Raw genomic sequence first — 55,520 nt, 5'->3', positions numbered from 1 at the left:
TCCGAGCCGCGAGGCGTTCCTGCGCGAGGTGATCCGGCCGTTCAACGCCCGCATGAAGGCCCCGCTGAAACCCGTGATACGCAACGTCTATGCCGATGGCGACACCGTGATCGTCTTTTTCGATGCCCGAGGCATCGCCCGGGATGGGAAACCTTATGTCAATACTTATGCCTGGTTCCTCGACATGCGCGAAGACCGTATCGTGCGCGCCTCGGCCTTCTTCGATTCCGTCGCGTTCAACGAATTCTGGACGCGTGTGACGCCTTCAGAATAGACGTCAAGGACTTGATCTCGCTCAACGACGCGCGACGAAGCAGACGTAATCTCCGTTCACAGCCAACGGAGATCCTCATGCCAACAGAGACCATCATTATCGTCAGCGGCGTTGTCGCCGCCTTTGCGCTTTTCGCAGCCGGCCTTGCCTTTGCGAGCATCACTTCCAGCAAATAGGCGGAAAGCAATCGTCCGGCTCAGAAACCGCGTCAGCAGCAGACACCGTCGTCGACAAACAAAGACGCCCCGGAAACCAGGGCGTCTTTTTTGATTCAAAATCGGATTGTTTTTCCCGCGCGAACTTACGCAGACGGCTGCTTGGTCTTGCGGAGATAAGGCAGAACCGTATCGAAGGAGCCGAAGCGGGCGATGGCGTCTTCGTTGGAGACGGCGGCGGTGATGATGACGTCGTCGCCCTGGTTCCAGTTGGCGGGCGTCGCAACCTGGTGCTTGGCGGTCAGCTGGATGGAGTCGATGGCGCGCAGGATCTCGTTGAAATTGCGGCCCGTCGTCATCGGGTATGTGAGGATCAGCTTGATCTTCTTGTCCGGGCCGATGACGAAGACGGAGCGCACGGTGGCGTTGTCGGCGGGCGTGCGGCCTTCGGAGCTTTCGCCGGCGCCGGCCGGCAGCATGTCGTAGAGCTTGGCGACCTTGAGGTCCTTGTCGCCGATCAGCGGATATTCGACATCGAAGCCGGTTGCCGTCTTGATGTCGTTCTTCCACTTGCCGTGGCTTTCGACCGGATCGACGGAAATGCCGATGATCTTGACGCCGCGCTTCTTGAACTCGCCCTCGAGGCCGGCCATGGTGCCGAGCTCGGTCGTGCAAACCGGCGTAAAGTTCTTCGGATGCGAGAAGAGAACCGCCCAGCCGCTGCCGATCCAGTCATGGAACTGAACGGGGCCCTGGGTGGTGTCGGCGGTGAAATCGGGAGCAATATCGTTGATACGTAGGCTCATGGTCGGTCCTCCAATTGCGGATCGTTAAATCTGAGCACTCACAGGCAGTTCTGCGTGCAGATGACTATCTACAGACCTGCGCCGAGCGCGGTCAAACGAAAGCCTTCCTCGAATGGGCCAGCGGCGGAATATTTATTTCCAGCTCCAAAGATGACCTGACATCGGACTACCGGCATCATGCACGCAAAAAGGCAGCGGCGCGCGCACAAATCGATGCTTTTCGCATGCCGCGTTATTCCCTACTCACTATCGAAGAATGACAAAGAGGGAAGCGGCGATGGCGACACCATTCTATTGGAATGAACTGAACACTTATGATTTTGCCGCTCTTTCCGCCGATACGACCATCGCCATCCTGCCGATCGCTTCGACAGAGCAACACGGTCCGCATCTGCCCATAGCAACCGATGTGGCGATCGCCAACGGCATGCTGGCGGAACTGCGCCGGCAACGGCCCGACGACCTCGATATCCTTGTCTTGCCAACCCAGGAAATCGGCAAGGCCAATGAGCATGTCTATGGTCCAGGCACGCTTTCCCTCGGCGCCGAGCTGCTAATCCCCGTCTGGACGGCGATTGGCGCGAAGGTGGCGGAGGCCGGGCTGCGCAAGCTCGTCATCGTCAACTCGCATGGTGGCAATGTCGATATCATGAGCATCGTCGCGCGCGAGTTGCGCGTGCGCCACCAGATGGCCGTCGTTTCCACACAATGGGGCCGCTTCGGCAATCCTGACGGCATGATCAGCGAGCACGAGACACGCTACGGCATTCATGGCGGCGAGGTGGAAACCTCGCTGATGCTGCATTTCCGGCCGGAACTGGTGCGGATGGAGAAGGCTGAGAATTTCACATCGAAGGCTGAATGGATGCGCGAGCAATCGCAATATATCCAGCCGCTGCCGCCGCATTCGCTCGCCTGGATCGCGCATGATCTCAATCCGAACGGCGTTGTCGGCGACGCCTTGAAGGGAACGGCCGAAAAGGGTGAAGCGATCTGCCGCCATCAGGTGAAGGGCTTTATCGAGCTTCTCCGTGACCTGAAGCGCTATCCGCTCTCCAACCTCTATTCGCGATAGTCAGGCAACGACAGGACGCTCCAGCGGGATGTGTCCCTTGGCCTGCAGTTCCTGAACAAGGCCGGCAAGCTCGGCCAGCAAGTATTCAACGAAGAGGCTGGTGGCGGAATCGAGCGGCGCCCGGGCACGGGCAAAGAGCTTCATCGGCTGATGGCGGCTGTGCGGCTCGGCAATCGGGCGGAATACCAGTTCGCCCTGGCGGCACTCGGTGATAACATCAAGCGGGTTCAGCATGGAGAGCCCTGCCCCGCATTTGACCAGTTTCTTCAGCATTTCCGAAGCGTTGGTCTCCAGAACCGGCTCGACAGGAATATCGAGCCTCGCCATTGCGAGGTTGATGACCTCACGCAGGCTGGTGCCCTGCTGCGCAAGCACAAGCCGCTCCTGCACGACATCGGCAAGGCTGATCGGACCGGGTCCGATCAGGGGATGGCCAGGCGGCAGGACAACGCCGATCGGGATATCGAAATTGCCGAGCGTGCGGATGCCGGGTGTGGCCTGAATATTGAAACCGAGGCCGATATCCACCTCACCCGACAGAACCGGATTGACGGTCATCGTGCCGGCATCGTTGCGCAGATGGATGAAAACGCGCGGATGCTCGGACTGGAAGCGGGCGATGATTTCCGGCAACGGTCCCGCGGCAAGACCGACCGTCGTCACCAATCGCACCTTGCCGGCCTGCTGCATCTTCAGGCTCTTGATGCGACCTTCCAGCCGCTCGTAATTCTTCAGAACCTCTCTGATATGCTCGATGCAGAGTTCGCCGGCGGCCGTCAGCCGCAAGCCGCGCGGCAGACGCTCGAAGAGCGGCGCACCCATTTCCTGTTCGAGAGCCAGTATCTGCCGGTTGATCGCCGAAGAAGCGACGTTGAGACGCGCGGCAGCCTTCCGGATCGAGCCGGTGCGGGCGATCTCGTTGATGTACAGAAGCTTTCTGGAGTGCAGCATCGAGACCTCGTTGCATCGTTTTTAAGCACGGCGCCCAAATTAGGCACAGACATCAGGTGAGATGCCAAAAAGGCATCGTTGCGCACGAATTTTGATGCTTTTCAAAGAGCGAAGCAATCGCTCAAATGAAGAAAATCGGGGGCCGAAAACGAGCTTCCAAGGCACCAGAAGGGGAACGCCGCCATGTCCAACAGATTGAAAACATCCGTATTTTCTGCCCTTCTTGGGCTTGGCGGCATGCTTGTCGCCAGTGTACCGGGCCATGCGCTGGACAAGGTCAGCTATGGCACCAACTGGCTGGCACAGGCAGAGCATGGCGGCTTCTATCAGGCAGTCGCCGACGGAACCTATGCAAAATACGGCCTTGATGTCTCTATCGTGCAGGGCGGGCCGAATGCCGCCAACAACGCGCTGCTGATCTCCGGCAAGATCGACTTCTACATGGGCGGGCCGCAGGGCGAAATCTCCGCCGTCGAACAGGGTATTCCGCTTGTCGACGTTGCCGCGATCTTTCAGAAGGACCCGCAGATCCTGATCGCTCATCCTGACGTCGGCATCGACAAGTTCGGGGATCTTGCGAAACTGAAGAGCCTGTTCCTCAGCAAGGATGGCTACCTCACCTATTTCGAGTGGATGAAAGCAAATTTTCCGGGGTTCAAGGACGAGCAGTACAAGCCCTACAACTTCAATCCAGGCCCGTTTCTTGCCGACAAGCAATCCGCCCAGCAGGGCTACCTGACCTCGGAGCCTTACGAGATCCAGAATCAGACCGGCTGGGAGCCGAAGGTCTTCCTGCTCGCCGACAACGGCTATTCGCCCTATTCGACGATGATCACCACGACCCAGCAGATGGTCGATACCAAGCCTGACGTCGTGCAGCGCTTCGTCGATGCCTCTATCGAGGGCTGGTACAGCTATCTCTACGGCGACAACAGCAAGGCCAATGCGCTGATCAAGAAGGACAATCCGGAAATGACGGATGGCCAGATCGCCTATTCGATCGCCAAGATGAAGGAATACGGCATCATCGAGTCCGGCGACGGCCTGGACAAGGGCATCGGCTGCATTACCGACGCTCACTACAAGAAGTTCTTCGACGAAATGGTAGCGATCAAGGTCTTCAAGCCTGAGACCGACTATACCAAAGCCTTTACGACGAAATTCGTCTGCAAGAACGTCGGCGCATCGCTGAAGAAATAAGCCTCCCAAGGCGGGCCTGTCGCCACCCGGCGGCGGGCCGCTTCCCCTTCGATAAAAGAGCGAGAGAATGTCCCTAGCGGAAACCAAGGCGGCGCCTTCGAAGGAGACTCGCAAGCGGCCGCTGGTCGTCATGCAGTCGGTCTCGAAGGTCTTTTCCAGCGGCACGATCGCGCTTTCGGGCATGTCGCTGACGGTCGAGAGCGGTGAATTCATCAGCCTTCTCGGCCCTTCCGGCTGCGGTAAATCCACGGCACTACGCATCATCGCCGGTCTCGGCGACGCCACGTCGGGCAAGATCGACTGGCCAAGTTCGCGCATCAATTCGCAGGGCCTGCCGGAGGGCGATATCGGTTTCGTCTTCCAGGAACCGACGCTGATGCCGTGGAAGACCGTGTTCGGCAATGTCTACCTGCCGCTGAAACTGCGCGGCGTTTCCAAGGCGCAGGCCAGGGATCGGATCACGGAGGTCCTTGCGACCGTCGGCCTGCAGGATTTCGCCGATGCCTATCCGCGGGAACTCTCCGGCGGCATGAAGATGCGTGTGTCGATTGCCCGCGCGCTGGTGACCAAACCAAAACTGCTGCTGATGGATGAGCCCTTTGCAGCGCTCGACGAAATCACGCGCCAGAAGCTCAATGACGACGTTCTGCGGCTGTGGAAAGCGACGGGCATCACCGTGATCTTCGTGACGCACTCCGTCTTCGAGTCTGCCTATCTTTCCAACCGCATCGTGGTGATGAAGGCGCGGCCGGGCCGCGTCCATGCGGATTTTCCGCTGACAACAAGCCTTGAGCGGGATTCGCATTACCGGACCTCGGAAGAATACCGTCGGGCCTGCGAGACGGCATCGCGTTCGCTGATCGAGGCGATAGGCGGAGCGGAGGAACATTGATGAGCGTCGAGAGCATCGAAACAAGCGAGACCGCGCCCCTGTCCGTTCCCAATCCGATCAACGCAAAGAGGCGCGATCTGGCGCTTCGCATCGCTGTGCCTTTTCTGGTGATCGGCGTGCTGATCGTTATCTGGGAGTTCTACGTCGTGCTCTCGGGTGTTCCGCCCTATATCCTGCCCGGCCCTGGCGCTGTGGCAGCGGCCTTCATCCATGACTGGGGCACACTTGCCCCCGCCCTCTGGGTCACCACGCAGATCACCTTGATATCGCTTGTCCTGGCACTGATCGGGGGCGTGGGATTTGCGATCTTCCTGGTGCAATCGCGCTGGATCGAAATCGCCTTCTATCCGCTCGCTGTCATCCTGCAAGTCACACCGATCGTGGCGATCTCACCGCTGATCCTGATCTACGCGCCGTCGACGCAGGTGGCGCTCCTGATCTGCGCCTTCCTTGTCGCCTTTTTCCCGATCCTGTCCAACATGGTCCAGGGCCTGAAGAGTGTCGATCATAATCTCATCAACCTCTTCGAACTCTACGGCGCCTCGCGCTGGCAGACGCTGATCTACCTGAAGATCCCGGCCGCCCAGCCCTATTTCATGACCGGGCTTCGCATCGGCGGCGGCCTAGCGCTGATTGCCGCCGTGGTTGCCGAATTCGCCGCAGGTTCGGCGGGTGCCGGTTCCGGCCTCGCCTTCCGTCTGCTGGAATCGCAATATCGCATGAACATTCCCCGCCTTTTTGCCGCGCTCTTCATGCTGTCCATGCTCGGCGTCGCGATCTTCGCCATTACCTCCTTCATTTCATGGCTCAGCCTGCATCGCTGGCATGAGAGCAGCCTGAAGCGGGAAAATTGATGACCTATTCCTTCATGTCCCCCCCGAATGCGGGCCGTTTCGTGCTCGCCAACGCAACGCTTCCGGCTGTCGCCATCAGCGGCTTTGCTGCCGTCGCCAATGAAGGCCTCGTCAAGGCGGATATCGTGATCGCCGACGGTCTCATCTCGGCAATCCTGCCTCCCGGAACAGCGCCGGCCGAATTTGCCAAGTCCGACATGCGGGAAGGCATGGTGTGGCCTTGCTTTGCAGATATCCATACGCATCTGGACAAGGGCCATATCTGGCCGCGCAAGCCCAACCCCGACGGAACCTTCATGGGTGCGCTGGAGGCGGTCGGCCGGGACCGCGAGGCGAACTGGTCGGCGGCGGATGTGCGCAAGCGCATGGAATTTTCGCTGCGCTCAGCCTATGCGCACGGCACTGGGCTTATCCGCACGCACCTGGATTCGCTGGCACCCCAGCACCGTATCTCCTTCGAGGTCTTTGCCGAGATCCGGGAGGAATGGAAAGACAAGATCGCCTTGCAGGCGGTCGCTCTCTTCCCGCTGGACAACATGGTCGACGAGGCTTTTTTCGCTGATCTCGTTGCTGTCGTAAAGGACAAGGGTGGGCTGCTTGGCGGTGTCACCAGGATGGGACCAGCGCTCGACTGGCAGCTCGATACGCTTTTGCGCGCGGCGGCGGAGAACGGCCTCGATGTCGATCTGCATGTCGACGAGACCGACGACCCTGGCGCAGAAACATTGAAGGCGATCGCCGAAGCCGTTCTGCGCAACCGGTTCGAAGGCAAGGTGACGGCAGGCCATTGCTGCTCGCTGGCGCGGCAGGATGACGATACCGCGCAACGGACGGTCGAACTGGTTCAAAAGGCCGGGGTTTCGGTCATCTCGCTGCCGATGTGCAACATGTACCTGCAGGATCGCTATCGCGGCCGCACGCCGCGCTGGCGCGGTGTCACGCTGTTCAAGGAACTGGCGGCTGCCGGTGTCGAGACGGCTGTCTCCTCCGACAATACACGCGATCCCTTCTACGCCTATGGCGATCTCGATCCGGTCGAAGTGTTTCGTGAGGCAGTGCGCATCCTGCATCTTGATCATCCGCTCGACACCGCGGCACGCGTCGTCACGACGTCACCGGCCAAGATTGCCGGCAGGCCGCAGATGAGCCGCATTGCCGTCGGCAGCCCCGCCGATCTCGTGCTCTTCAGCGCCAGGCGCTGGAGCGAATTCCTTTCCCGTCCGCAGTCTGACCGCGTTGTGCTTCGCCGCGGCAAGGTGATCGACCGCAGCCTGCCGGATTACCGTGAACTCGATAGCGTCGTTGGAGCCTGACATGGCCGATTATCAGAAGATCAAAAAAGAACTCGAAGGTATCGCGATCGAGGACAATCCGGCGCTCGTTCGCCAGAAGAGCCGCGACTTCTACTGGTATTCGCCAATCCTGAAGGCGCAGCTCGATAATGTGACGGCCGATATCGTCGTCACGCCGAAAAAACGAGGCCGAAGTCATCCAGACGCTAAAGGTCGCCTTCGCCCATGGCGTGCCCGTCACCCCGCGCGGCGCCGGCACGGGCAATTACGGTCAGGCCATGCCGCTCTCAGGCGGTATCGTGCTCAACCTCGCCGCCATGGACAAGATCAAGGAAATCCATCCGGGTCGCGTCATCTGCGAACCCGGCATCGTGATCGCCCAGCTCGACAAGCAGACCAAGGCGCATTCCGGCCAGGAGTTGCGCTTCCATCCCTCGACCGCCCAAACGGCAACGGTCGGCGGCTTCATTGCCGGCGGTTCCGGCGGCGTCGGCTCGATCACCTGGGGCGGGTTGCGTGATCTCGGCAATATCCTGCGCCTGCGTGTCGTGACCATGGAAGCGGAGCCGCGTGTGCTCGATCTCACCGGCTGGGATCTGCAGAAGGTCAGCCATGCCTACGGCACCAACGGCATCATCACGGAAATCGAGATGCCGCTCGCACCCGCCTATGACTGGGTGGATGTGCTGGTCGGCTACGATGACTTCATGGATGCAGTGCGCTTCTCCGATGCGCTGGCGAAATGCAACGGCATTCTCGTCAAGGAAATCGCGCCGATCGCGGCCCCTATCCCGCATGACTATTTCACCCGCCACAAGCCCTATATCCGCCAGGGCCAGTCGATCGTCGTGCTGATGATCGCGCCGCATTCCATGGATGCTTTCCTGGCTTTCACGGCAGCGCAGAAGGGCGAAATCATGTTCCGCTCCGACAAGGTCGAGAGCATGCGTGGCATTCCGCACGCCTATGAGCTAGCCTGGAACCATACGACGCTGCGTGCGCTCAAGGTCGATCCCACCTTCACCTATCTGCAGGTGCAGTATCCGGGACCGGATCATGTGGCCAAGGTGAAAAAGATGGTGGAGATCTTCGGCGATGAGGTGCCGGGTCATCTCGAATTCATCAAGTTCGACGGGCAGATCCAGTGCTCGGGCCTGCCGCTGGTACGCTATACGACAGAGGAGCGGCTGGAGGAGATCATCAAGATCCATCAGGATCATGGCTGCCCGATCTTCAACCCGCACCGCTATACGCTCGAAGAGGGCGGCATGAAGCGCACCGACAAGGTGCAGCTCGCCTTCAAGCATGAGACCGATCCGAAGGGGTTGCTCAATCCTGGCAAGATGATCGCCTGGGAGAATCCCAATTTCGATTTCGACGCCGGCAAGAATTACCTTTTCCCGGGCCTTGCCGCCGTCATGGAGGCTTCATGAGGGTTCTTGTCCTCCACTCGCACCCGGTCGAGGAAAGCTACGGCAAGGCGCTCTACAGACAGACCCTGGAGAGCCTCGCCAAGGCCGGGCACGAAGTGGATGCCTGCGATCTCTATGCGGAGAATTTCGATCCCGTCCTGTCGCAACATGATCGGCTCGTTTACCACGATTATCCCGACAATATTTCGCTGGTGAAACCGTATGTCGACAGGCTGAAGCGGGCCGAGGCGCTGGTCATCTGCACACCGGTCTGGAATTTCGGGTTCCCGGCGATCCTGAAAGGTTATTTCGACCGGGTCTGGCTTCCCGGCGTTTCCTTCGCGCTCGTGAACGGCAAGGTCGAATCCCGCCTGCGGCATATCAAGAAGCTTGGGGCGGTGCTGACCTATGGCGCGACACCTTTCCGCGCCTTCGTTGCCGGCAATCCGCCAAAGAAGATCGTGAAGCGTGTCTTGCGGGCGCAGATCGACCCGTTCAAGCCGGTTACCTTTCTCGCCCATTACGACATGAACAACTGCACCCCGGAGACACGGGCAGCGTTCCTGGCGAAAGTGAAGGACGCGATGGAGCGATTCTAGGGGCGGCTTGCATCGGTACACCTAACCGGGCGCACCCCGCATGGTGGTCGATCTCTTCGGCGCCGATATCGGCCAGCATGCGCGCACCGCCATGGGGGCTGCTGCCGCGCCGGCGAGCTGCTCCGTCGTGATCGCCGCGGAGCTGCGAACAGATCTTAGAAAACCTTCGCCGCCGTGACTTCCACTTCCACCAGGAATTCCGGCCGGGTAAAGCCGTTGATGATAATGAGCGTCGAAACGGGTTTCGGGTCGAGCGTGAAGCGGTCGCGCACTGCCATATAGGCCGGGAAGTCTTCCCGTTTCGTCACGAAGCCGGAAATGCGGATGACATCAGCAAAGCTCATCTCGGCCTCGGCGAGGATCGCCTTGATCGCTTCGAAGCAGAGCTCGGCCTGGGCCGTCACGTCCTCAGGAATCTTTTCATCGAGGCCGATGCCGAGCTGACCTGACGTGACCAGCAAGGATGCGCCCGGCGGTATGAGCAGACCGTGATTGTAATTTCCGAAGGGACGGCGGACGGATGGCGGGTTGAAAATCTTCTTCATGAAAAGACCTCGCTATAGACAGAGATTTATAGCGAGGTTTTCCGCCGTATTCCAAGCACTTGCTTGCGATAGATCTCAGAAATCGAGGGATTGCTGGGCAGGAGGCGGTGGACCGACATGCACGCCTTCGAGCTCCAGCATGCGAAGCTTGGACGTCGAACCGCCAGGCGCCGAAAAGCCACCGATCTTTCCACCTGCCGCTAGCACACGATGGCAGGGAATGATGAGCGCGACAGGATTCTTTGCCATCGCCTGGCCTACGTCGCGCGCTGCCTCCGGTCCCACCCCGAGCTCCTTCGCCAGGGTGCCGTAGGTCGTCGTGCGACCCCAGCCGATACGGCGCGCGGCGGTATAGATATCGCGGAAAAATGCGTCCTGGCCGTCAAGGTCAACGGCGACAGTGGAGAAGTCGACTTCTTCGCCTTCGAAGTAACGCTTTACCGCAGCTACAGCGTCCAAAATCTGCGGCGTCGGCTTGCCCGGTTCGGCAGCCGGCAGACGGCGCAGCAACAATCGTTCTGTCGAATCGGCGCTTTTCGTGGGCAGCTGGAACCGCGTCACGCCGGTATCGCTCCAGGCGATGCCGCAAAAGCCGCCTGCGGTTTCAAAGATCAGGTATTGATGCACTTTCTGAGCCATGGTGAAGCCCTCACATTCCATCAGGTATCAGAATCGTATCGCGAGGGTGCAAGTTCAACCCGTTTCTTGCGCGTGTCCCGATAAAATGTCAGGCCGATGCCGCGGTCGTGGCATGTGGGGATATCTGTGGCCTCTTTGCCTTCGCCTTGCCTTTCACCACATCAAACAGCGCATAGCCGCCGGTCCAGCGTCCAAAACCGCTGGCGATATTGATATGGCCTGCAAGCCCGATATTGCGAACTTCGGTTTTCCAGAGGCGGGTGTAGAAGCTCAGACGGTCGAGCGACATGTATTTGTCGTCGAGACTGCCGACGGTGAGGCTCGGAAAGGGAAGCGGGGTAGTCGGCATGGGGCCGAAAGTGAGCGAGCCGGGATGCAGCCTTTCGGTGGCCGGCAAATCGCAAGGGGCAACCAGAAGCGCTCCCTTGATCCTGCGTGCCACTGGCCGGTCGGCGAGCCTCGCCGTCAGGATGCAGCCGAGGCTATGGGCAATGATATAGGCCTCTCCAGCTTCCAGCAATGCCTGTTCCAGGGGCTCCATCCAGCGGTCCAGACGAGCATGATTCCAGTCGTCCTGGCGGACCAGCCGGCTCTGCGGCACATCATCAAGCCAAAAGTGCTGCCAATGCCCCTCGTCGGAACCGAACAGACCCGGCACGATCAGGATTTTTGTCATTGCTGTCTCCTGGCGCAGGCGCAGCAGGCTGCTGCAACGCATCTCGGCCAGAATTATCCATAAATTTTATGGACTAAAGAAATGAAGCTCCAAAACCCGAAAGAAAGCTGGAAAATCCATCGCCGGATCAGAAGTTGCTGCTCGACGATAAAGTCGCCAGGTCGCAGGATATTCTGAGGCCGATGGCATCGTGGCAGCCTGTCCCCTCGCCCGCAGCCAATTCTCGCTCGACAAAAAGCTGAATGCTTTCGACCCGGACGGGGCCGGCAGACCAGAGCAGCGGGCGGTTGACATCGATGGCGGCAACCCGCTGCTCGGTGGCCTTTACGACGGTGGAAGCGAGCGCCATGCCGGCCAAGGTCAAGGCGAGAGCAAGTACCATCTGAAGGCAGAGATCGCCTGCCTCGCGCAGTGAAATGAACATAGCGGCCTCATGCCGTAACCGGGGATTCACTGCGCAGGTAAGGCAAGGAAGGGCGGAGGCAAAGCGGCTTTCGCGGTTAAGGTTTACGCGTAACCATCGCAATCACTTCAACCGCGCCGCTTAAATTTCGGAACAAGCAATCGCCTCGCGGGTTAGGCACATGTCACCAAAGATGAAAATCGAAGGAGGATAGCTCCCATGCGTAAATCCCTTATCGCCGCTTCGTTGCTTGCCATCGGCATGGCTTCGTCGGCATTTGCCCAGTCCAATCCCGACACTATCGGCCCGACCAACGGCGGCTCTACGGACCCGGGCTCGGGCAATTACTCCTCGGATTATACGAGTGACAGCAACGGCATTCATCCGGTTCCCTCAAGCGCGGTCGATCCGGCCACGACACAGAGCATCGGCGGCCAGGCCATCAATTGCCCCGGCATGGCGCAGCAGAACACAGGTGTCGATACGCGCGGCGGCGAAAGCGGCGCTTCGATCAGTGAGGCATGCCGCGAATACGACAACTGATCGGGCAAAGACCCGTTCGTTGAGAGAGGCCGGCTCGACCGGCCTTTTTCATGCGTGCTTCATGAAACTCCTGATCCGATTGCCTCGTACTTCCGTAACAGACAGGAGAGGCAGGACAGGGAGCGGCCATTGGCACGGGATATTGTTGCAAGACCGGTGATCGTGTGGTTTCGCAAGGATCTGCGCCTTGACGACAACAGGGCACTTCAGGCGGCATGCGCATCGGGGCGGCCGGTTATTCCACTTTACATTCGCGAACACGGGGAAGACGGCACCGGGCCGCTCGGTTCGGCTCAGGCATGGTGGCTGCACCATTCGCTACATGCGCTCGATGGCGCCCTTAGAAAACGTGACGGCAAGCTCGTCCTGGCCAGCGGCCATGCCCGAAACGTGCTGGGCGACTTCATCAGGCGAAGCGGTGCGGAAGCGGTATTCTGGAACCGTCGTTACGATCCACCCGGCATTGCGATCGACACGCGCCTGAAACATGAACTCGAAAAGCAGGCAATCGAGGTGCGCAGCTTCGGCGGCCAGCTCCTGCATGAACCGACGAAACTGAAGACATCAGGCGGCACGCCCTATCGCGTCTATACGCCATTCTGGCGGGCACTCGAAGAATATGGAGAGCCGGAAGCGCCTGTCGACATGCCTCAGCGCTTCCGCTTCCCCAAAGAGTTTCCCGCATCTGAAACGCTTGCCTCTTTCAAGTTTCTGCCACGCAAGCCGAACTGGGCGAAGTCCTTCCCCGACATGTGGACGCCGGGGGAGGCCGCTGCCCACCAAAAGCTCCGGGAGTTCGTCGAAAACGCTCTTCCGGGTTACTCGGCTGACCGGGATTTCCCCGGCAAGGCGGCAACGTCCCTGCTCTCTCCGCATCTGGCACTCGGCGAGATTTCGCCGGCGCGTATCTGGGAGGCGACAAAGGGCCTCTCCCGCAGCATCCCATCCGACGATATCGTGCGCTTTCGCAAGGAACTGGCATGGCGGGAGTTTTCCTACCACCTGCTCTTCCATTTTCCCAAACTTGCAAGCGCCAACTGGAACGACAGTTTCGACGGTTTCGGCTGGCGACAGGATGAAGACGGATTCCATGCCTGGTGCAACGGCCAGACGGGCTATCCCATCATCGACGCAGGCATGCGCCAGCTTTGGCGCCATGGCTGGATGCATAACCGCGTCCGGATGATCACAGCCTCGTTTCTCATCAAGGACCTGCTGGTCGACTGGCGTCGAGGCGAAGCCTGGTTCCGCGATACGCTCGTCGATGCGGACCCGGCCAACAAATGCGGCCAGCTGGCAATGGGTGGCAGGTTCAGGCGCCGATGCCTCTCCCTTTTTCCGCATCTTCAACCCGGTCCTGCAGGGCGAAAAATTCGATGCGGACGGCAGCTATATCAGGCAGTTCGTGCCCGAGCTCGAAAATCTGGAGGACAAATATATCCACCGGCCGTTCGAGGCACCCGCGAGCGTGCTTGAAAAAGCCGGTGTCACGCTTGGTGAAACCTATCCCCAACCCATCGTCGATCATGCCACGGCGCGCCGGCGGGCGCTGAAGGTCTATAACGCCATAAAGGATGCAGCATGAACGCGCATGTTCCTTCGCTGCCACTCCGCCTCAAGGTCGCGGTCATAGGATCGGGCATATCGGGTGCATCGGCTGCCTGGGCGCTCAATCCTGTTCATGACGTGACGCTTTATGAGAAGGATGTCCGGCCGGGCGGCCATACGGCTACCGTCGATGTCGATTATGACGGGTTGAGCGTTCCAGTCGACACCGGCTTCATCGTCTACAACGAGCACAATTATCCCAATCTGACCGCGCTCTTTGCGGAACTCGGCGTCGCCACGCATGCCAGCGACATGAGCTTTTCCCTGTCACTCGATCAGGGCAGGCTGGAGTGGAGCGGCGGTGGGCTCTCGTCGATATTCGCGCAGAAGCGCAATCTGCTGAGCCCCTCCTTTCTCTGGATGATCCGCGAGATCCTGCGCTTCAACCGGACCTGCCTGGAAGATCGGGCAGCCGGGCATCTCGCCTCGCGCTCGATCGGCGATTATCTCGACTGGCGCGGCTTCTCGCCCGGTTTCACAAACAACTATCTGGTGCCCATGGCGGCGGCGATCTGGTCGACGCCATCAGCGCGCATGCTGCAATTTCCCGCCGAACATTTCGTCAATTTCTTCGACAATCACCGGCTGATCTACCGCCACCAGCATCAGTGGCGCACCGTCACCGGCGGCAGCCGCAACTATCTGAAAAGGCTTCTATCACCGCTTGGCGACAAGGTAAGACTTGGCTGCGGGGTGCGCGGCGTAATACGCAAGGCGAAGGGCGTCATCCTCATCGACGAAGCCGGCGGCGAGGCTTTCTTCGACAAGGTGATCTTCGCCTGCCACAGCGACCAGACCTCGCGCCTGCTGATCGATGCGACTGATCAGGAAAAGCGCCTGCTCGCTGCCGTCCCCTATCAACCTAACCGTGTTATCCTGCACCGTGATGCCAGCCTGATGCCGACGCGGCGCAAGATATGGGCCTCCTGGAACTATCTGCGCTCGAGCCATGGCGACGGCAGGGCGGGCGTAGCTGTTACCTACTGGATGAACAGGCTGCAGGGCATCGATCCGAACTTCCCGCTCTTCGTTACGCTGAACCCGGATCGCGAACCGGATAGCCGCAAGGTCTTTGCCGAGTTCACCTATGAGCATCCGCAGTTTTCCGCCGAAGCGATGGCAGCACAGCAGGCGATCGCGGTCATCCAGGGAAAGAACAATTGCTATTTCGCAGGCGCCTGGACCGGATATGGCTTCCACGAAGATGGACTTGTCTCCGGCCTTGCGGCGGCGGAAGCTCTGGGCGGCATCACACCCTGGCGAACCAACCGACCCTCCCCTCGTGAAACGACGCTGGAAGCGATGGCATGATGGGATCGCGCAAAAGCCCCGACGCATCGAGATGTGGCGTCAGCGTGACGCGAAACGGTCGTCCGCCGGACGCAGCGGCAGCGCTTTATGTGGGCAATGTCATGCATCAGCGCATGAAACCGTTCGGCCATCGCTTCCAGTATCGGGTGTTTTCGCTTGCTATCGATCTCGACCGTTTGGAAGAAGCCGACAGGCAGTCGGCGCTGTTTTCGATCAACCGAAGCAATCTCGTCTCGTTCCATGAAGAAGACCATGCAGCAGGTGGAAAGCTGCGCTCCCATGCCGATGGCCTGCTTGCAGATGCCTGTGTCGAGCGACCGGCCAAAATCCTGCTCGTCTGCTATCCGCGGATCTTCGGCTACGTCTTCAATCCGCTTTCCGTCTATTATGCTTATGACGAGAAGGATTCAGTGATTGCGCTGATCTACGAGGTGCGCAACACGTTCGGCGAGCGGCATAGCTATGTCTGCCCCGTCGAGGAGGATGAAATCTTCGAAAGCGGTCTTCGTCAGACCTGCGAAAAGCTCTTTTACGTTTCTCCCTTCATTGGCATTGGAATGCGCTACCATTTCCGCATGCTGCCGCCCGGCCAGGAAATCCGCTGGCGCATCCTGGAGACCGATGCGGACGGACCGCTTCTTGCCGCAACGTTCGCCGGGCGGAAAAAGCCGCTGACTGGCCGGACGCTCGGTTTTCTTCTCACAACCACTCCCTTCCTGACCGTCAAGATCATGGCCGGCATTCACTGGGAGGCTCTGAAACTCTGGCTGAAAGGCGCTATCTACGTTCGCCGGCCACCACCTCCTCCGCCTGTCAGCGTGAAGCCGGCAAGCCGGCTTGCAGAAGCTGCGGAATGAATTTAGCGTTTGTCGCAATCGCCGGAGGAGAGGCGCAAGCATTGTCCTGACCGGCCCCAAAATACGGGAGGACGGACGGTGAGCAATATACAGGACTTGAACCAAGCGACCCGGGACGCGGTAACGCTGACGGCGGAGAATATTTCGCGCATCGTCAGAGACCTGCCGTTCAAGGCGAAGCTTGCGCTGCGCGGTTTGCTGGGCATACAGCAAGGGTCCCTTGCCGTCACGCTGCCCGACGGGCGCAAGGTGTTGATCAGGGGCGAGGCCGCCGGACCGAATGCAGCGCTCACGCTCCGGAATTGGAACCTTCCCGACCGGGCTCTGACCAGCGGCACCATCGGGATCGCAGAGACCTACATGGATGGCGACTGGGATAGCCCCGATATCACCGCCTTCCTCGAGCTGTTTCTCGTGAACGGCGAGGCCGCATACAGTTATTCTTATGGCACGAGCGGTGTCGGCCGCTTCGTGGAACGCATCCGCCATTGGATGAATGCCAACACCAGGGCCGGGTCCAGGCGCAATATTTCGGCCCATTACGACCTCGGCAATGACTTCTACAAGCAATGGCTCGATCCGAGCATGACCTACTCGTCAGCGCTTTATTCGACCGGTGCCAACGACCTGCAATCGGCACAGAGCGCCAAGTATCGGGCGCTGGCGGAAGCGACCGGCATCAAGCCCGGTGATCATGTGCTCGAGATTGGTTGCGGGTGGGGCGGCTTTGCGGAATTCGCGGCGAGCGAATTGAATTGCCGCGTGACCGGACTGACCATCAGCCGTGAGCAGCTTGCCTTCGCGCAAGAGCGCATCAGCAAGGCAGGGCTAGGCGACAAGGTCGATTTCCGCTTCCAGGACTATCGCGACGAGACCGGTGTCTACGATCGCATCGTTTCCATCGAGATGTTCGAGGCCGTGGGCGAGAAATACTGGCCGGCCTATTTCTCCAAGCTTAGACAATGCCTGAAGCCGGGCGGCAAGGCAGGGCTGCAGATCATCACTATCCGGCCCGAATCTTTCGAGCAATATCGCAGCAATCCGGACTTCATCCAGAAATACGTCTTCCCCGGCGGCATGCTGCCGACGCGTCATCACCTTGCCGAACTCGGCAAGAAGATGGACCTGTCACTGGTCAGGGACTTCGGCTTCGGCCTCGATTATGCCCGTACGCTCGCGGAATGGCGCGAGCGCTTCTGGTCCGTGTGGCATAAGCTCCGGCCGATGGGTTTCGACGACCGATTCAAGCGGCTCTGGGAATTCTACCTGTTCTATTGTGAGGCCGGCTTCCGCGCCCGCAATATCGATGTGCGGCAGGTGGTTTTTTCGCGCCGCTGATCATTCAGCCGGATGCGGTGTCGCCGGCCGGTGACCTCTATCTAGAGGCCGCTCTCGCCAGCCTGTGAAACGGTTGACCAGCGGGAAATAGAGACCATAAGGCAGTATCCGCAGGAACTTCAGCATATAGGTGAAATGCCGCGGGAAAGTGATCTCGAAAGCCTGCGTCTTGAGGCCTGCCGCAATGCGCTCCGCAGCGGCCTCGGGCGAAATAAGTGCCGGCATCGGAAAGGCATTCTTGCGCGTTGCCGGCGTGTCAACGAAACCCGGATTGATGAGCTGGATACGGATGCCGATCTTGTCGAGGTCGAATTTCAGGCTTTCGGCCATGTTGATCAGGGCAGCCTTGGTCGCGCCGTAGGCGGCGCTGGTCGGCAATCCCGTGTAGCCGGTCACCGAGGAAACGATGGCGACCTGTCCCTGCCCCTTCGTCTTCATGTGGCGGAGCGCCGGCAGGAGGCAATTGACGACGCCTGACAGGTTGACGGCAAAAGTCTCCTCGAAATCGGCTCTGTTCAGATCCTCGCCGTGAACGGGCTGATAGACGCCTGCGCAGAGGATGGCCATCGCGAGCGTGCCATGCTCGTATTCGATCGAGGCCATGACATGTTCCATGTCTTCGGCGTCGGTCACATCGCCGTCGAGCACGATGATGCTGCCGGGCAATCCGGATGCCTCGGCCTGCAATTCCACCAGTTTTTCGTGATTGCGGGCGGTGACGGCGACCCCGTATCCCTCGCCTGCGAGCTTCAGCGCCAGCGCTCGGCCTATTCCGGAACTCGCGCCGGAAATCCAGACGATACCATGCTCCGGGCGGGCGATGAAATTACGCATGACACTTCCTCCGGTCTGCCGATTTGAATACGAACACAGTCCGGAAGCTCCCCCCATCTCTCCCGGGACAATGGCTCTATCACAGCATTGTGGCTGCTTTCAGCCGATGAGATCGCCAATGATCTGACGGAAGGAGCCGGTGAGCTTGATTGGGCCGTCCGAAACGGCGAAAGCGATGCAGGGCCAGTCCTTTTCTGCGACGGGGCGATGGTCGATCGTGGCATCCGCAACCGAGATATCTCCCGGCCCAAAGCGGCCGCGCTCGTCGTGGAAGGCGCCATCGAGGATGAGGATCAGTTCCATGCCCGCATGCGTGTGGGCAGGCAGCGCTCGGCCAGGCCTTATCCACATCAGGCTGACTTCGCAGCCGTCGATATCGGTCGCATATTCCTTGAAGCCCGGAAGGCGCTTGCGCCACGGCACGTCGTCGGCTTCGAAACCGACGAGATTGCGCAAGGCACGCGGAAAAAGAGCGCCCCGCGGACGTGACGGGGGCTTCGCAGGGGACGCAGGAGCCTTCGAGCCGAAGATTGCCGCAAGCTTCGCATCTCGGTCACTGATCGGGCTTGCCGGCGTGCTTTCCAGAGCGTCTCCGGCCAGCCGTTCAAGGTCGGCCACAAGGCCACGATTGTCCGCCTTCATTTCGAGATGGGATTCCACGAGTACGCGGGCCGGCTCCGGGAGGGAGCCGGCAACATAATGCGCCATCAATGCATCGATCGTGTCGATATGCTCGTGAACCATGTCAGATTCGGTCACGCCTTGTTCCTGCGCCCGTGCTTGCTTTGTCGTCATCCATACGCCGAAAGTCAATCTTCGGATCACCGGCGCGCCTGGAGACGGCAATGGGCTGGAAGGGAAAGACTAATTTTATCGCGTGCCTGAAAGGCATGGAATAGGATTTCTTGCCAACGCCGCCTTGTGAAGGGAAAAGACCGTTCCTAAACTATGCGTAAACGAGGCAGATTCCATGACCTTCCACCCCTCCGTAATCGAGGCTATCGGCAATACGCCCCTCATCAAGCTCAAGGGTGTTTCCGAGGCAACCGGCTGCACCATTCTCGGCAAGGCCGAATTCCTCAATCCCGGCCAGTCGGTGAAGGACCGAGCGGCGCTCTATATCATCCGTGACGCCGAGAGGAAGGGCCTGCTGAAGCCTGGCGGTGTCATCGTCGAGGGTACGGCGGGCAATACCGGAATTGGCCTGACGCTCGTTGCCAAGGCGCTCGGCTATCGTACCGTCATCGTCATTCCGGAAACGCAGAGCCAGGAAAAGAAGGACGCGCTGCGCCTGCTCGGCGCCGAGCTCGTCGAAGTTCCGGCAGTTCCCTACAAGAACCCGAACAACTATGTGAAGGTTTCGGGCCGCCTTGCCGAACAGCTTGCCAAGAGCGAGCCGAACGGCGCGATCTGGGCGAACCAGTTCGACAACGTTGCCAACCGTCAGGCCCATATCGAAACCACCGCGCCCGAGATCTGGAAAGATACGGATGGCAAGGTCGACGGCTTCATCTGCTCGGTCGGTTCGGGCGGAACGCTTGCCGGTGTTGCCGCAGGCCTCAGGGGCTTCAACAGGGATATCAAGATCGGCATCGCAGATCCCGAGGGTGCCGCGCTCTACGAATTCTACGCGAACGGCGCGCTGAAGTCGGAGGGATCGTCGATCACGGAAGGTATCGGCCAGGGGCGCATCACCGCCAACCTGGAAGGCTTCACGCCCGATTTCTCTTATCACGTCACCGATGCTGAATCGCTCCCCTACCTCTTCGATCTGGTCGAACATGAGGGGCTTTGCCTTGGCGGCTCCACGGCGATCAACATTGCCGGTGCGGTTCGCCTCGCCCAAGATCTCGGTCCCGGCCATACGGTCGTGACAATCCTCTGCGATTATGGCAACCGCTATCAGTCCAAGCTTTTCAATCCGGACTTCCTTTCGTCCAAGGGTCTTCCCATTCCTGCCTGGATGGTCGGCTCGACGGATATCAGAATACCCTACGAACCCGCAGCGTGAGCCTCCATGCCAGTCAATGCCCTCTACCGTGACGACTTCTACCTTTCCACATGTGAAGCGGTCGTCACGGCCGTCCACGAGGACGGGGGCATCGAGCTGGACCAGACTTGCTTTTACGCGACGTCTGGCGGGCAGCCGGGCGACACAGGCTTCTTCGAACGGGCTGACGGCTCCAGGATAGGGCTTGGCCAGGCGAAACATGGTGCGAGCAAGGACGTCGTCATTCATGTGCCGCAGGAGGGCCAGCCGCGGCCGGAGGTCGGCGAAAAGCTGGTTGTGCACATCGACTGGCCGCGCCGTTACAGGCTGATGCGCATGCATACGGCCTGCCATCTTCTTTCAGTCGTCTGCTCCTATCCGATTACCGGTGCTGCTGTCGGCGAGGATGAAAGCCGCGTCGATTTCGACATGAGCGACACGATCGACAAGGACGAGGTGACGGCCAGGCTGATGGACCTCGTCAACCAGAACCATCCTGTCTATGTTCAGTGGATCACGGATGAGGAGCTCGCCGCCAATCCCGGCATCGTCAAGTCGAAGAATGTGCGTCCTCCTGTTGGTCTTGGCCGTGTCAGCCTCGTCTGTATCGGAGAGAATTCAGCTGTTGACAGCCAGCCCTGCGGCGGCACGCATGTTTCGGAAACTCAGGAAGTCGGCCAGATTCATATTGCCAAGATCGAGAAGAAGGGCAAAGAGAACAGGCGCTTCCGCATTCGCTTCGGCACGCCCGGCGACGAAGCCTGATAGACGATATTTTTGGGGAGATCATCATGAGCGACACCAAGAGCCGTTTCGTCGTTTCGGCCGACTGGCTACAGGCTGAACTCGGCAAATCCGATCTGCGCGTGCTCGACGCATCCTTCTATCTGCCGGCGCAGAAGCGCGATGCCGATGCAGAATATGCTGCCGGCCATATTCCGGGTGCGATCCGCTTCGATCAGGACAAAATCGCCGACCACTCGACGAACCTGCCGCACACGATCCCCTCGCCCGATCATTTCGCCGCCGAAGTCGGCAAACTCGGCATCAGCGAGAATGACCGCATTGTGGTCTATGACGGCATCGGCATGTTCGCCTCGCCGCGTGTGTGGTGGCTGTTCCGGGTCATGGGCGCAAAGAATGTCTTCGTGCTCGACGGCGGACTGGACGGATGGAAGGCTGAAGGCCGGCCGCTCGAAACCGAAACGCCACAATATGCGCCGGCGAGTTTCAAGACGAACTACGATTCCGACCGCGTCGTTCACCTCGAGCAGATGCGCGATATCGTCTCAAGCGGCGCCCTGCAGATCGCCGATGCCCGCAGCGCCGGCCGTTTCGCGGCCAGCGAACCGGAACCGCGCGTCGGCATGCGCTCCGGCCATATGCCAGGTGCCCGCAGCCTGCCTTCGGGCGTTTTCGCAAACCAGGGCCGTTTCAAATCGCTGCCGGAACTGAAGCAGACGATCGAGGATGCCGGCATCGATCTTTCGAAGCCGGTCGTTACCTCCTGCGGATCGGGTATTACCGCAGCAATCATCACGCTGGCGCTGGAATCGCTCGGACATACCGACAACAAGCTCTATGACGGCTCCTGGAGCGAATGGGGCAGCCGCGAGGATACGCCTGTCGTTACCGGTCCTCCTGCAGCGGTCAAAGCCTGACGCCATGGGAAAGACGCCCGCCTCGCTCAAGGCCCATATCACGCGGCTTGAAATGGTCGCGCCGCCGAAGGCAAGCCTGCCCGTGCCCGTCAATATCCAGACGGCGATCATGCGCGCACCGGCCATTCCACTGCCTTTCTATCGCTATCTCTATCGACAGGTCGGGGCGCGCTGGCAGTGGGTCGACCGTCTGCGGATGAGCGACGAGGAATTGACCGTCGCCCTGCACGACAAGCGCAACAATATCAGCGTGCTCTACGTCAATGGCGCGCCGGCCGGCTTCTATGAATATCTCTGCGAGGACGAGGATACGATCGAGCTCAGCCATTTCGGGCTCTTCGAGCACGCGCTCGGCCTCGGCATCGGCAAATGGTTCCTGCTCCAGGCTCTCTACGCGATCTGGACGCTGAACCCGCAAAAGGTCACGACGACCACCAACAATCTCGACCATCCGCGGGCATTGCAGCTCTACCAGATGTTCGGTTTTTCTCCCGTCTCCACCGGCACCGGGATCGTCAGACCACTAAGCGACAAGGAACTGCTGGAAATAGCCCGACGCGGCTGATCGAGCACCGCCCAAACCTTCCCGGTTTCAGGCAAGAATCGGGTGGTTTGAAAGGCCGCAAGGGCAGACACTATGGCAAAGCTCATGAGGAGATTTGCCATGAACAACATTCAATTTTCAGCCATGCCGACAGCTGATGCAGAAGCGCTGTGGAGCGGCGGTCGCGATGCCTACGGACGTCTGCCGGAAACAATGATCTCCGATGGTCCGGGCCACCCATGCCGGCATTGTCTGCGCAATATCGGCGCTGGCGAAGAGCTGTTCGTCTTTGCCTATCGCCCCTTTCCGGAACTGCAGCCCTATGCCGAAACCGGGCCGGTCTTCCTGCACAAGCAGCCCTGTCAGCACTATTCTTCCGACGAGGTCCTGCCTCCCGTCCTGACTACGAGCCCAGATTTCATTGTCCGCGGCTACGGCGAGACCGACAGGATCGTCTACGGCACCGGCGCGGTGACGCCGATCGACAGAATTCCTTCCTATGCAGCCGAATTGCTCGCACGGCCCGACATCGCCTACGTGCATGTGCGCTCGGCGCGCAACAATTGCTATCAGTGCCGGATCGACAAAATAAAGGCGCCAGCCCTTGCGGAAGCTGGCGCCCTTACCTGACCTTGAGTCAGCTGGTTTACGCCACGTTCAGTGCGCTTTCAGGAGCCACTGCCTCGTAACCAAGCGCATCCGCGACCGGTTTGTTGGTAATGCGGCCCCGATGGACGTTCAATCCGTTGCGCAGGTGCTTGTCCTCGGCAATGGCGCGCAGGCCGCGATCGGCGAGCGCGAGGCCGTGGACGAGCGTCGCATTGTTCAGCGCATGGGCTGATGTGACGGGAACCGCGCCCGGCATGTTGGCGACGCAATAATGCACGACGCCGTCGACGACATAGGTCGGTTCGGAATGCGTCGTTGCGTGCGAGGTTTCGAAGCAGCCACCCTGGTCGATGGCGACGTCGACGATGACGGAGCCCTTCTTCATGCCGGAGAGCATTTCGCGGGTCACAAGCTTTGGTGCTGCAGCGCCGGGGATCAGCACGGCACCGATGACCAGATCAGCAGTAAAGACTTCCTCTTCCAGTGCCTGGATGCTGGAATAGCGCGTGTGAATACGGCCATTGAAGATATCGTCGAGCTGGCGCAGGCGCGGCAGCGACTTGTCGAGAATGCTGACATCGGCGCCGAGACCGGCAGCCATCTTGGCGGCATGCAGGCCGACGACGCCGCCGCCGATGATCGCAACCTTGGCCGGGAGAACGCCGGGCACGCCGCCGAGCAAGATGCCAAGGCCGCCATTGGCCTTTTGCAGCGCGGTGGCGCCGGCCTGGATCGAAAGTCGACCGGCGACCTCAGACATCGGCGCCAGGAGCGGCAGGCCACCGCGATCGTCGGTTACCGTCTCATAGGCGATTGCCGTAACGCCGGATGCGAGCAGACCCTTGGTCTGTTCCGGATCGGGCGCGAGATGCAGATAGGTGTAGAGGAGCTGACCGTCGCGGAGTTGCGCCCATTCCGAGGGCTGCGGCTCCTTGACCTTGACGATCATGTCGCACTTTTCGAAAATATCCTTGGCGGAGGCGGCGATCTTCGCGCCAGCGGCCACATAGGCGGCATCATCGGCACCAATGCCGGCACCTGCCTTCGTTTCCACCCATACCTCGTGGCCATGGGCGACATATTCTCTGACCGAAGCCGGCGTCAGGCCGACGCGATATTCATGGTTCTTGATTTCCTTCGGGCAACCGACACGCATACGCGTTCCTCTCATTTATGTCTGCATTTCGCAGAGCGTTTTCTTGCTGATAAATCCTCCCACCGCTGCAACGAAATGTCCTTGCAAAGAGGATTTGCACAAACATGAAGTTTCGAAGATTATTGCGTCATCGCCCCAATCTTCGAAGGTTCTTCGAATGTCAGACCTCGACAACATCGATCTTGCGATTCTGAAGGCATTGCAGATCAATGCTCGCATCACCAATGCGGAACTCGCCGACAAGGTCGGGCTGTCGCCTTCGGCATGTTCGCGGCGGCTCGACATTCTCGAAAAAAGCGGTGTCATCGGCGGCTACCATGCGCGGCTTTCGCACAAGGCGCTCGATTACAAGATGATCGCGATCGTGCACATTTCGCTGTCTGGCCAGTTCGCCAAGACATTGTCGGAATTCGAAGCGGCGGTGAAGCGCTGCCCGAACGTGCTCGTCTGCTATCTGATGTCCGGCGAGTACGACTATATCCTGCGGGTCGCCGCCCGCGATCTGGAAGATTACGAGCGCATCCACCGAGACTGGCTTTCGGCGCTGCCGCACGTGGTGAAGATCAACTCGAGCTTTGCGCTGCGCGAAATCATCGACAGGCCGAATGTAGGCCTCTGAGCCCTTGCAAAGCCCCCCGGAATCCTGTCCTAGCTTGACGTCGCGGGTATTCCGCTTCAACGGCAAGACATGAAATCCAAGACTCACGGCTATATCTTCCTGCTCCTCGCGCTGACGATCTTTTCTGCGCAGGACGCGATCTCGAAGCATCTTGGTTCAGCCTATTCGCCTATCTTCGTGACGATGGTGCGCTATTGGGCCTTCGGGTTGTTCACCGTGGTTCTGGCCTCGAAAATGCGCGGCGGCATCGCAGCAACCGCCCGCACCAAACACCCATTTCTGCAGGTCTCGCGCGGCATCCTGCTTGCCACGCAGGTGGTACTGGCAATCACCTGTTTTGCGCTGATCGGGCTGGCGCATTCGCAGGCAATTTTTGCCGCCACGCCCATCATCGTCGCGTTGCTTGCCATTCCGCTGCTCGGCGAAAAGGTTGGCTGGCGCCGCTGGACGGCCATCGGCGTCGGACTTTGTGGCGTGTTGCTGATCCTCAAGCCGGAAGGCGGGTTCTTCGACGTGAACCTGCTTCTTGCGGTGGTCTCCTGCCTCAACTTCGCACTTTACGTGATCGCCACACGTTACGTGAGCCGGCAGGATTCGGCGATGACGAGCTTCTTCTATACAGGCATCGTCGGCGCTTTCGTCATGACGCTTGCAGGCCCCTTTTACTGGACGCCGATTCAGGGCTGGGACTGGATCTGGATGCTCGCCGTCTGCCTGACGGGTACATCAAGCCATTATTTCCTGATCCGCGCCTATGACAGTCTCGATGCAGCGGCCGTCCAGCCACTCACCTATATCCAGCTCGTCTACGCCTCGATCCTCGGTGTATTGATCTACGGGGAGACGCTGACGCTGAATATGATCGTCGGCTCGATCATTGTGGTCGCGGCGGGTATATTCACGGTCTGGCGCGAGCATGTCGTGGCGCGACGGGCGGTCGTGCCGAATTGAGATTTTCGGCGCAATTTTAAACAAGCCTCTAAAGGCATTTCAATTTTCCGCGCTTATGCTTTTCCCGAATTCTTCACGGGGACAAGCATGACACGTAACCTCAAGATCACCGCCCGCAAGGCGGACCGCAGGAATTGCCGCGTCTTCGGCAAGATCAGCTATATGAACAGCCAGATAGACGCCCGCATCCTCGATCTTTCCGCCACGGGTGCGGCGCTCGAGGTGAAAGCCCCGCTCTATGCCGCCGCCGGCAGCAAGGTACGCATCGAAGCGGAAGACCTCGGCCTGCTCGATGGGGTCGTTCGCTGGAAACACAATGGCCGCGTCGGCATCCAGTTCGATGTCAGTTCCAATGCGCGCGCGCTCATTGCCTCCTACTTCCGCTTCTTCCATCGCGACGTGCCGCGCGTCCGGTAAGCTGAGGCCGTGCCGCTTTCGCGGCACCGTCTTTGCCGTTCTGTCATTTTCAAGATGTACTCCTTCGCCAATCATCCTAAGTTCGCCGAACCGGGTGATGCGTAATGTCAAAAGGAGTGTTTCCATGTCTTCCATTTTCGATGCGCCTGCAATGAGCCGCCGTTCCCTGCTCGGCGGCCTTGCCGCTACCTCCGCTCTCGTGCTGCTTCATCCGTTCAGCGCCCGTGCTGCAGCAAACCAGGCGCATCTGCGGCTGATGGAAACGACCGACATTCACGTCAACGTTTTCCCTTACGACTATTATGCAGACAAGCCGAACGACACGATGGGCCTGTCGCGCACGGCAACAATCATCGACACGATACGTGCGGAAGCTGCCAATTCGCTGCTGATCGACAATGGCGACGTGCTGCAGGGCAATCCGATGGGCGACTACATGGCCTATCAGCACGGCATGAAGGATGGCGACGTGCATCCGGTCATCAAGGCCATGAATACGCTCGGCTATACCGTCGGCACGCTCGGAAATCACGAATTCAACTACGGCCTGGACTTCATGTTCAAGGTGCTGAACGGTGCGAACTTCCCCTTCGTCTGCGCCAACCTGACCAAGGGTCAGCTTGCCTCCGATCCCAAGCAGGACGAGCTGTTCTTCAAGCCGTACATCATCGTCGAAAAGCAGATCAAGGACGGCTCCGGCAATGAAAGCCCGGTCAAGATCGGCTTCATCGGCTTCGTGCCACCCCAGATCATGCTCTGGGATATCAAGAACCTCGAAGGCAAGGCACAGACGCGCGATATCGTACAGGCCGCCAAGGCCTGGGTGCCGGCCATGAAGGAAGCTGGCGCAGATATCGTCATCGCCCTTTCCCACTCCGGCATCGACGGTTCCGGCCCATCCGAAAAAATGGAAAATGCTTCGCTGCATCTCGCTGCCGTCGAAGGCATCGACGCGATCTTCACCGGTCACCAGCATCTTGTCTTCCCCGGCCCGAAAACCTGGGATGGCATTGCCAATGCCGATCCGGTCAAGGGTACGCTGCACGGCAAGCCCGCCGTCATGGCCGGCTTCTGGGGCTCGCATCTCGGCCTGATCGACCTGCTGCTGGAGAAAGACGGCAATAGCTGGAAAATCGTCGACTTCACGTCGGAAGCGCGGCCGATCTATCATCGCGACGACAAGAAAAAGGTCGTGGCCGACGTCGCCGACAAGAAGGAAGTCGTCGAAGCGGCGAAAGCAGAGCACGAGGCAACGCTTGCCTATGTCCGCACGCCGGTCGGCAAAACCTCCGCGCCGCTCTATTCCTACTTTGCGCTGGTCGCCGACGATCCTTCCGTGCAGATCGTCTCGCAGGCTCAGACCTGGTACATCAAGCAGATGCTGGCCGATACGCAATTCAAGGATTTGCCGGTTCTCTCCGCCGCAGCCCCCTTCAAGGCCGGCGGTCGCGGCGGTGCCGACTATTATACGGACGTTCCTGCCGGCGATATTGCCATCAAGAACGTCGCCGACCTCTATCTCTATCCGAATACGGTTCAGGCCGTCGCCATCACCGGTGCGCAGGTGAAGAACTGGCTGGAAATGTCCGCCGGCATGTTCAACCACATCGAACCCGGTGCGAAGGATGCGGCTCTCCTCAACAACGACTTCCCGTCCTACAATTTCGACGTGATCGATGGCGTGACCTACCAGATCGATCTGTCCCAGCCGCCGAAATATGATTCGTCTGGCAAGGCCGTCAATCCGACTTCCAACCGAATCCAGAACCTTGCCTTCGAGGGCAAGCCGATCGATCCGGCGCAGAAATTCGTCGTCGTTTCCAACAATTATCGTGCGGGCGGCGGCGGCAGCTTCCCTGACATCGCTTCCGACAAGGTGATCTTCCAGGCGCCGGACACCAACCGGGATGTTATCGTGCGCTATGTCCATGATCAGGGCACGATCAATCCAGCAGCCGACGGCAACTGGACCTTCAAGCCCCTGCCCGGCACGACGGTCGTTTTCGAAAGCGGCCCGAAAGCCAAACAGTATCTCGCCGACGTCAAGAGCGTGAAGATCGAGGATGCCGGCGAAGGCGCCGAGGGATTCACGAAGTTCAGGCTGGTTCTCTGAAGCCGCAGGGGCGCGGTTTCATCAACCGCGCCCCTTTTTCGCTCAAGCCGTCTCTGCCTTGGCTTCAACGCGCCGGACAAGCAGGCCAAGTTCGGCCGGCGGCTTCTTTTCGAGGCGGTGATATCGTCTGCCGTCCCGCGTACGGTGGACAAGCCCGAAATCGAAGAGTTCGCGGCGCAAGAGCGCCGGATCGCCGAAGACATGCAGGCGGTCCAGCAAATCGCTGATTTCACGCTCCGTCAGTTCTGTGCCCGCCGGTATTTTCGACCACAGAACCCAAAGGCAAAGCTCCTGTAGTCCTCTCCTGCCCGGCCAACGGATCAGTCTGCCGCTGCCATCATAATGGCGCGATGCCTTCAGCACGCGATCCTCGTCCGGCAAGGGCTCGGGATCCTGCTTCAGGTTCCAGTCCTTCAGGACTTCGGCGGACTGCGCCATACTGCGGAAATGCTGGTAGTTGCGATAACCCGCCGCGCGCGTCAGCAGATTGAGCATATCGACATGGCTCGGCTTGTCAGCGAGCGCTTCGATCTGCTTGCGGAGAGATTTGGCAAAAGCCGAAAGATCGGCGATTTCCATTGGAAAGGTAGATCTGGTCACGTCTCATCCTCAACGCGCCGCTTCCGCAAAAGGGTGTCGGTGGTCGCCGGCTTTCGACTTCGGCACAGGACAAGTGCTGATGATCTTTCTGGAGCAGGTTTAGCTTCCCTTGCGGGACGGCGACGCCTCGGTGAACTGCAGACCGTGGCGCCGTTATAACAAAGGCCTGAAACCCGTCAAGCTTGTGACTATTCCGCTGCCTCCGGCATCGCATGCAGTTCGTCTATACCGAGCATGCTGACCATTTCGCCATGGCTCGGGCACATTGAGAGCCGCCGGCGAAAAGCCTCGACCAGCCATCTGCCCGCCGGCCCCGGCGGATTGGCGGCCTTGTGCATGGCATAGATCGGGTATTCGCCCTGTTCGTAGGCATCGAGCTTGATGGCGATGAGGTTGCCTTTCATGATGTCGTCACCGACGAGAGAGACCGGCAATCCACCCCAGCCAAGCCCGCCTTTGATGAGCTGGTGCTTGGTTGCTATGTCGCTGACGCGCCATGTCCTGTAGGACAGGACATTGAAATCCCGGCCCTTGGTCAACCCGGAGGCGTCGGAAACGACGAGCTGGATTTCTTCGCGCACATCGGCCAGCGTCAGTGGCCGTTCGATGCGCGCCAACGGATGATCGGGCGCAACGACAGGAACCATAAAGGAATAACCGATCTTTTCGGCTACCAGCGAATCTCCCTGCCGCACGAGCGCGCCGCCAATGCCGATATCGGCCTTGTCGTTCAGCACCATGTCCATGACCATTCCGAGCTCGCCGACGTTGAGGTTCAGCGCAACGCCCGGGAATTTCTCGCGAAATTCGCGCAACTCCATCATGACGGCATTGGCCGGGACCATGACGCTGATCGCCAGAGAAAGCTCCGCCTCCAGCCCCTGCTTGATGCTCTTGACGCGGGCACGCATCACCTCGAGATCGGCCATCAGGCGGCGGGCATCTTCCAGCATTGCCTTGCCGGCATCCGTCAGCTTCGGCTGGCGGGCGCCTGAACGCTCGAAAAGCGGTATTTCAAGCTGGGCTTCCAGATTGGCGATCGTATAGCTGATGACCGACTGTGCGCGGTTCAGCACACGTGACGCGGCCGAAAAACTGCCGGTTTCGGCGACAGTCAGGAAAACCTGCAATTGATCCAGTGTCGGGTTGGGAAGCATCGTCCATCCAATCCATCGATAATTTTGATCGACATTATCCCAGTTTTTTCGATAGCAGGCCAGTCTTATTTCTTTTCTCGAACACAGCGGTTTGCCGCTCCCAAACGCCGCTGAAACCCAATTCGAGAGGAAATTCAACCATGTCTTCCATCCTTCTTCTGACGTCCAGCCCGCGTTCAGAGTCGCTTTCCACGTCGATTGCTGTCGAGCTTGCCGACAAGCTCAAGGCTCAGGCCCCGGGTAGCGTCGTCGTTCGCCGCGACCTTGCAGCAAATCCGCTTCCGCACATCGACGATTTGTTTACGGCCGCTATTCGCAAGCCGCCGGAAGCCCGCACGGCTCAGGAAGCTGCTGCCGTAAAAACGTCTGACGAGTTGGTCAATGAACTGCTCGCAGCCGACAGCATCGTCATCGGCACCGGCCTCATCAATTTCAACATCTATTCTTCGCTGAAGACCTGGATCGATAATGTGGCCCGCGCCGGTCTGACCTTCAAGTATACCGAAAGCGGCCCGGTCGGCCTTGCTACCGGCAAGAAGGTCTATGTCGTCCTTGCTTCGGGCGGCGTGTATTCCCAGGGTCCGGCTGCCGGCATGAATCATGCGGTTCCTTACCTGAAGTCGGTTCTCGGCTTCCTCGGCATTGCCGACATTGAGACCATCTATGTCGAAGGCCTCGCCTTCGGCCCGGAAGCTGCAGAAAAGGCTATCGGCGCCGCAAAGTCGCGCGTCGACGAGCTTGCTCTCGCTGCCTAACCTGCAAATTCAAAGTTCCACTCGAGGGGTCGGCATTAGCCGGCCCTTTCATTTTGTCTAGAAATCATTGACGAAAGCTCGGGCCGTTTCCAGAATTTCGTCGGAGAGTTTTTCATCGTCCGCGATGCGCGCAAGGCCGAGCGCGCCACTCATCAGACACGAGACGATGATTGCCTTGCGGCGCGCCTCAGCCTCATCGCCCGCGCTCATACGGTCTGTCATGTTTTCCAGATTCGTCTTCAGCTGCTCGGTCGCAAGCGACCGGCATTTCCCGTCGCTGCGGGCGAGATCGGCCGTCAGCGCAGCAAAAGGGCAGCCGCCGCTTACGTCGTCACGATGAACCTCGCTCAGATAGTTGGCGGAATATTCCGCGATCGGAATATCTGCCGGCGCCCTGCCCTCTGAACGCACTTTCGCTTCCCAGGATCCGAAAGCCAGTTTCATGGCTTCCGCCACCATCTCATCGCGTGACGCAAAATGCTTGTAGAAGCCGCCGACCGTCAGCCCGGCCTCCTTCATCAGGTCGGCAACCCCGATACCCTCGAGCCCCTTTTCCCGCAGGCGCCTGGACGCAATCTCGATGATCCTGTCGTGCGTCTTCTGTTTTTCCAGTTGCGAATGGCCCATTGAAATCTCCCGACATGCGGACTTGACTTATCTGGATTATGATCATAATCATTCTAGATATCGATCATAATCCAGATCGGGACATTTTCCAATAGGAGCCATTCCCATGCGTCTCAAGAACAAGGTCGCGCTCATTACCGGCGGCAACAGCGGTATCGGGCTTGCCACCGCCAAGGTTTTCGTTGCCGAAGGCGCGAAGGTCATCATTACCGGCCGTAATCCGGAAACGCTCGCAACGGCCAAGAAAGCGCTTGGCGGCGACGTGCTCGCACTGAAGATTGATCTGACCGACGTAGCGGCCGCGGAGAAGATCTTCGCCGAGGCAGCTTCCGCCGTCGGCAAATTCGATATCGTCTTTGCCAATGCCGGTATCGGCGGCGCAACGCCGCTCGGCCAGACGTCGCTGGAACAGTTCGAAAAGATCATCAGCACCAACCTGACCTCGGTCTTCTTCACGGTTCAGTCAGCGCTTCCGCATCTGAATGATGGCGCATCCGTCATCCTCAACGGCTCGGTCCATGCCGTTCTCGGCGCACCAGGCTGGTCGGCCTATGCCGCCACGAAGGGCGCCGTACGCTCCATGACCCGCAACCTTGCCTCCGAGCTTGCGCCGCGCGGTATCCGCGTCAATCAGGTAACGCCGGGCGGCACGCGCACACCGATCTGGTCGCCCTATGCGCAGACGGAAGATGCGATGTCGGCACTCGAAGAAAAGCTCGGAAGCATGAGTGCGCTTGGCCGCATGAGCGAAGCAGACGAGATCGCAAAGGCTGCGCTCTATCTCGCCTCCGACGATTCCAGCAATGTCACGGGCATCGAGATCACCGTCGACGGCGGCATGACGAGCGCTCCCTCCGGCGCCAAGGTCTTCCGCGCCGCCTGAGCGCGCGGGATCTAGACGACCTTAACCACTCCGGAGCGGCCGACGACACAGTTGCGGCCGCTCTTTTTTGCATCATAAAGGCGGCTGTCTGCCGCCGACAGCACGGTTGTGAAGCTGACGCCGTCCTCGTCCGCAGTCGCAACCCCTATGCTAACCGATACCGAGGCATCGTCGGGTGTCTTCACACTGGTCACGATCGTCCAGCGCAGGCGTTCCGCCAAGAGCAGGCCTTCCTCATGGCCTGTACCGGGGCAGACGGCGACGAACTCTTCGCCGCCGAAGCGAAAGATACGATCGCTGGAGCGCAGCGTCGTTCCGAGCCTGCTGGCGATGGCCTTCAGAACCTCGTCGCCCTGCAGATGGCCGAAGCCGTCGTTGACGTCCTTGAAATGATCCGCGTCGATGATGAGAACGGTGGCATATTGACCCTGCCGCAGCGCCTCGCGCACCATCAGTGGCGCCTCCAGCTCCATGCGGCTGCGATCATAGACACCAGTCAGCATATCGCGACCGGTGCGCTCCAGAAGATCGTTGTAGCGTTCGCGGAATGTCAGATCGCCGAAAAGGTCGCTTATCGAGCGCGCCGAGGCTGCAACGCCGTTCCGTCTGATGTGATATTCGTAGACGGCAAACATCAGGGAATAGAGGCAGACGGCCAGCATCTTGGCTTTCCATCCCGCCCAGAAGGCCGCCATCGGGACGCCCACGAAATAATGCAGGCCGCTGAAGAAACAGATCTGGTCAAAGGTCAGAACCACAAGGCCCGAGATCATGAAGCGCAGCACCACGCGCCGGCGCATGAAATCGCCGAGCTTCTCGTAGAGCAGGATGATGCCGAGCGAGTCGAGATAGAGGATTGCCGTTCCCCATACCATCAGCCAGCCCATTTCCTTCAGGAAGTTGACATCGGCCGGATGGCCCGGCGACAGCTCCAGCGGCTGATGAAGCTGCAGCACCCAGGCGATGGCAACGGTCAGGAGATTGCCGAAAAACAGGCCATAGATCGGCTGGCGAACGGTCGACGCATCCTCCTGCAGATAGAGCATGAGGATCATCATCAGCTTGCCGGAAAAGAAGATCGAAGATCCCGGCGAGACATCCCCGAACGGCAGGGAAACGTAGAAGACCGCAGCGAGGTAGGTCTCCATGAAATGCATGACGCCGAGTGCAGTCAGGAAGACACCCAGTCCGAGGCGCTGGCGAAAATGCAGGAGGCTGACCATCAGCACGAAGTAGCCGACGGCTTCAACGATGAAGAGCGCGGTGTTGAAGAGCTCCATCACGGCCCTCCACCGACAGCGCGACCGCGCGAGAGAGACGCAGCCGCAGCAGCGGATTTTCTGGTCAATCGTCCGGAAAGCTCAAACACATGCGGCGCCCTGCAAAACCTGCAGGCGCCACCTTTACCGCAATCCTTTAAGATTAGGTGAGCAAAGCAGCAATTTCCGTTGCTGGAATGCGGTCATGGATTTGAAAAACAACGGGAAATGTAGCTCGAACAAGTCCTGCCCGATCAACGGGTGCTTACACTTGACGCAGCTTCTCGCCGTCATTGAAGAGAGAAGGGCCGTGCTGATCGATGATCTGCTGCGCCTTGCGCACGGTGCATTCGATCGCATCGTCAGACGAAGAGAAGAGATCTGCGCGAATGAACTTGCGCACCAAAACGTCCTCGCCGACCTTCTTTTCGATACGGCCGGCAAGACGATACTGGCCGCCTTCCTTCTGCGGCTCGGCATAGATGGTGCAATCACCATAGAGCTGGGGCTCGCCGGAAGGACCTGCAGCCGCCTCGCTGGAGGATTTGCCGCCGCCGGAGAATACCGAAAGAATGTTTGAAAGGAACGAAGCCATAATCCGCCTTTAGCACGCAGTGCAGTTGACGCAAAGTCAAATGATCAGGTTTGCGAGGATCTCGTTCTCGGTAATGTCTTCGAAGCCCATGCCCGCGCTTTCGAAATTGGCAACCAGCGTTGCAAAATTCTCCGGAGCCGTCGTTTCGATGCCGATCAGGATCGAACCGAAATTGCGCGCCGATTTCTTCAGATATTCGAAGCGGGCGATGTCATCATGCGGTCCGAGCAGATTGAGGAAATCGCGTAGCGCACCAGGGCGCTGGGCAAGGCGCAGGATGAAGTATTTCTTCAGGCCGGCGTAGCGCATGGCCCTTTCCTTGACATCGGGCAGCCGCTCGAAATCGAAATTGCCGCCAGAGACGACGGCAACGATCGTCTTGCCCTTGATGGCCGCGCGATCCATGGCGGCGATCGCCGTCAGCGACAGGGCGCCGGCCGGCTCCAGCACGACACCTTCGACGTTCAGCATCTCCTGGATGGTGACGCAGATGGCATTTTCCGGCATCAGCCTGACCTGATCGGCCGAGAAACCCTTCAGAGCCGCGAAATTCAGGTCGCCGATGCGGGCGACGGCCGCGCCATCGACGAAATTGTCGACCTTCGGAAGTGTAACCACCTGCCCCGCCTCAAGGCTGCGGCGCAAGCTCGGCGCGCCGGCAGGTTCGGTAAAGATGAAATCGGACTTTGCGACGATGCCATCGAGATAACCGGTAATGCCGGCGGCAAGCCCGCCGCCGCCGACCGGCAGGACGATCATGTCAGGCAAAACGCCTTCGGGAAGCTGCTGCATGATTTCGGCGGCCACTGTCGCCTGCCCCTCGATGATATCGACATGATCGAAGGGCGGCACCATGACGCCACCGATTGCCTCGACGTGATCGCGGGCAGCCTGATAGCATTGGTCGAAGAAATCGCCGATGAGTTCAATGGTGATGAAACCGGCGCCAAACATGCGGGTCTTGTCGATCTTCTGCTGCGGCGTGGTGACCGGCATGAAGACGACGCCCGGGACGCCGAAATGGCGGCAGACGAAGGCAAAGCCCTGCGCGTGATTGCCGGCCGATGCGCAGACAAAAGTCTTGCCGCCCGCCCCTTCGGCAATTGCCTTGCGGAAGAAATTGAACGCGCCGCGGATCTTGTAGGAGCGCACCGGCGACAGATCCTCGCGCTTCAGCCAGATATCGGCACCGTAGCGGGCGGAAAGGTGATCATTGAGCTGCAGCGGCGTGGCGGGGAAAAGGCTGCGCATTGCCTCTTCTGCGCCTTCGACATCGTGTCTCGTCACGGGCGTTCGTCCATTCTTCAAAATCCTGACGCCGCTATGACACAGGCAGGCAGCGGAAAGAAGCCCGTTTGCGCTATTTGCGGTTCGCTCGATGAAAGGCTTCCTTAAGCGCGTCTTCGGATTAAGCCCAAAATCACCCTCAGGTGGACGGCTTTTAACTTGATGGTGCATAGCAATTGCTAATATGACGGCAGCATGACATCCAAGATCACAAAGCCGCTGGCGTGGCTTCTTCTCGCCTTCATCGTGTTCGTCACAGTTTCACCGATCGAATTGCGTCCCCACACGATCGAAACACCCGATATCGATCGTGCCTCGGCTTATCTCGCCGCCGGGCTGGCTTTTGCTCTTGCCTATCCGAAGCAATGGAAAATGGTTGCCGTGCTGCTGATCCTCGGTGCGTTCGCGATCGAATATCTGCAATACCTGTCGCCGACGCGGCATGCGCGCCTTCACGATGCAGGCGTCAAGGCAGCAGGCGCCGCAATCGGCCTGGTCGCCGGCTGGGTCTTTAACAAATGGCGTGAAACGAAAACCGGGGCGAATGCCGCTGTGTAATTTGCCAGACACTGGCAGTGGATCGGAAAACTAGAAGCCGCGGAACTGCACCGCCCAGAGGAACAGCGGCACCGCTGCCATAGCCGTTCCCAACAGGAGAAGAGCGCTCATCTTGAAGAGCCTGATGCGCCGCGTTCTTGCTCCATCCCAGTCGTAAACCATCGTCTTACTCCCACTAAGACAACCCTTACTCAACCGCACAATGCCTACATTTTTTGCAGCAACGGCGCCATAGACAAGCACTGCCTATGGTTTATCCACATTATACAAGCACATTCGAACACATTTATAAAGATGGTGCGAGCGACGGGGATCGAACCCGTAAAGCCTAAGGCCGAGGGATTTTAAGTCCCTTGCGTCTACCAGTTTCGCCACGCTCGCGCGCCGTCCAGATCAACGACTTAGGCGGATTCGTCAAGAAAATGTTTATGCTGCCCTGCTGGCGATCGAAAAACTGTGCGGTGAACAACATCCCAAAATAAAACGGCGGCCCCGAAGGACCGCCGTTCATCGAAAAGATTCAAGCTGAACTCAGGCGAGCTTTGCCGCGATCTTGGCGACATGCGCGCCCTGATACTTGGCGGCTTCGAGTTCGATTGCCGAAGGCTGGCGTGAGCCGTCACCGTTGGTGATGGTGGATGCGCCGTAGGGCGAGCCGCCCTTTACTTCTTCCGTGCCCATCTGACCCTGGAAGGCATAGGGAAGGCCGACGTAGGCCATGCCGTGGTGCAGGAAGGTCGGGACGAAGCCGAGGATTGTCGATTCCTGGCCACCGTGCTGCGTAGCGGACGAGGTGAACATCGAGCCGACCTTGCCGACGAGCTTGCCGGTGAACCAGAGGCCGCCGGTCTGGTCCCAGAAATTGCGCATCTGGGAAGCAACCGTGCCGAAGCGCGTGCCGGCACCGACGATGATCGCATCGTAGTCGGTCAGTTCGTCGACGGTCGCAATCGGAGCTGCCTGGTCAAGCTTGTAGTAGGAAGCCTTGGCGACTTCTTCCGAAACCAGTTCCGGCACGCGCTTGACGACAACATCAGCGCCGGCAGACTTTGCGCCTTCGGCTACGGCGTAAGCCATGGTTTCGATGTGGCCATAGGCCGAATAGTAGAGGACGAGAATCTTCGCCATTGTTATCTCCATCAAGGATGATTGAATTTCGTGACTGCCATCGTTCTACCAGCGCATCCGGCCCAACATAGCCCCGCGCAGAAGAACGCAGTGTTCACTGCCTGTAGACGAAATTTCACTTGCCGTTTCATTTTCGATTGAATGGGCTTTCCGCTTTGCCGTTTGCAAAGCGACCAAACGGCGCTACCTATTTGCGAGCTTCACACTACGGAAATATCCCCATGAGCAATGAGACTGTCGTCACCGCCGCCATGCTTGCCATCGGCGACGAGCTTCTTTCCGGCCGTACCAAGGACAAGAATATCGGCCACCTCGCCGATATGCTGACAATTTCAGGCATCGACCTGAAAGAGGTTCGGATCGTCGCCGACGAGGAGGATGCGATCGTCGAGGCGCTGAACGCGCTACGTCGCAAATACGACTATGTCTTCACGTCCGGCGGCATCGGGCCGACGCATGACGATATCACCGCGGACGCTGTCTCTAACGCCTTTGGTGTGCCCTGCGAGCACGATGCGGCGGCGATGGTGCAGCTTGCCGAGATGTACAAGCGCCGGGAGATGGAATTCACCGAGGCGCGCCAGCGCATGGCCCGCATGCCGCGGGGCGCTGCCCATATCGCCAATCCGGTATCGACCGCGCCCGGCTTCATCATCGGCAATGTCTATGTCATGGCAGGTGTTCCGCAGGTCTTCCAGGCCATGGTCGACAACGTATTGCCGACACTGAGAACGGGTACGCCTGTCCTCTCGCTGGCAATCGCCTGCCCCTATGGCGAAGGCGAGATCGGCACGCCACTGACGGCTATCCAGAAGGCACATCCCGAAACCAGCATCGGCTCGTACCCGCGTTACGTGGGTCAGAAATTTTCGACCGAGATCGTGGTGCGCGGGCGCTCACAGGCCGTAATCGAGGCTGCAGGCGCGGAGGTGCGGGCCATGATCGAAGATATCAAACGCAGGAAGGACATTGCCGAAAATTATCAGGCAGAAGCGTGAGGGGCGAGTGTCGCAATCTTGATCCCGGTCAAGGAACCGTGGTGCATTCCGGCGCATTCCTTTCCTCGCGGAACGCGATTTTTTAGCCGCAAAGGAGAATTGATATGTCTTACAAAACTATTCTCGCCATTCTGGATACAGCAGATAATAGCGGCGCCGTTGCCGATTTCGCCTTTGCAATTGCCGCGGAAAGCGGCGCCCATGTGATCGGCCTACATGCCGAAACCATTGCCGCCGTACCGCTGGTCGCACCGATGGAAATTCCCGATCCGGTCGCTGTGCAAGCGCTTCAGGACATGGCCCATTCAGAAACCATCGAGGTCGAGCGGATATTCCGCGCCCGCGCGGAGGCTGCCGGCGCTTCCTTCGAGTGGCACGCCTTTGCGACGTCGACGGGTTACGGCTCGGCGCCACTGATCGAAAGCGCGCGCAGCGCCGACCTCTTGATCGCCTCACAGGCCGATCCGGCAAAACCCTCCGACAGCCATGTGGATGTCGATGAATTCCTGTTCGAAAGCGGCCGCCCGGTCCTGATGATCCCCTACATCATCCGCCAGCCAAAGCCGATCAAGCGCGTGCTGATTGCCTGGAACGGCTCGAAGGAAGCGACGCGCGCCACCTTCGATGCCCTGCCGATCCTGCAGGCTGCCGAAGCAGTGGAAATCTTCTCTGTCGATCCGACCGAGACGGCGACACATTCGGCGACAACTGCCGGCGCAGAGATCGCAGCGACGCTTGCCCGCCACGGCGTGAACGTGACACTTGCCACGGCTGCAAGCGGTGACAAGAACACCTCGCATGTCATCGAAAACCGGCTTTCAGACGACAGCATCGACCTTCTGGTCATGGGCGCCTACACGCATTCCTGGCTCTGGCAGGCGATTTTCGGCGGTACGACAAAGACGCTTTTGCAGTCCATGACGGCGCTGACTTTACTCTCGCGTTAAAGCCGCTCTTGCCTTTTGCCGCCAAATCCCGCTAATTGCGGCGACCGATGATATCAGGCTTCGGCATCCATCGCGCAGTTCCGGCTGCGCGATTTGCGTTTTGCCAGCCGATGTTCCTCGGTCGCCGGCAAACGGCGTGTCGTTTCTTCATGCCGCGGAGTAGCCCGATGTCCCTTCCCGATAAAGCCTTCCCTGTTTCCTGGGATCAGTTCCACCGCGATGCGCGTGCGCTTGCCTGGCGGCTCGCCGGCCTCGGCCAGGAGTTCAAGGCGATCGTCTGCATCACCCGCGGCGGCCTCGTTCCAGCGGCGATCATTTCACGCGAATTGAACATCCGCCTCATCGAAACCGTCTGCATCGCCTCCTATCATGATTACGTCAATCAAGGCGACATGGTGCTGCTGAAGGGCATTGCACCGGAGCTCACAGAAAATGGCGGCGAAGGCGTGCTTGTCGTCGACGATCTCACCGATACCGGCAAGACCGCCGCCCAGGTGCGCGCGATGCTGCCGAAGGCGCATTTCGCCTGCGTCTACGCCAAGCCGAAGGGCGTACCGACCGTCGATACCTTCATTACCGAAGTCAGCCAGGATACCTGGATCTACTTCCCCTGGGACATGGGCTTCACCTATCAGGAGCCGATTGCCAAGGGCGCTCGCGGCTGACGGCGAGCAGTCCTTAATCATACAACTGAAAATTGTTCCAATCTTGGTCTCGCCGATGGTGAATTTCCGCACCAGTTCGGTAACGTCCGTTTTATTTCATTAGCATAACCTCAGGCAACTAACGGTCGTAGCGGCCGGGCTAAGAGTAAGACGGGATGCGGTTGGGGCGTGCAATGGCTTGCTGGGGCAAGATTCGAACGGCAGTAGCTTTCGGGCTGATCGGCTGCCTCACTTCCAACAAGCCGGCCGGGGCGGAGCCGGCTTATGTCGGCGTCGTGCGCGAATATGTCGAGACCCTCGTCCGGCCGATGGCGGAGGCCCCTGTCGTCGTAAAGGCGATCCAAGAGCAGAATGCCAAACTCGGCGATGTCAGCGAGATGGATATGCGGGTCCTGGACGAGACCTACCGGGCTGAGGTCGCGCAGGGCGACCCTCAGATGGCCAAGACGCTGATGGCGAAATCCGTCTCGCAATACCTCAGGACAAAGCAGGACGATTCTCAGGGAACGATTTTGGAATTCTTCGTCACCGACTGCCACGGTCTCAATGTCGGCCAGAGTACCGTCACGACCGATTACTGGCAGGGCGACGAGGACAAGTTTCTGAAAACCTTCGCCGTCGCTTCGCGTGACATCTATATCGGCGGGGCGGAACGCGACGAGTCGACCCAACTTCTGGAGACTCAGGCAAGCTTCGTCGTCACCGACGAAAAGGGCGAGCCAATCGGCACAGCGACCGTCACGATTGCCATCGATGCGCTCTAGAAAGTCCTGATTTCCCTGAACGAATCGGAATGCGCATTTACGTCGCAAAAGCCATCCTAACTTTTGCCGCAGTCGATTTTTTTTGCCTTTTCGTCCTTTCGTTTGCCCGAGCCTCGTTGCAAGCCCTTGTATTTTCAGGCTTACCCGACTTTCCCCAGTCTCCACAGGTGCATCCACAAGATGTTGTGGTTAGCATTCGGTTACGTTCCACCCCTTGACGGAATCAGCTGATTCAAAGTTAATGTTCCAGATGTTGCGGCGGCGACTGAACCGGAGGTAACGAGCCCGGTTCTCCCAAGGAAAATTGGACGCATAATCAGGGTGTTGCACCGTCGAGAACGGTAACACCCCTGAGGATTTTTGCGCCGTTTTCCAGCCTCCAGAAAGCGACACGGGGGACTGGTAAAAATAAGCTGTTAACACTATATTTAGTGTTTGCAGCCAGCCTCACCACAAGATACAGGACAAGCATCTCCGGATGACAATCCTGTCACAAGATGGAACAAGACTGGCCACACGAAGCGACAACGTGGAGCCGGGTGGGAATTTTGCGCCCTTTCGGGTGCCAACACGAGGTAGAGAAAATGCACATCGAACGTCGGTTTACGAAGGCTGGTCAAGGCGCCTATGCGGATATCGAATTCCGCAAGGCGACGAGTGAGATCAAGAACCCGGATGGGTCGATCGTCTTCCGCCTTGAAAACATCGACGTTCCCGCGCAGTTCTCCCAGGTCGCCACCGACGTTCTGGCGCAGAAGTATTTCCGCAAGGCCGGCGTCCCCGCCCGCCTGAAGAAGGTGGAAGAAAATGATGTCCCCTCTTTCCTGTGGCGCTCCGTAGCCGACGACGCGGCGCTGAAGGGCATGCCGAAGGACGAACAGACCGGCTCGGAAACCGACGCCCGCCAGGTCTTCGATCGTCTCGCCGGCACCTGGACCTATTGGGGCTGGAAGGGCGGCTATTTCTCTTCGGAAGAAGATGCGGCAGCGTTCAAGGACGAGCTTGCCTATATGCTCGCCACGCAGCGCGTTGCCCCGAACTCCCCGCAGTGGTTCAACACCGGTCTGCATTGGGCCTACGGGATCGACGGCCCCGGCCAGGGTCACTTCTATGTCGACCCCTTCACCGGCAAGATCACCAAGTCCAAGTCGGCTTACGAACATCCGCAGCCGCATGCCTGCTTCATCCAGTCCGTTGAAGACGACCTCGTCAACGAAGGCGGCATCATGGACCTCTGGGTTCGCGAAGCCCGCCTCTTCAAGTATGGCTCCGGCACCGGCTCCAACTTCTCGATGCTGCGCGGCGAAGGCGAAAAGCTTTCCGGCGGCGGCCGCTCCTCCGGCCTGATGAGCTTCCTGAAGATCGGTGACCGCGCTGCCGGCGCCATCAAGTCTGGTGGTACGACGCGTCGTGCGGCCAAGATGGTCGTCGTCGATATCGACCATCCTGACATCGAGGAATATATCAACTGGAAGGTCAAGGAAGAGCAGAAGGTTGCCGCTCTTGTGACCGGCTCCAAGGTCGTCGCCAAGCATCTGAAGGCGATCATGAAGGCCTGCGTCAATTGCGAAGCCGATAATGGCGATTGCTTCGACCCGGCGAAGAACCCGGCTCTTAAGCGCGAAATCCGCGACGCCAAGAAGTCCCAGGTTCCGGAAAACTACGTCCAGCGCGTCATCCAGTTCGCCCGCCAGGGCTACAAGGACATGGAGTTCAAGACCTACGACACGGACTGGGATTCGGAAGCCTATCTCACCGTTTCCGGCCAGAACTCCAACAACTCGGTTTCGATCAAGGACAACTTCCTGCGCGCCGTCGAGGAAGATGGCGAGTGGAACCTGACCGCCCGCAAGGACGGCCGCGTGATGAAGACGCTGAAGGCCCGCGACCTTTGGGAAACGATTTCCTATGCCGCCTGGGCATCGGCCGATCCGGGCATCCACTTCAACACGACGATGAACGACTGGCACACATCGCCGGCCGGCGGCCCGATCCGCGGCTCGAACCCGTGCTCGGAATATATGTTCCTCGACGACACTGCCTGCAACCTTGCGTCGCTGAACCTGCTTCAGTTCAAGGACAAGGCCACCAAGCGCATCAATATCGGCGACTACGAACACGCCGTTCGCCTGTGGACCGTCGTGCTCGAAGTCTCGGTCATGATGGCGCAGTTCCCGTCCAAGCGCATTGCCGAACTCTCCTACGAATACCGCACGCTCGGCCTCGGCTACGCCAATATCGGCGGCCTGCTGATGTCGACGGGCATCCCCTATGACAGCGCCGAAGGCCGCGCCATTGCCGGCTCGCTGACGGCGATCATGACCGGTATCTGCTACGCAACCTCGGCCGAAATGGCCGCCGAACTCGGCCCGTTCCCGAACTACGAGCCGAACCGCGAGCACATGCTGCGCGTCATCCGCAACCATCGCCGTGCCGCTCATGGCGAAAACGCCGGTTACGAAGCGCTCTCGGTAAACCCGGTCGCGCTGATCCATTCGGAAAACCCGGACCAGGATCTTGCAGCCCATGCCATGTCCGCCTGGGACAAGGCGCTGGAACTCGGCGAAAAGCACGGCTACCGCAACGCGCAGGTCTCGGTCATCGCACCGACCGGCACGATCGGCCTCGTCATGGATTGCGACACGACCGGCATCGAGCCTGATTTCGCACTCGTAAAATTCAAGAAGCTCGCCGGCGGCGGCTACTTCAAGATCATCAACCGCGCCGTTCCGGATGCGCTGCGCACCCTCGGCTATTCCGAAAGCCAGATCGCCGAGATCGAAGCCTATGCTGTCGGTCACGGCAACCTGAACCAGGCACCGGCCATCAACCCCTCGACGCTGAAGACCAAGGGCTTCACCGACGAGAAGGTGGAAGCCGTCAACGCCGCTCTGAAGAGCGCCTTCGACATCAAGTTCGTCTTCAACCAGTGGACGCTCGGCGCCGACTTCCTTAAGACCACGCTTAAGGTTTCCGACGAACAGCTCAGCGACATGAGCTTCAGCCTGCTCGAGCATATCGGTTTCTCGAAGAAGGACATCGAGGCTGCCAATATCCATGTCTGCGGTGCGATGACGCTTGAAGGCGCGCCCTTCCTCAAGAAGGAGCATCTGCCGGTCTTCGATTGCGCCAATCCGTGCGGCAAGATCGGCAAGCGTTACCTCTCGGTCGAAAGCCATATCCGCATGATGGCGGCTGCCCAGCCCTTCATCTCGGGTGCGATCTCCAAGACGATCAACATGCCGAACGAGGCAACGGTCGACGATTGCAAGAACGCCTATATGATGTCCTGGAAGCTCGGTCTGAAGGCAAACGCCCTCTACCGTGACGGCTCCAAGCTGTCGCAGCCGCTCAACGCCTCCCTGATCGAGGACGAGAGCGACGAAGATGCGCTTGAGGATCTGATCCAGCAGCCGCTTGCTGCCCAGGCCGCGACGGTCACCGAGAAGATCATCGAGAAGGTGATCGAGCGTGTTTCCCGAGAACGCGAGAAGCTCCCGAACCGCCGTCAGGGTTACACCCAGAAGGCTGCCGTCGGCGGTCACAAGGTTTATCTCCGCACCGGTGAATTCGGCGATGGCCGCCTCGGCGAAATCTTCATCGACATGCACAAGGAAGGTGCTGCCTTCCGCGCGATGATGAACAACTTCGCCATCGCCATCTCGCTCGGCCTGCAATACGGCGTGCCGCTGGAAGAATATGTGGAGGCCTTCACCTTCACCAAGTTCGAGCCGGCCGGCATCGTCATCGGCAATGACGCGATCAAGAACGCCACGTCGATCCTCGACTACGTATTCCGCGAACTCGCCGTCTCCTACCTCGGTCGCCACGATCTCGCCCATGTCGATACGTCCGACTTCTCCAACACGGCACTCGGCAAGGGCATCCAGGAAGGCAAGACGAATCTCGTCTCGACGGGCTGGACGCGCGGCTACAAGCCGACGCTGGTCTCCAACACCGGCAGCGACCGTCAGCTCGGCGAGCCCAAGGGTGCGGCAACGGCAGCCCCTGCCCGCGCCTCCTCGAGCGGTTCGGTAACCTCCTTTGCAGGTGCCGCAGCCCGCAAGCTGGAGCCGACTGTCGCCATCTCCACCTCCGAAATCGTCGCCTTCAAACGCGACTATGAAGAGCGGGCCAAGGAACTGGCGGAAGAGATTGCCGAAGAAGTGGTCGATGAAGCCGGCAGCGAAGCAACCGCCCTCTTCTCCGACAAGGCCGCAGCCGATGCTGCAACCGCCAAGACGGAAGCCAAGAAGATGGAAGCCGAGCGCCGCGCCCGCTCGATCATGCAGGGCTATACGGGCAACATGTGCTCCGAGTGCCAGAACTTCACCATGGTGCGCAACGGCACCTGCGAGAAGTGCGATACTTGCGGCGCCACCAGCGGCTGCAGCTGACCTCTTCGGGAAATTCAGATCTAGCTGGCCGCCAAACTGGTCAGGTCGGACAGAGATCCGATTTCCTTCAGAGCAGAACGATCAATAAAGCTCCAGGCGCCACGCGCCTGGAGTTTTTTTGTTTAGAAGCGGTCGGCAATCTCTCGTGCGATCCGCTCTATCCAGCTCGCCACGGCCGTGACTTCCCTCATTCGAACGCTCACGCCGTAATCCTGTCGCAATGGTCGTCGTGAACATAGGATCGGAAAGGTGGGCGAGACATGAAAATCCTATTGGTCGAAGACGAGACCGGGCTGGCGGAAACGGTTGCGGCCTCTCTCGGCAAGAAGGGCATCGCGGTCGACCACACCGCTCTTCTTGAGGACGCAATCGAACTGGCTCGACAACAGACCTACGATGCGATCGTGCTCGACCGACGCCTGCCGGACGGCGATGGAATCACATTCATTCCCTGGTTACGAAGCTCAGGCGTCGTGACGCCGGTCATCGTGCTGACTGCCCGAAACGAACCGAAGGAACGGGTCGCGGGCCTGGATCTCGGTGCCGATGACTATCTGGGCAAGCCGTTTCTGATGGAGGAGCTTTTCGCTCGATTGCGCGCGGTATTGCGACGCCCGTCGGCCCTGGCGGAGCCGTCCATAGTCGCAGGGCGGATGACCGTGGATCCGATCCGGATGGACGTCACGGTCGGCGAACTGCAGCTCGACCTGCCTCGTCGAGAGCTGATGGTGCTCGTTACCCTTGCAAAGCGAAAGGGCAGGACCGTCCTCAGATCGGCGCTGGAAACCGAAATCTACAATTACGAAGAGACGATCCAATCCAACGCGCTGGATGCGCACGTGTCACGACTGAGAAAACGGCTCGCTGACGCGGACGCCGGCGTGTCCATCCACAACATCCGTGGGGTCGGATACCTGCTGAAGGAACATTGATGCGATATCCGAATACGTCGCTGTGGTGGAGACTAAACTGGCAGCTCAGCCTACTATTTGTCGGCACTACCGCATCTGTGATCGTTGGCCTTTGTATCTACGGGGCGATGATCCTTTCTCCGAACGTCAGCATGGAGCACCGGCTTCTGAACGCCCTGGAAGGGTCCTTGAACTACGAACCCGGACGAGGGCTTCGCATCGAAGACAGCGAACAGCTCCGAGCGTTGAAAAATGATACTCCCAATCTCTTTTTCTACGCGGCAGCCCCGGACGGAACGGCGGTGGCATATGGGAATATTCCAGCTGCGTACATACAGCTGACCAAGTTCGTGTCGCTAATCAAGGACGCCGACATTCGTGGCACGGGGGCAAACGCCCCGGCCTCAGTCGACGACATCGAGATCAACACGACCGAGATCCGGGTACTTTATGGCGGCCGCAACGGAAACGAGTCGATATTTCTCACGATGCTTGGCGGTACGTACAAGATTTACGTGCCCCTGCTTGCAGTTACCCTACCCGCCCTCTTCTTCGCCGTGCCGCGATTGGTCAGGCGTTCGCTCTCGGGACTGAACGACGTTGTTCGGAAGGCTCCGGAGATCGACCCGCGCCAGCCGGGATCACGGCTTCCAGTGGATCGGGTTCCGAGCGAAGTCGTTCCGCTTATCCACGCATTCAACTCCGTTCTGGAGCGGCTTGAGCAGCAGTTCGCAGCGAGGGAACGTTTTCTGATCGACGCCGCGCACGAGCTCCGCACGCCGATTGCCGTCATGCAGACGCGTATCGATACGACCCTGGAGGGAAACATCCGCGACATCATGATGGATGACATCGGGCGGCTACGGGAGACGGCGGAGCAATTGCTCGACTTCGAACGGAGCGAGCAGTCTCCGGATCTCTTCGAACAGGTCGACCTGGTGGAAGTCGCCAGGAACGTCGTTGCCGACCAAGCCCCGATTGCCATCAGAAATGGATATGAGATCTCGTTCGACAGTGAGGTCGACGAGCTTTATCGCCTGGTAAGTCCGTCGGCGATGTCACGCGCCATAGGCAACCTTGTGCGCAATGCGATCGACCATGGCGGAAATACCGGCACGATATCGGTTCGCGTGTCAGAACGTGGCGGCGTCTCGGTTTCGGACGAGGGTCCCGGCATTCCAGCGGCGCACCGAAACCTCGTGTTCGAACCATTCTACAGGGTCACACCACGGAGCACGGGTGCCGGCCTCGGATTAAGCATCGTGAAGCAGATCGTGACCCGTCACCGCGGGAGTGTGACTCTCGAAGGCAATCCGACAGGAACGACAGTGACTATAAGCCTGTGACAGATACAGCGATCGGCTCGCCGCTCCGATGAGCGGTCAATGAAGCTCAGTAAAATGAAATGGCCGAACCAAAAAGGTCCGGCCATTTCATACTGGAATAAACTCAAGGGCAAAGAGAGCCGATCCGGCTTTGGCCCTGCCTAGAAGCGACGCGGTGCTTCCGGTTTGTTTCCGACAATGCTGTCGATCCGCTCCAGCACGTCAGACGTCAGCTTGCTCTTGTGCGAGAGGGCCGCGAGATTGTCCTGCAGCTGGCTTGCGCGCGAGGCGCCGAGGATGACGGTCGAGACGTTCTTGTTGGCGAGGCACCAAAGAAGGGCGAGATGGGTGATCGACAGCCCGATCTCGTTCGAAAGCCTGGCAAGCTGACGCACCTGTTCCAGCTGGGCGCGACCAGCGTCGGTGGACCATTTTTCCTTCAGCCATTCGTAGCCCGGCAGGTTCATGCGGCTGTCGGCCGGTACGCCGTCATTGTATTTTCCTGTCAGAACGCCGGAAGCGAGCGGTGACCAGATGGTGGTGCCGAGGCCAATCAGGTCGTAGAGCGGAAGGTAATCTGCTTCGACCTTCTGACGTTCGAAGATGTTGTACTGCGGCTGCTCCATAGTCGGCGGTGTGATGCGCAGGTCACGGGCGACAGCGTAGGCTTCCGTCAGTTGCTGGGCAGACCATTCCGACGTTCCCCAGTAGAGCACCTTGCCCTGGGCAACGAGATCGTGCATCGCGCGGACCGTTTCTTCGATCGGAGTGTCAATATCCGGGCGGTGGCAGAAGTAGAGGTCGAGATAGTCGACCTGAAGCCGCTTGAGCGCCGCGTGGCAGGCGTCCGTCACATGCTTGCGCGACAAGCCGCGCTGCGTCGGCTTCTGACCACCCCAGAAGACCTTGCTCGAGACGACATAACTGTCGCGACTCCAGGCGAGCGATTTCAGCGCCTCGCCCATGACGATTTCGGATTTGCCGCTCTCGTAACCCTCGGCATTATCGAAGAAATTGATCCCGCTGTCGTAGGCGAGCTTCATGAGATCGACAGCGTCGCCGCCGTTGACCTGCTTGCCGAAAGTGACCCACGATCCGAAGGAGAACTCGCTCACTTTCAGACCCGACTTTCCCAAACGACGATATTCCATCACATATCTCCCAAAACTTATAAAATCTACCGCCCCCAAAATTGAGGTCGGCTTCGTAAAATCAGGCAATGGCTGATTGTGCGTAACCTATCTTATTGTCAATAATATGCGAGGCCTCGCAGTCACAAAGTCCTGCGTCCTATTGCATCACTTTTGTCCGTACCCTGTTCGGGCCTGCGGAGCAGAACCGCGCCTCACGCTAGTAACTGCAAGGGCGATCGTTGCCAAATCCGCCGAGGCAGGCCGGCCGGAGCCCAAAGTCGGTGCTTTGCGATCCATAGCCAACAGAGCCGGTCTGTATCGAACTATCCGAGCTTGTCGCACAGGACGAAGTAATGACCGCCACGATGACAGCTGATCCTATGATCAGCAGTTTTCGAAATTGGGACATTTTGATCTACCCCCAAACCGATAATCGGTGACACCGGACGCAGTGCATGTCGGTGTCGGCTAAGGAAATAGGCCAGTCCGGCTTTCCGAGAACGCCGCCGCCGATCAAGATTTCGTCATTTGCGCAGGCTGCTGCGATCGACCATCCGACTTTCATCCTCTGGCCGCGGCAAGGAGGCGGCTGGCGTTTTTCATGGCATCGGATACAACTTGCTACAAGTCAGCCTCTGAAGCCGGGATTTTCATGCAGGTTTTCGAAGCATTCCGTGTGCGCCGCCCCGTTTGCGCCGCCGTTATCGGTTTGCTGTTCGGTCCTGACGTCGTGATGGCCTATCTCGGACGCGGCCTGATGGCGATCGCCTATTTCGTCGGTGGGGTTTCGGTTACGGCCGGTTTGATCCGGCTCTTTATCACGCTTTCGATCCCGGGCGCTTACGGCTCGCTTATTGTGCTTGCCTGGCATTCGTTCGGCGCGATCCTCGGCTATCGTGTAGCGTACTCGCTCCCGAGCGACATTGCTTTTCCGTGGTACTCGCGCTGGCACAATATCGTGCTGCTTTTCTCGGCTGCGATCTTGCCTCTGGCTATGCTTGCCGGACGTTTCGCGTTCCCGGCGCTCGATTAATCCGTCGCTATTGGCTTCGCTGACAGTTTAAGCGTAGCGACGGATCGCCGCCACGCCGCCGCCCTCAGAAACGGGTTGCCCCAGCGAAGATTTCGGCCAGACGTTCGATCCCGGCCTGGTCGTCGGCATCGAAGCGGGCGGGAAGCGGGCTGTCCAGATCGATAACGCCGACGATCTCTTCGCCATTTCGGATCGGGACGACGAGTTCGGATCGGGATGCAGCGTCGCAGGCGATATGGCCAGGAAATGCATGGACATCTGCCACGAGGATCGAGGCGCGCTCCTTGACTGCCGTGCCGCATACGCCACGGCCGACAGGGATGCGCACACAGGCCGGCTTGCCCTGGAACGGTCCAAGGACGAGCTCCTGATCCTTAAGCAAATAGAAGCCCGCCCAGTTGAGATCGGGCATCATCTGGTACATCAGGGCCGACGTGTTGGCGGCGTTGGCGATCATGTCCGGCTCGCCTTCGAGCAGTCCCTGCAGCTGCTGGGCAAGCTCGCGGTAGAACTCGGCCTTGTTTTCCACTTCGATCGACGCCGCCTGAAACATTGTTACATCCACTTCCTGTCTCTGAGCCGCTGATATAGGTGGTCAGGCGGGTTTTGACAAACGGCCGATGAGGATATGGCAGTTGAATCGCGGCAGCGAATCCGGTCAGATTTCCACATGATGAAGACGATCAGAATATCGGCCGCACTGCTGTTGCGGAGCAACGGCGACACGCTTCTGGTGCGCAAGCGTGGCACGGCGGCCTTCATGCAGCCGGGCGGCAAGATCGAGCCGGGAGAGACGCCGGAGCAGGCACTGTCTCGAGAGCTGTCGGAAGAAATCGGCGTCACCGCAACGGCTGCCGAACTCGAATTCCTGGGCCAATTTCAGGCGCCGGCGGCCAACGAGCCGGATCATCTCGTCGTCGCCGAGGTCTTCGTGCTGCATGTGAAGGATGATGATATCAAAGCAACGGCGGAGATCGAGGAGGTCCGCTGGATATCGCCGTCGGAAGCGGGCGGGATCAATATGGCGCCGCTGACGGAACACCATATTCTACCATTCTACCGCCAACGGCAGAACCAGACGACCGGGCAAGGTGTCAGGCATCCGTCTTGCAGAAGCGGTCGGCCGGCAGATTGATGTCGCAGGATGCCGCTCTATTCTCCCAATGGATCAAGGGAGGATCGTGCCATGGCTTTCATTCATACCCCCGATGCATCCGCCAGCGAGAAGACGGCTTCGATGTACGCCTCGGCAGAAGCCAGCTACGGCTATCTGCCGAACATGTACCGGGCCTTCGGACACCGGCCAGAGGTGATGGAGCACTGGGGGACGCTGCTTGCCAGCATTCGCGGCCATATGAGCCAGCGGCGTTATGAGCTGGTGACGCTGGCGGCGGCCAGGGAACTCAAATCGTCCTACTGCATGCTTGCGCATGGTTCGGTGCTGCTGCGCGACGGCTTCACCAACGACAGCCTTTCGGCAGTCGCCGGCGGCAGCGAAAAAGCGCCCATCGATGCAGTCGAGCGGGCAATCATGGATTTTGCCGCCAAGGTGGCGCGCGATGCGACCTCGGTGACGCAGCAGGACATCGATGGCCTGAAGCGGCACGGGCTAAGCGACACGGAGATCTTCGATGTCACCGCAGCAGCATCAGCACGCTGCTTCTTCTCCAAGATGCTGGATGCGCTGGGTGCAGCACCCGATCATGCCTATGCCGAGCGGCTCGATCCCAAACTCCGTCAGAATCTCGCCATCGGCCGGCCGATAGAAGGGCTGAATTCGAACCACTCGTAGAAGCTCAGATCGCGCCGTTCTGGATTGGCCTTACTGTGCGGGCGGGTCTGCAAAATGCATAATCGCGAATTCGGCGATCCTCTGGCCGGCCTTGTCGGCATCATCGAGCACCGAAGGGAAAAGCTGCCAATGATGCGGCATTCCCGGCCAGACCTCGGCCGTCACGTCGACGCCGGCCTTTTGCGCCTTGTCGGCCAGCCGCAGCGTATCATCGAGCAGCAGCTCGCCGGAGCCGACCTGCAGCAGCAAGGGCGGAAAACCGGTGAGATTGGCATAAAGCGGAGAAATGTCGGGATCGGTCGGAGAATTGTTGCCGAGATAGGCCTTGCGCAGCGCATCCAGCGCATGCTTGTCCAGCATGGGATCGTTGGTGGCGTTCGCTGTGACCGATGCACCTGAGGCGGACAGATCGGTGATGGGGCTGAGTGCCACGACGCCTGCCGGCAGCGGCTGGCGGGAACGCATCTGCCGCAGCACGGCCTCGAGCGCGAGATTGCCGCCGGCGCCATCGCCCATCACCACGATATTTCCGTTGCTGTAGCCGCTTTCGAGCAGATAGCGATAGGCGGTGAGTGCGTCATTGACCTGTGCTGGATAGCCATATTCCGGCGCCAGGCGGTAATCGATAAGCAGCACATCGCTTGACGCAGCCTTGGCAAGCGAGCCTGCAAGCAGGCTGTGGCTACGGATGGAGCCACCGTAGAAGCCGCCCCCATGGATGAAAAGGATCACGCGCCGGCCGACCGGGTGATGAAGGCGCGCCGGCCAGATAAGTTCGGCATCGACCCCATCGGCGTCGACATGCCGGATCTGGATGCGCGTCGGCTCCGGCAGCGATTCCATGAAATCGCGAAAAGCGGTGCGCCGGTCACGCAGACTCACGGCGCCCTTGAAATGCTCCTGCCAGCGAGACACCAGTTTTTCGACCTGTTCATGCGAGGCAGGCGTCTGTGCCGGCATGTCCCGCGTCGACTTTTCCTGCGCGGCCACTGGAAAGGCAATTAGAACCGCAGCCGTAAAGGCCGACAGCATTGTTCGACGACACTCCACTTTCCACCAATTGCCAGCGGAAAAAACCGGCTTTCTCATTCGCCCCTCCGGCGCTGCTCTTCCTTCGTGCGGCGCATCTTCACCACTTCGCCACCGAGAGTCAAAAGGGAGTTTTGACTGATCACTGGAAGCTTTTCCTGCTCTGATTGGAACATTGTGACCAGGAAAGGCTCGGGATTCATAGCCTGCATTTCTAGTTGTGCTAGACTACTTTAAGGAGGGGATAATCATGGATAGAGCCGCCCTTATCGGAACGTGGCGCATGATCTCGTGGACACGAACCGTCGTTGCGACGGGGAAGGTGAGCGACGCCATGGGTGCCGATCCCATCGGATATATCGCCTATCACGCAGACGGCCGGATGATGGCCTTCGTTACCAACCGGCGCAGGCCGAAACCCAACGGCAAAGCGCCCAACGACAGTGAAAAGGCCGCACTCTTTGATACGATGCTGGCCTATACCGCCGAATATTCCCTGGAGGGTGACAAGGTGATCCATCACGTGGAGGCCGCCTGGAATCCGACATGGGAGCGGCCCCTTATCCGCCCTGTCCATATGGAGGGCGACATACTCGTCATCAGCGATGCACCCGGCACCGATCCTGTCACGGGAGAGGATGTTGTCTACCGATTGGAATTCTCCAAACTCTGACCACCAAGCATGTCGCGGCAGTTTCGCTTCCGACGCTTTGGATCCTCGTATCCACACACGTGGTTGGCACAAAACCACGGCACACTTTTGCGCGATTTGCCTTAGTCGCCGCGGATCGCGTCGATCACCGTCCGGAAACCCGCCGAAATATGCCGCCGGCTGGGATAGTAGAGATAAAGCGGCTCCTCCGGCTGGCACCATTCGTCGAGTACCTGGATAAGCTTGCCGCTTGCAATCAGCGGCGCCACCCTGCCCTCCCAGACGTAGGCTAGCGCCACGCCGCTCAAGGCAGCCGCTGTCATCAATTCGTGGTCGTCGAGCGAGAGCGGACCGGTCGGGTGGAAAGTGATGGCCTGGCCGTCCCTTTCAAAGTCCCAGGGGTAACGCGCGCCCGAGGGGAACATGTTCTGGATGCAGATATGGCGCTTCAGATCATGCGGCGTCTCAGGCTTCTGCCGTGTTTCGAAATAGGCGGGGGAGCCGACCACCACGAGGCGCATGCGCGGCTTGATGCGCACGGCGATCATGCCTTCCGTCACACGCTCGCCGAAACGAATGCCGGCATCGAAGCCTTCCTCGACAATATCCACCAGCCGATCAGTCGCCGCGATCTCGAGCTGCAGATTGGGATTCTTCATCAGGAGCGGCCCGATGACCTGGCCGACGACGAAGGGCGCAATGGAATTGCCGACATTGATACGAACGCGACCGAAAGGGGTATCGCGGAAACGGTTCAGCGCATCGAGTGCGGAATTGATCTCGCCGAAGGCCGGATCGAGATGGGAGCGAAGCAGTTCGCCGGCCTCCGTCAGCGAGACGCTGCGGGTCGTGCGGTTCAGCAACCGGATGCCGATGCGGTCCTCCAGGTTGAGGACAGCGTGGCTGATCGCAGAGGCGGTGACACCCCTCTCCTCTCCCGCCTTGCGGAAACTCTTGTGCCTGGCGACAGCGGCAAAGGCAGCCATTTCGGAAAGTTCGGTCGCTCTCATTAATGAATATCACTCATCATAGTCTCTCAAATAACAAATCTTATACATGAGCCGGATTTGCGTCAAATTCCCCTCCGTCAGCAGCGCACTGCTGAACGAACAGTCTCAAGGAAAGGGAATTGCCATGAAAGTCTGGTTTATCACAGGTGCATCGCGTGGTTTCGGCGCGCTGATGACCAAGGACGCTCTTGCTGCCGGCGACGCTGTCGTTGCCACCGCCCGCAACCCGAAGACCATCACCGAACAGTTCGGCGATCATCCGAACCTGCTTGCCGTCGCTCTCGACGTCACCAATGAAGGCCAGGCCAAAGAGGCCGCCGCTATTGCCGTTGCCCGCTTCGGCCGCATCGACATCCTCGCCAACAATGCCGGTTACGGCCTGCTCGGCGCCGTCGAGGAAGCAACGGCAGAGGAAATCGAGCGGATCTACGCCACCAACGTCTTCGGCCTCCTGAAGGTTACCCGCGCCGTGTTGCCCTATATGCGGCGCCAGCGCTCGGGCCATATCCTGAACTTCTCCTCGATTGGCGGCTATTACGGCTTTCCTGGCTGGGGCGTGTACGGCTCGACGAAGTTCGCCGTCGAAGGCCTGTCGGAATCGCTGGCGACCGAAGTCGAACCGTTCGGCATCAAGGTCACGATCATCGAGCCCGGCTTCTTCCGCACGGACTTCCTGCATGACAACTCGCTGGCGATCAGCCCGGCTTCCATCCCCGATTATGTCGGCACGCCGGCTGGCAACATGCGCGACTTTGCGGCGAGCGCCAACCACGCTCAACCGGGCGACCCCGCCAAGCTAACCGCCGGCATTATCGAATTGGTGAACACCGCCAACCCGCCGCTGCGCATGCCTTTCGGCAGCGATACGGTCGCCAAGATCGAAGAGGAACATGCCAGCGTGGAGAAGGAACTGGCTCAGTGGCGTCAGCTCGCGGTCTCCACGGACTTCGAACAGACGGCCTAAGACGGTCTGGCCTTTCACGACAACAACAAGCGTGCCTGTCGGCGCGCTTGTTTTCATTTCCGCGTGAAGAGCGTTCGAAAGGTCAAGATTTTCATTCGTCCTGCCACTTCGATGGCCTATGTCTACGCGTCATCACCAACAGGAAGAGACAGGAATGGCGAGCACATCGATCTGTATTTACGGAGCAGGCGCTCTTGGAGGCGCGATCGCCGTCAAGCTCGCAAGCCGGCTCGGCGACAATGCGGCCGTCTCCGTCGTTGCCCGTGGCGCGCACCTGGAAGCGATCCGGAAGAATGGTCTTTCCCTGCATGAAGCGGATTCGGACAAACCGCTCAACGTGCGGCTCACAGCAACCGACGATCCGACCACACTCCCACCGCAGGATCTCATCATCACCGGCCTCAAGGGCCATCAGCTGGGACCGGCGGCCGAGGGCATGGCCACGCTGCTGAAGGGCAATACCCGCGTTGTCATGGTGCTGAACGGGATTCCCTGGTGGTATTTTCATCGCGATACGCAAAGCGGCCATGCCGAGCTGCAGTTCGACGAACTGGATCCCGGCGGGAAACTGTGGCGCCTGATCGGCCCGGAACGAGTGATCGGCTGCGTGGCTATGCAAGGGGCGGAAGTCGTCAATCCAGGCGAGATCCGCCTGTCCAATAAAGGCCGTTTCGTGCTCGGCGAACCCTCCGGCGAAATGTCGGCCGATCTCGAATCCGTTGCCGGC

57 protein-coding genes, 1 tRNA gene and 3 pseudogenes (2 of these 61 cut by a window edge) are annotated in these 55,520 nt (G+C 59.4%); 39 read left to right on the top strand and 22 right to left on the bottom strand.

The window, feature by feature from the left end:
- Positions 1-274: the final stretch of a nuclear transport factor 2 family protein gene (locus tag LVY75_17695; GenBank protein XAZ25008.1), read on the top strand. 275 nt of this gene lie to the left of the window's left edge; the window shows 274 of its 549 coding nt (coding positions 276-549); its start codon lies off the left edge, out of view; it ends in the stop codon at positions 272-274.
- Between the two features lie 301 nt (positions 275-575).
- On the opposite strand, the gene LVY75_17690 is transcribed toward LVY75_17695, so the two are convergent.
- Positions 576-1,235: a peroxiredoxin gene (locus LVY75_17690; protein XAZ25007.1), complete on the bottom strand. Its 660-nt coding sequence runs from the start codon at positions 1,233-1,235 to the stop codon at positions 576-578.
- A 277-nt stretch (positions 1,236-1,512) separates the two neighbouring features.
- Between LVY75_17690 and LVY75_17685 the strand changes: the two genes are divergently transcribed.
- A complete protein-coding gene (locus LVY75_17685) occupies positions 1,513-2,310 on the top strand; it encodes a creatininase family protein (GenBank protein XAZ25006.1) in 798 nt (265 codons plus the stop codon).
- Here LVY75_17685 and LVY75_17680 read toward each other — a convergent pair whose 3' ends face one another.
- Positions 2,311-3,261, bottom strand: coding sequence for a LysR family transcriptional regulator (locus LVY75_17680; protein XAZ25005.1), 951 nt, complete (start codon positions 3,259-3,261; stop codon positions 2,311-2,313). It abuts the gene before it with no gap.
- A gap of 183 nt (positions 3,262-3,444) precedes the next feature.
- On the opposite strand from LVY75_17680, the gene LVY75_17675 reads away from it, so the two are divergent.
- The 7 genes and pseudogenes from LVY75_17675 (at position 3,445) to LVY75_17645 (ending at position 9,688) form a co-directional block, all read left to right on the top strand.
- A complete protein-coding gene (locus LVY75_17675) occupies positions 3,445-4,461 on the top strand; it encodes an ABC transporter substrate-binding protein (GenBank protein XAZ25004.1) in 1,017 nt (338 codons plus the stop codon).
- A gap of 67 nt (positions 4,462-4,528) precedes the next feature.
- Positions 4,529-5,353, top strand: a complete 825-nt coding sequence (locus LVY75_17670; protein ID XAZ25003.1) for an ABC transporter ATP-binding protein — start codon at positions 4,529-4,531, stop codon at positions 5,351-5,353.
- The gene (locus tag LVY75_17665; protein ID XAZ25002.1) at positions 5,353-6,207 is read left to right on the top strand and encodes an ABC transporter permease; all 855 of its coding nucleotides are present in this window, start codon (positions 5,353-5,355) and stop codon (positions 6,205-6,207) included. The genes LVY75_17670 and LVY75_17665 overlap by 1 nt, the downstream gene beginning before the upstream one ends.
- Positions 6,207-7,520 (top strand): cytosine deaminase, encoded by a 1,314-nt coding sequence (locus LVY75_17660; protein ID XAZ25001.1) that lies wholly within the window; start codon positions 6,207-6,209, stop codon positions 7,518-7,520. The genes LVY75_17665 and LVY75_17660 overlap by 1 nt, the downstream gene beginning before the upstream one ends.
- Before the next feature lies 1 nt (position 7,521).
- A pseudogene (locus tag LVY75_17655) lies at positions 7,522-8,932 on the top strand (FAD-binding oxidoreductase).
- On the top strand, positions 8,929-9,510 hold the full coding sequence (locus tag LVY75_17650) for an NAD(P)H-dependent oxidoreductase (protein ID XAZ25000.1): 582 nt from the start codon (positions 8,929-8,931) through the stop codon (positions 9,508-9,510). The pseudogene LVY75_17655 and the gene LVY75_17650 overlap by 4 nt, the downstream one beginning before the upstream one ends.
- Before the next feature lie 40 nt (positions 9,511-9,550).
- Complete coding sequence (locus tag LVY75_17645) at positions 9,551-9,688, top strand: hypothetical protein (protein XAZ24999.1); 138 nt, start codon at positions 9,551-9,553, stop codon at positions 9,686-9,688.
- Here LVY75_17645 and LVY75_17640 read toward each other — a convergent pair.
- From LVY75_17640 to LVY75_17625, 4 genes are all read right to left on the bottom strand, one after another.
- Entirely contained in the window at positions 9,666-10,055 is a 390-nt protein-coding gene (locus LVY75_17640; protein ID XAZ24998.1) for a RidA family protein, read from the bottom strand. The genes LVY75_17645 and LVY75_17640 overlap by 23 nt on opposite strands.
- Positions 10,056-10,130: 75 nt before the next feature.
- Complete coding sequence (locus LVY75_17635; GenBank protein ID XAZ24997.1) at positions 10,131-10,694, bottom strand: methylated-DNA--[protein]-cysteine S-methyltransferase; 564 nt, start codon at positions 10,692-10,694, stop codon at positions 10,131-10,133.
- 88 nt (positions 10,695-10,782) lie between these two features.
- Positions 10,783-11,370: an alpha/beta fold hydrolase gene (locus LVY75_17630; protein ID XAZ24996.1), complete on the bottom strand. Its 588-nt coding sequence runs from the start codon at positions 11,368-11,370 to the stop codon at positions 10,783-10,785.
- 127 nt (positions 11,371-11,497) lie between these two features.
- Positions 11,498-11,794, bottom strand: a complete 297-nt coding sequence (locus LVY75_17625) for a hypothetical protein (GenBank protein XAZ24995.1) — start codon at positions 11,792-11,794, stop codon at positions 11,498-11,500.
- Between the two features lie 198 nt (positions 11,795-11,992).
- On the opposite strand from LVY75_17625, the gene LVY75_17620 reads away from it, so the two are divergent.
- From LVY75_17620 to LVY75_17600, 5 genes and pseudogenes are all read left to right on the top strand, one after another.
- Positions 11,993-12,316 (top strand): hypothetical protein, encoded by a 324-nt coding sequence (locus LVY75_17620; protein ID XAZ24994.1) that lies wholly within the window; start codon positions 11,993-11,995, stop codon positions 12,314-12,316.
- 129 nt (positions 12,317-12,445) lie between these two features.
- Positions 12,446-13,901, top strand: a pseudogene (locus tag LVY75_17615) (DNA photolyase family protein).
- Positions 13,898-15,235 carry an FAD-dependent oxidoreductase gene (locus tag LVY75_17610; GenBank protein XAZ24993.1) on the top strand — a complete coding sequence of 446 codons (1,338 nt, stop codon included), beginning with the start codon at positions 13,898-13,900 and terminating at the stop codon, positions 15,233-15,235. Before LVY75_17615 ends, LVY75_17610 begins: the two are co-directional and overlap by 4 nt.
- Positions 15,232-16,092, top strand: coding sequence for a DUF1365 domain-containing protein (locus tag LVY75_17605; protein ID XAZ24992.1), 861 nt, complete (start codon positions 15,232-15,234; stop codon positions 16,090-16,092). Before LVY75_17610 ends, LVY75_17605 begins: the two co-directional genes overlap by 4 nt.
- Before the next feature lie 78 nt (positions 16,093-16,170).
- Positions 16,171-17,430, top strand: a complete 1,260-nt coding sequence (locus LVY75_17600; GenBank protein ID XAZ24991.1) for a cyclopropane-fatty-acyl-phospholipid synthase family protein — start codon at positions 16,171-16,173, stop codon at positions 17,428-17,430.
- Here LVY75_17600 and LVY75_17595 read toward each other — a convergent pair whose 3' ends face one another.
- Both LVY75_17595 and LVY75_17590 read right to left on the bottom strand, forming a co-directional pair.
- Positions 17,431-18,264 (bottom strand): SDR family NAD(P)-dependent oxidoreductase, encoded by an 834-nt coding sequence (locus LVY75_17595; GenBank protein ID XAZ24990.1) that lies wholly within the window; start codon positions 18,262-18,264, stop codon positions 17,431-17,433.
- A 99-nt stretch (positions 18,265-18,363) separates the two neighbouring features.
- On the bottom strand, positions 18,364-19,023 hold the full coding sequence (locus tag LVY75_17590) for a ChrR family anti-sigma-E factor (protein XAZ24989.1): 660 nt from the start codon (positions 19,021-19,023) through the stop codon (positions 18,364-18,366).
- A 211-nt stretch (positions 19,024-19,234) separates the two neighbouring features.
- On the opposite strand from LVY75_17590, the gene LVY75_17585 reads away from it, so the two are divergent.
- The 5 genes from LVY75_17585 to LVY75_17565 all read left to right on the top strand — a co-directional run bounded on the left by LVY75_17585 (position 19,235) and on the right by LVY75_17565 (position 23,089).
- Positions 19,235-20,275 (top strand): cysteine synthase A, encoded by a 1,041-nt coding sequence (locus LVY75_17585; protein ID XAZ24988.1) that lies wholly within the window; start codon positions 19,235-19,237, stop codon positions 20,273-20,275.
- A 6-nt stretch (positions 20,276-20,281) separates the two neighbouring features.
- Entirely contained in the window at positions 20,282-21,019 is a 738-nt protein-coding gene (locus LVY75_17580) for an alanyl-tRNA editing protein (protein XAZ24987.1), read from the top strand.
- 26 nt (positions 21,020-21,045) lie between these two features.
- Positions 21,046-21,915, top strand: coding sequence for a 3-mercaptopyruvate sulfurtransferase (gene sseA / locus LVY75_17575; protein ID XAZ24986.1), 870 nt, complete (start codon positions 21,046-21,048; stop codon positions 21,913-21,915).
- 4 nt (positions 21,916-21,919) lie between these two features.
- The gene (locus tag LVY75_17570) at positions 21,920-22,480 is read left to right on the top strand and encodes a GNAT family N-acetyltransferase (GenBank protein ID XAZ24985.1); all 561 of its coding nucleotides are present in this window, start codon (positions 21,920-21,922) and stop codon (positions 22,478-22,480) included.
- A 99-nt stretch (positions 22,481-22,579) separates the two neighbouring features.
- The gene (locus LVY75_17565) at positions 22,580-23,089 is read left to right on the top strand and encodes a DUF1203 domain-containing protein (protein XAZ24984.1); all 510 of its coding nucleotides are present in this window, start codon (positions 22,580-22,582) and stop codon (positions 23,087-23,089) included.
- A 16-nt stretch (positions 23,090-23,105) separates the two neighbouring features.
- On the opposite strand, the gene ald is transcribed toward LVY75_17565, so the two are convergent.
- Positions 23,106-24,224, bottom strand: a complete 1,119-nt coding sequence (gene ald / locus LVY75_17560) for an alanine dehydrogenase (protein XAZ25747.1) — start codon at positions 24,222-24,224, stop codon at positions 23,106-23,108.
- A 157-nt stretch (positions 24,225-24,381) separates the two neighbouring features.
- On the opposite strand from ald, the gene LVY75_17555 reads away from it, so the two are divergent.
- From LVY75_17555 to LVY75_17540, 4 genes and pseudogenes are all read left to right on the top strand, one after another.
- Positions 24,382-24,843 carry an Lrp/AsnC family transcriptional regulator gene (locus LVY75_17555; GenBank protein ID XAZ24983.1) on the top strand — a complete coding sequence of 154 codons (462 nt, stop codon included), beginning with the start codon at positions 24,382-24,384 and terminating at the stop codon, positions 24,841-24,843.
- Between the two features lie 69 nt (positions 24,844-24,912).
- Positions 24,913-25,794 carry a DMT family transporter gene (locus LVY75_17550; GenBank protein XAZ24982.1) on the top strand — a complete coding sequence of 294 codons (882 nt, stop codon included), beginning with the start codon at positions 24,913-24,915 and terminating at the stop codon, positions 25,792-25,794.
- 87 nt (positions 25,795-25,881) lie between these two features.
- Positions 25,882-26,196, top strand: a pseudogene (locus LVY75_17545) (PilZ domain-containing protein).
- 139 nt (positions 26,197-26,335) lie between these two features.
- Positions 26,336-28,324 carry a bifunctional 2',3'-cyclic-nucleotide 2'-phosphodiesterase/3'-nucleotidase gene (locus LVY75_17540; GenBank protein ID XAZ24981.1) on the top strand — a complete coding sequence of 663 codons (1,989 nt, stop codon included), beginning with the start codon at positions 26,336-26,338 and terminating at the stop codon, positions 28,322-28,324.
- Between the two features lie 42 nt (positions 28,325-28,366).
- On the opposite strand, the gene LVY75_17535 is transcribed toward LVY75_17540, so the two are convergent.
- Entirely contained in the window at positions 28,367-28,924 is a 558-nt protein-coding gene (locus LVY75_17535; protein XAZ24980.1) for a DUF2087 domain-containing protein, read from the bottom strand.
- Positions 28,925-29,112: 188 nt separating this feature from the next.
- Positions 29,113-30,081, bottom strand: a complete 969-nt coding sequence (locus LVY75_17530; GenBank protein ID XAZ24979.1) for a LysR family transcriptional regulator — start codon at positions 30,079-30,081, stop codon at positions 29,113-29,115.
- Between the two features lie 140 nt (positions 30,082-30,221).
- Here LVY75_17530 and LVY75_17525 point away from each other — a divergent pair, with 140 nt between their 5' ends.
- Positions 30,222-30,836, top strand: coding sequence for an FMN-dependent NADH-azoreductase (locus LVY75_17525; protein XAZ24978.1), 615 nt, complete (start codon positions 30,222-30,224; stop codon positions 30,834-30,836).
- A 57-nt stretch (positions 30,837-30,893) separates the two neighbouring features.
- Here LVY75_17525 and LVY75_17520 read toward each other — a convergent pair whose 3' ends face one another.
- Entirely contained in the window at positions 30,894-31,463 is a 570-nt protein-coding gene (locus LVY75_17520) for a TetR/AcrR family transcriptional regulator (protein XAZ24977.1), read from the bottom strand.
- 106 nt (positions 31,464-31,569) lie between these two features.
- Here LVY75_17520 and LVY75_17515 point away from each other — a divergent pair, with 106 nt between their 5' ends.
- Positions 31,570-32,346 carry an SDR family oxidoreductase gene (locus LVY75_17515; GenBank protein XAZ24976.1) on the top strand — a complete coding sequence of 259 codons (777 nt, stop codon included), beginning with the start codon at positions 31,570-31,572 and terminating at the stop codon, positions 32,344-32,346.
- 11 nt (positions 32,347-32,357) lie between these two features.
- On the opposite strand, the gene LVY75_17510 is transcribed toward LVY75_17515, so the two are convergent.
- The 3 genes from LVY75_17510 to ilvA form a co-directional block, all read right to left on the bottom strand.
- Positions 32,358-33,629 (bottom strand): GGDEF domain-containing protein, encoded by a 1,272-nt coding sequence (locus LVY75_17510; protein XAZ24975.1) that lies wholly within the window; start codon positions 33,627-33,629, stop codon positions 32,358-32,360.
- A 241-nt stretch (positions 33,630-33,870) separates the two neighbouring features.
- Positions 33,871-34,200, bottom strand: a complete 330-nt coding sequence (locus LVY75_17505; protein ID XAZ24974.1) for an HlyU family transcriptional regulator — start codon at positions 34,198-34,200, stop codon at positions 33,871-33,873.
- Positions 34,201-34,236: 36 nt separating this feature from the next.
- The gene (gene ilvA, locus LVY75_17500; protein ID XAZ24973.1) at positions 34,237-35,487 is read right to left on the bottom strand and encodes a threonine ammonia-lyase; all 1,251 of its coding nucleotides are present in this window, start codon (positions 35,485-35,487) and stop codon (positions 34,237-34,239) included.
- Between the two features lie 195 nt (positions 35,488-35,682).
- Between ilvA and LVY75_17495 the strand changes: the two genes are divergently transcribed.
- Positions 35,683-36,045: a VanZ family protein gene (locus LVY75_17495; protein XAZ24972.1), complete on the top strand. Its 363-nt coding sequence runs from the start codon at positions 35,683-35,685 to the stop codon at positions 36,043-36,045.
- Positions 36,046-36,340: 295 nt separating this feature from the next.
- Here LVY75_17495 and LVY75_17490 read toward each other — a convergent pair.
- Both LVY75_17490 and wrbA read right to left on the bottom strand, forming a co-directional pair.
- Positions 36,341-36,426: transfer RNA gene (locus LVY75_17490), tRNA-Leu, on the bottom strand.
- Between the two features lie 150 nt (positions 36,427-36,576).
- Positions 36,577-37,173 (bottom strand): NAD(P)H:quinone oxidoreductase type IV, encoded by a 597-nt coding sequence (gene wrbA, locus LVY75_17485; protein ID XAZ24971.1) that lies wholly within the window; start codon positions 37,171-37,173, stop codon positions 36,577-36,579.
- Between the two features lie 221 nt (positions 37,174-37,394).
- Between wrbA and LVY75_17480 the strand changes: the two genes are divergently transcribed.
- The 7 genes from LVY75_17480 (at position 37,395) to LVY75_17450 (ending at position 47,201) form a co-directional block, all read left to right on the top strand.
- Positions 37,395-38,171 (top strand): competence/damage-inducible protein A, encoded by a 777-nt coding sequence (locus LVY75_17480; GenBank protein XAZ24970.1) that lies wholly within the window; start codon positions 37,395-37,397, stop codon positions 38,169-38,171.
- 104 nt (positions 38,172-38,275) lie between these two features.
- Positions 38,276-39,118 (top strand): universal stress protein, encoded by an 843-nt coding sequence (locus LVY75_17475; GenBank protein XAZ24969.1) that lies wholly within the window; start codon positions 38,276-38,278, stop codon positions 39,116-39,118.
- Between the two features lie 167 nt (positions 39,119-39,285).
- Positions 39,286-39,783: a xanthine phosphoribosyltransferase gene (gpt, locus tag LVY75_17470; GenBank protein ID XAZ24968.1), complete on the top strand. Its 498-nt coding sequence runs from the start codon at positions 39,286-39,288 to the stop codon at positions 39,781-39,783.
- Between the two features lie 173 nt (positions 39,784-39,956).
- The gene (locus tag LVY75_17465; protein XAZ24967.1) at positions 39,957-40,547 is read left to right on the top strand and encodes a hypothetical protein; all 591 of its coding nucleotides are present in this window, start codon (positions 39,957-39,959) and stop codon (positions 40,545-40,547) included.
- Between the two features lie 584 nt (positions 40,548-41,131).
- Positions 41,132-44,944 carry a vitamin B12-dependent ribonucleotide reductase gene (locus tag LVY75_17460; protein XAZ24966.1) on the top strand — a complete coding sequence of 1,271 codons (3,813 nt, stop codon included), beginning with the start codon at positions 41,132-41,134 and terminating at the stop codon, positions 44,942-44,944.
- Positions 44,945-45,204: 260 nt separating this feature from the next.
- Complete coding sequence (locus tag LVY75_17455) at positions 45,205-45,876, top strand: response regulator transcription factor (protein XAZ24965.1); 672 nt, start codon at positions 45,205-45,207, stop codon at positions 45,874-45,876.
- Positions 45,876-47,201, top strand: coding sequence for a HAMP domain-containing histidine kinase (locus LVY75_17450; protein XAZ24964.1), 1,326 nt, complete (start codon positions 45,876-45,878; stop codon positions 47,199-47,201). The genes LVY75_17455 and LVY75_17450 overlap by 1 nt, the downstream gene beginning before the upstream one ends.
- Positions 47,202-47,341: 140 nt before the next feature.
- Here the strand turns inward: LVY75_17450 and LVY75_17445 are convergent, their stop codons facing one another.
- Positions 47,342-48,331, bottom strand: a complete 990-nt coding sequence (locus LVY75_17445; protein XAZ24963.1) for an aldo/keto reductase — start codon at positions 48,329-48,331, stop codon at positions 47,342-47,344.
- A gap of 199 nt (positions 48,332-48,530) precedes the next feature.
- Positions 48,531-48,722 (bottom strand): hypothetical protein, encoded by a 192-nt coding sequence (locus tag LVY75_17440; GenBank protein XAZ24962.1) that lies wholly within the window; start codon positions 48,720-48,722, stop codon positions 48,531-48,533.
- A gap of 192 nt (positions 48,723-48,914) precedes the next feature.
- Here LVY75_17440 and LVY75_17435 point away from each other — a divergent pair, with 192 nt between their 5' ends.
- Positions 48,915-49,346, top strand: coding sequence for a hypothetical protein (locus tag LVY75_17435; protein ID XAZ24961.1), 432 nt, complete (start codon positions 48,915-48,917; stop codon positions 49,344-49,346).
- Between the two features lie 64 nt (positions 49,347-49,410).
- Here the strand turns inward: LVY75_17435 and LVY75_17430 are convergent, their stop codons facing one another.
- Positions 49,411-49,899 (bottom strand): GAF domain-containing protein, encoded by a 489-nt coding sequence (locus LVY75_17430; GenBank protein ID XAZ24960.1) that lies wholly within the window; start codon positions 49,897-49,899, stop codon positions 49,411-49,413.
- Positions 49,900-50,016: 117 nt separating this feature from the next.
- On the opposite strand from LVY75_17430, the gene LVY75_17425 reads away from it, so the two are divergent.
- Positions 50,017-50,481, top strand: a complete 465-nt coding sequence (locus LVY75_17425; protein ID XAZ24959.1) for an NUDIX domain-containing protein — start codon at positions 50,017-50,019, stop codon at positions 50,479-50,481.
- 51 nt (positions 50,482-50,532) lie between these two features.
- Positions 50,533-51,138: a carboxymuconolactone decarboxylase family protein gene (locus tag LVY75_17420; protein ID XAZ24958.1), complete on the top strand. Its 606-nt coding sequence runs from the start codon at positions 50,533-50,535 to the stop codon at positions 51,136-51,138.
- A gap of 30 nt (positions 51,139-51,168) precedes the next feature.
- Here the strand turns inward: LVY75_17420 and LVY75_17415 are convergent, their stop codons facing one another.
- Positions 51,169-52,098, bottom strand: coding sequence for an alpha/beta hydrolase (locus LVY75_17415; protein XAZ25746.1), 930 nt, complete (start codon positions 52,096-52,098; stop codon positions 51,169-51,171).
- A 319-nt stretch (positions 52,099-52,417) separates the two neighbouring features.
- Between LVY75_17415 and LVY75_17410 the strand changes: the two genes are divergently transcribed.
- Positions 52,418-52,840, top strand: a complete 423-nt coding sequence (locus tag LVY75_17410; protein XAZ24957.1) for a lipocalin-like domain-containing protein — start codon at positions 52,418-52,420, stop codon at positions 52,838-52,840.
- Between the two features lie 101 nt (positions 52,841-52,941).
- Here LVY75_17410 and LVY75_17405 read toward each other — a convergent pair whose 3' ends face one another.
- Positions 52,942-53,829 (bottom strand): LysR family transcriptional regulator, encoded by an 888-nt coding sequence (locus LVY75_17405; protein XAZ24956.1) that lies wholly within the window; start codon positions 53,827-53,829, stop codon positions 52,942-52,944.
- 124 nt (positions 53,830-53,953) lie between these two features.
- Between LVY75_17405 and LVY75_17400 the strand changes: the two genes are divergently transcribed.
- Complete coding sequence (locus tag LVY75_17400) at positions 53,954-54,793, top strand: oxidoreductase (protein XAZ24955.1); 840 nt, start codon at positions 53,954-53,956, stop codon at positions 54,791-54,793.
- 154 nt (positions 54,794-54,947) lie between these two features.
- Positions 54,948-55,520, top strand: the 5' portion of a protein-coding gene (locus tag LVY75_17395; GenBank protein XAZ24954.1) for a 2-dehydropantoate 2-reductase. It continues 432 nt past the right edge of the window; only the first 573 of its 1,005 coding nucleotides appear in the window; it begins with the start codon at positions 54,948-54,950; its stop codon lies off the right edge, out of view.

It is taken from the genome of Sinorhizobium sp. B11 (assembly GCA_039725955.1).
Lineage (GTDB): Bacteria > Pseudomonadota > Alphaproteobacteria > Rhizobiales > Rhizobiaceae > Rhizobium.
Note: the sequence above shows the minus strand (reverse complement) of the source record. Positions and strands in the feature narration are given on the sequence as shown.

Coding starts and splice junctions, on each gene's coding strand:
- LVY75_17690 (XAZ25007.1), bottom strand. CDS start 1,235: ATGAGCCTACGTATCAACGATATTGCTCCCGATTTCACCGCCGACACC.
- LVY75_17685 (XAZ25006.1), top strand. CDS start 1,513: ATGGCGACACCATTCTATTGGAATGAACTGAACACTTATGATTTTGCC.
- LVY75_17680 (XAZ25005.1), bottom strand. CDS start 3,261: ATGCTGCACTCCAGAAAGCTTCTGTACATCAACGAGATCGCCCGCACC.
- LVY75_17675 (XAZ25004.1), top strand. CDS start 3,445: ATGTCCAACAGATTGAAAACATCCGTATTTTCTGCCCTTCTTGGGCTT.
- LVY75_17670 (XAZ25003.1), top strand. CDS start 4,529: ATGTCCCTAGCGGAAACCAAGGCGGCGCCTTCGAAGGAGACTCGCAAG.
- LVY75_17665 (XAZ25002.1), top strand. CDS start 5,353: ATGAGCGTCGAGAGCATCGAAACAAGCGAGACCGCGCCCCTGTCCGTT.
- LVY75_17660 (XAZ25001.1), top strand. CDS start 6,207: ATGACCTATTCCTTCATGTCCCCCCCGAATGCGGGCCGTTTCGTGCTC.
- LVY75_17650 (XAZ25000.1), top strand. CDS start 8,929: ATGAGGGTTCTTGTCCTCCACTCGCACCCGGTCGAGGAAAGCTACGGC.
- LVY75_17645 (XAZ24999.1), top strand. CDS start 9,551: ATGGTGGTCGATCTCTTCGGCGCCGATATCGGCCAGCATGCGCGCACC.
- LVY75_17640 (XAZ24998.1), bottom strand. CDS start 10,055: ATGAAGAAGATTTTCAACCCGCCATCCGTCCGCCGTCCCTTCGGAAAT.
- LVY75_17635 (XAZ24997.1), bottom strand. CDS start 10,694: ATGGCTCAGAAAGTGCATCAATACCTGATCTTTGAAACCGCAGGCGGC.
- LVY75_17630 (XAZ24996.1), bottom strand. CDS start 11,370: ATGACAAAAATCCTGATCGTGCCGGGTCTGTTCGGTTCCGACGAGGGG.
- LVY75_17625 (XAZ24995.1), bottom strand. CDS start 11,794: ATGTTCATTTCACTGCGCGAGGCAGGCGATCTCTGCCTTCAGATGGTA.
- LVY75_17620 (XAZ24994.1), top strand. CDS start 11,993: ATGCGTAAATCCCTTATCGCCGCTTCGTTGCTTGCCATCGGCATGGCT.
- LVY75_17610 (XAZ24993.1), top strand. CDS start 13,898: ATGAACGCGCATGTTCCTTCGCTGCCACTCCGCCTCAAGGTCGCGGTC.
- LVY75_17605 (XAZ24992.1), top strand. CDS start 15,232: ATGATGGGATCGCGCAAAAGCCCCGACGCATCGAGATGTGGCGTCAGC.
- LVY75_17595 (XAZ24990.1), bottom strand. CDS start 18,264: ATGCGTAATTTCATCGCCCGCCCGGAGCATGGTATCGTCTGGATTTCC.
- LVY75_17585 (XAZ24988.1), top strand. CDS start 19,235: ATGACCTTCCACCCCTCCGTAATCGAGGCTATCGGCAATACGCCCCTC.
- LVY75_17580 (XAZ24987.1), top strand. CDS start 20,282: ATGCCAGTCAATGCCCTCTACCGTGACGACTTCTACCTTTCCACATGT.
- sseA (XAZ24986.1), top strand. CDS start 21,046: ATGAGCGACACCAAGAGCCGTTTCGTCGTTTCGGCCGACTGGCTACAG.
- LVY75_17570 (XAZ24985.1), top strand. CDS start 21,920: ATGGGAAAGACGCCCGCCTCGCTCAAGGCCCATATCACGCGGCTTGAA.
- LVY75_17565 (XAZ24984.1), top strand. CDS start 22,580: ATGAACAACATTCAATTTTCAGCCATGCCGACAGCTGATGCAGAAGCG.
- ald (XAZ25747.1), bottom strand. CDS start 24,224: ATGCGTGTCGGTTGCCCGAAGGAAATCAAGAACCATGAATATCGCGTC.
- LVY75_17555 (XAZ24983.1), top strand. CDS start 24,382: ATGTCAGACCTCGACAACATCGATCTTGCGATTCTGAAGGCATTGCAG.
- LVY75_17550 (XAZ24982.1), top strand. CDS start 24,913: ATGAAATCCAAGACTCACGGCTATATCTTCCTGCTCCTCGCGCTGACG.
- LVY75_17540 (XAZ24981.1), top strand. CDS start 26,336: ATGTCTTCCATTTTCGATGCGCCTGCAATGAGCCGCCGTTCCCTGCTC.
- LVY75_17530 (XAZ24979.1), bottom strand. CDS start 30,081: ATGCTTCCCAACCCGACACTGGATCAATTGCAGGTTTTCCTGACTGTC.
- LVY75_17525 (XAZ24978.1), top strand. CDS start 30,222: ATGTCTTCCATCCTTCTTCTGACGTCCAGCCCGCGTTCAGAGTCGCTT.
- LVY75_17520 (XAZ24977.1), bottom strand. CDS start 31,463: ATGGGCCATTCGCAACTGGAAAAACAGAAGACGCACGACAGGATCATC.
- LVY75_17515 (XAZ24976.1), top strand. CDS start 31,570: ATGCGTCTCAAGAACAAGGTCGCGCTCATTACCGGCGGCAACAGCGGT.
- LVY75_17505 (XAZ24974.1), bottom strand. CDS start 34,200: ATGGCTTCGTTCCTTTCAAACATTCTTTCGGTATTCTCCGGCGGCGGC.
- LVY75_17495 (XAZ24972.1), top strand. CDS start 35,683: ATGACATCCAAGATCACAAAGCCGCTGGCGTGGCTTCTTCTCGCCTTC.
- wrbA (XAZ24971.1), bottom strand. CDS start 37,173: ATGGCGAAGATTCTCGTCCTCTACTATTCGGCCTATGGCCACATCGAA.
- LVY75_17480 (XAZ24970.1), top strand. CDS start 37,395: ATGAGCAATGAGACTGTCGTCACCGCCGCCATGCTTGCCATCGGCGAC.
- LVY75_17475 (XAZ24969.1), top strand. CDS start 38,276: ATGTCTTACAAAACTATTCTCGCCATTCTGGATACAGCAGATAATAGC.
- gpt (XAZ24968.1), top strand. CDS start 39,286: ATGTCCCTTCCCGATAAAGCCTTCCCTGTTTCCTGGGATCAGTTCCAC.
- LVY75_17465 (XAZ24967.1), top strand. CDS start 39,957: ATGGCTTGCTGGGGCAAGATTCGAACGGCAGTAGCTTTCGGGCTGATC.
- LVY75_17460 (XAZ24966.1), top strand. CDS start 41,132: ATGCACATCGAACGTCGGTTTACGAAGGCTGGTCAAGGCGCCTATGCG.
- LVY75_17455 (XAZ24965.1), top strand. CDS start 45,205: ATGAAAATCCTATTGGTCGAAGACGAGACCGGGCTGGCGGAAACGGTT.
- LVY75_17450 (XAZ24964.1), top strand. CDS start 45,876: ATGCGATATCCGAATACGTCGCTGTGGTGGAGACTAAACTGGCAGCTC.
- LVY75_17445 (XAZ24963.1), bottom strand. CDS start 48,331: ATGGAATATCGTCGTTTGGGAAAGTCGGGTCTGAAAGTGAGCGAGTTC.
- LVY75_17440 (XAZ24962.1), bottom strand. CDS start 48,722: ATGTCCCAATTTCGAAAACTGCTGATCATAGGATCAGCTGTCATCGTG.
- LVY75_17435 (XAZ24961.1), top strand. CDS start 48,915: ATGGCATCGGATACAACTTGCTACAAGTCAGCCTCTGAAGCCGGGATT.
- LVY75_17430 (XAZ24960.1), bottom strand. CDS start 49,899: ATGTTTCAGGCGGCGTCGATCGAAGTGGAAAACAAGGCCGAGTTCTAC.
- LVY75_17425 (XAZ24959.1), top strand. CDS start 50,017: ATGATGAAGACGATCAGAATATCGGCCGCACTGCTGTTGCGGAGCAAC.
- LVY75_17420 (XAZ24958.1), top strand. CDS start 50,533: ATGGCTTTCATTCATACCCCCGATGCATCCGCCAGCGAGAAGACGGCT.
- LVY75_17415 (XAZ25746.1), bottom strand. CDS start 52,098: ATGCCGGCACAGACGCCTGCCTCGCATGAACAGGTCGAAAAACTGGTG.
- LVY75_17410 (XAZ24957.1), top strand. CDS start 52,418: ATGGATAGAGCCGCCCTTATCGGAACGTGGCGCATGATCTCGTGGACA.
- LVY75_17405 (XAZ24956.1), bottom strand. CDS start 53,829: ATGAGAGCGACCGAACTTTCCGAAATGGCTGCCTTTGCCGCTGTCGCC.
- LVY75_17400 (XAZ24955.1), top strand. CDS start 53,954: ATGAAAGTCTGGTTTATCACAGGTGCATCGCGTGGTTTCGGCGCGCTG.